Origin of the sequence: Acinetobacter sp. YH12145 (genome assembly GCF_013418335.1) — a bacterium.
Classification (GTDB): domain Bacteria; phylum Pseudomonadota; class Gammaproteobacteria; order Pseudomonadales; family Moraxellaceae; genus Acinetobacter; species Acinetobacter amyesii.
This window is the reverse complement of sequence record NZ_VPCE01000017.1, coordinates 1-57,671: the sequence shown is the minus strand read 5'-3', so window position 1 is coordinate 57,671 and position 57,671 is coordinate 1. Positions and strand designations below refer to the sequence as shown.

Here is a 57,671-nt window from a genome sequence, read left to right as displayed (position 1 = left end):
TAATCAACGTTGCGCCTGAGCAACGTAAAAATTTATTAGCTTTGCAAGATTCAGACTTGCGACATGTTGAAGATGCAACCGTGAACCGTTATGCATTGGTTGATATTCAATATCCGCAGTTTTACATGGAAAAAATTGCAGACAAGGCATCTACGATACGACTTGATAAAAACATGAATGAAGAGTCGGAGTCTTATGGTAAATCGAATTACAACTTTCTAAGGCTTTACTACAAGAGTAAATAATTAGATGAATGCGTATAACAAAGTGTCAGGATTAAAAAAATAAAAACGGTGGGAAGGAACATGAATCGTAAATGGATGAACAAAACACTACTAGCCATGAGTATTCAGGTGGTGATGGGGGTTGCCTATGCAGCTGAAGAGCCAAGCCTTGGAGAATATGATCCGGTTGAACAAGAGACAGTCGTAGAAGAGTCTGTATCTCCTGCTGCTGTAACTCAAGCTGATACTGCACAAGAAGCTGCTGCCGAGCCAGAAATTGGACAGTATGAATCTGTTGAAGAGCCAGTACAAGCTGAGGCACCACAAGTAGAAAGTGCTACTGCCACTGAAAAGGCATCGACAGCACTTCAACAGCAAGAGGGTGATGCGAGTCAAGAAGCTAACTTACAGGAAGTATTTAGCTCGAATGAACGTCAGTATTCATTGATTAAAAAAGGTGAAATATCATCTTTTTACGATATCGATTATACCTATTACCGTGATACTCAACTTGATATGGAAATGGCACAAGGCCAACTTTATCAACTCCGTGTACAAGAGAATGCAACACACTCAATGAACAATACATTTACCGTGCAATACGGTGTAATGGACAATTTGACATTCTCTGCATCTGTGCCGTTAGTGGCGAAAACTGATTTATTAAAAGATACTTCAACTGCTGGTTTAGGGGATATTTCTTTAGGCGCACGTTGGGAACCCTTCCCATTGAAGCAAGGTCGTTTGCCACTGATTTTATTTGGTAATTTATCTACGAAAACAGGTGATAGTCCATATGAAGTCAACGCGGTAAATGATCTAGCAACAGGTAAAGGTTACTATTCGGCAGGTATCGGTGCGAGTACGCGTAAATATATTGACCCCGTTGTGTTGTTTGCATCTGTCTCAGCTAACTATGGTGTCAAAGAAACGGGTTTAAACCAACGTCGTGGTACGCGTGTCATTGAAGAGTTTGAACCGGGAATTAGTGGTGGTTTTGCATTCGGTTTTGCATACTCGTTTAACTACGATGTTTCCCTCACCATGTCATATCAACAAAGTTTCAACACTGGCGCAGAATTTACGTATAGCAGTGGCGAATCCTATTCACCTGCAGACCAAACCAGTTCAACTCTAGCAATTTCTTTAGGTGTACGTGTATCTCCAGATACGATTGTGAATGGTACGGTGGGGCTAGGTTTAACTGAAGATGCACCAGATGTGTCATTAGGACTTTCTTTCCCGTTAGATATTCTAGGTTTTGGAAAAAAACTTCGTTAAGAGGGCTGTCGTATGCGTAAAATTCGACTCAGCCCACTTGTTAGTGCGATCGTTTTAACGGGCTGTTCTAGTGCTGCTTTTGCACAATTGGGTACCAATCTTTCAGTTGATGTACGGTCACTTGCATTAGGGAATGCAGTAACTGCTGATCCTCCGGGGATTAGTGCCGTGCATTTTAACCCTGCAGCATTAACTAAAATTGAAGGTTTGCAAACCGATATGCAGGGGATTATTGCAAACTTTGATATTCAACGTGAATTTACCGTCCCTGCGGGTTATAACGTCTTTGGTTATTCTGATGACCCAATGGTCTGTAATGATGGCCCTGAAGTAACGGCAGATATATGTACGGACTTTAAAGATAAGGTTTCTGGTGATGTTGAATATGCATCCCTATATGTACCTGTCTTAAAAAAGATGGTGGATTTTGGTGCTGGACAACCCATTGCCGCGCCAACGATGGGGATTGCCTACAATCCACCGGGTTCTAAAGCAACATTTGCATCAGCCGTTTATGCGCCTTTGATTGCGGGTTTTGGTGCTGAAAATGGCAACCCCGGTAATTTTATGGGGCAACAAGTTGCTCTAGAGCGTATTACTTATCTATCGCCAACTGTAGGTTATCAAGTCAGTGATGAGCTATCGATTGGTGGTGGTGTAGGGATGTCCTATCAAGCCATTGGATTGAAATCTGATCTACGATTTCCCAATGAGTTGATCGGTATGTTAAGGATGATTGATGAAGTCGTCTGTACGCCATTCAAGGAAAATTCGGACATTATTACCGACATCTTGCTTTTGGGGATGTGTAATACCGAAGAAGGGATGAACCCATTTGGCAAATTTGGTCAGATGGAATTGGCTTTAGAGCAGTCACTGAGTCCAAGTTATAACTTAGGGGTTTTGTGGGAGCCACGCGAAGATTTTAGTTTTGGTATGGTGTACCAAAGCGCTGCGAAAATGCGCATGAAAGGCCGATATCGCATTCATAATGCAAAAGCGCCTCAGGAGATGATTAAGGGATTAATGTCATCACCAACAGGTCAAATTTTAGCTGCCATTTTAGGTTTTCCAAATGCCGTGCCTAACTCGGAGTCGGGTTTGGTTTCGATGGATTTTGAATATCCACAGCACGTACAGGCCGGGATCAAATATAAGGTTATGCCTGATTTACAAATTAATTTTGATGTGGGCTGGACCGATTATCGTGCTTGGGACAAATTCCGTTTTGAATTCGACCGTCAAATTTCAGCGCTGAAAATTGCAAAATTATTATCTGAAAATGTGACCGATAATTCTTTGGCTTTACCTTTGAAATTTACATCGCCTTGGAACTGGGGTATTGGTATTGAATATTCTGCAACAGATCGTTTGAAATTACGTGCAGGCTATGAACCACGAAGTACGTCTATTCCTGATGGTAAGCGAAATACCATGGTCCCAATTAATGGTGCGCAGCTCTTTGGTATGGGGATTGGATATCGTTTTGATGCAGATACGGATTTAGATTTATCAATCGGCTTTTTACGCAGTAAAGATAACATTCCAGCGAATACTAGTAGTCTTGCAAACTTAACCGGTGTGAATAACTTACTTTTAAACCCATATGCTGGACTGAATGTAAAAACCGATACGAAAATCACCATCCTAGGATTAAATTACAGAACTCGTTGGTAGGATAAGCAGACAGAATGAAAAGGATTTTATTCATAAAAACGTTACTTGCACTGTCTGTGGTGCAAGTGTCGTATACCAACGCTGGGGCGTTTCATACCATTATTGGGCCAGATGGGCGCCCAATGGTGGTACAAGTGCAAGAAAAACCAGCAAAGAAACCTAAAGAAAGTCCAACTGCTAAAACGATAGACTCTCAACCTGTACAACAAATTATTCAACCATCCGTAAGCATTAGTCCGTCTCAAACCAAGACACCGATGACACGTCAAACGAGTCCAACAGCACAGGCTGTTGAACCACTAAAGTCTCAGCGTTTAAGTGCACGTGAGCAGGAAAAACGGGATGAAATTAAAGCTGTCACAGTAGATAAAATTAAAGACGTCTCAGGGGATAAAGTTCGCAAATCTGAAAAGTCAGCACAAGCTTCAGATATTTCAGCAAAAGTGGTACCTTCAACCGCATGGACAGAAAAGTTACAGCAATCAGAGCTAACCCAACCTCGTGAAGCGTATCAGCCCAAAGTTCTAGCTGAAAAAGATAAACCTGTCGTTGAGAAAAACATCCTTGCTGAGAAAGTAGTCAGTACTGATCAATCCGTACGATCTTCAGGTGAAAACTTAGAAAATAATCCTTCAAAACAATCGGCCAAGGCAAAACAAGAGCAAGGCTTTTCGACCATGGCTGGTGAAAAGTATGTCAATAATGAATATCTTGAAGATAAAGAGTTTAACTTAGAAGGCAAAAAGCGCTTTTACACCATGCCCGAAGGCGTTATTGATAGCAAGATGGGGCAAACGCGGATGCAAACCATTGAACGTGAAAAAGGTGTCAGTCGCTCCGTCATTGATAATTTATTTAAACGTAATCAACCCGAAGATACAGGCCCAATCACTTTAGCCACATCATATTATCGGGTGTCACAAGCTGACACCATTCAAGGTTTAGGTCAGCAATGTTTTTCGAATAAAAAAATGAAGAAAGCCAAAGAGCTCGACTTGGCTCAAGATATTAATTTATGGCCTCGAGCACCATTGTCGGACGAATTTGACTATGAAGTCGTAAAACTAAAATCACCATTACAAAATATTCGTATACATTCATTTGCATCCAAAGTACAAAATCCTACATTTTATTGGCCATTTGCGGTATTTTTAGACAAAAATGGATGTGTCATGGAAGGCGCAGGTGGATTCAAAAATAACCAAGGTGAAGCGGATCATCTTTACCATGAAAAAATTGAAGGCGTGATTCAAGTACCTAAAGGTAGCCAGTATTTATTCTTAACGCCTTTAGCAACAGCAATTGACGTCGATGGCCGCGTATTAACCAATCAAGGCCAACTTAAATTAACAGCAATCCGTTAAGGACATAAGAAAGAGAATTAGGATGAAAAATAAAATTTTATTACCGTTTGCTTTAACGGCATTGGTTGCAGCGCTCAGTGGCTGTGGCGGTGAAAGTGCAAATGTGAATCCTGAAATTTATGATACCAGTACGACCAATGGTACTTGTAAAAGTAATACCGAAGGCTGTGTTGAGTTCGTTTTAGATTATCCAATTGAAGGTCTGAATTTTAATTGTTCGAGCGACGTTAAAAATACCTACATTACTTTATTTGATCTAAAAGAAGGTGTTTCGACAGGTGCTTGTAAAATTGGCGATACGGTAACTTTCTTTGTCCAAGGTGAAAAATCACGTCGAATTGATTTGGGTAAAGTAGATTTGAAGCAAATTTCCAATGTAGCCAGTGGTACGACACCTCCACGCTTGACCTTATTGGATTTGGCAGCTGGCATCGCGGGTAAACCTGCTGCAACGATTTCAAATACAGACGCAACGGTTAAAGTGGCCATGCGTTTGGCTAAAATTATTCAAGCCTTGGCTTTGAAAAATAACAGCGCAGTTACAGCTACAGATATCCAAGCGGTTTATGTCAACAATGCAGATAAAGTATTGATTGATCAAATCACTCGAAATGTCGCGACAGCAGATTTCAGTATCAGTTCAGATACGGAATTTAATGACCTGTTTACACCTTGGCTAGACCTGTCCGAAGTCAGCAATGAAAATGCATTTACCTTAGTTTCAAAACTCATGAATATCTCAACGGCTGCGGTATATCAGCCTGAGTTTGCGTTATTTTCAACTGATGGCGTAATTACCAATGCCAGTGGTTCAAATGGACTGGTCGGCTGTGACAAAAATGAATGTTTGCCGACCGATAGTTCAAAAGTCAATTTATTTGGTCATTTCATGTTAATGACGGACCGCCAAGGCATGACTTTTGGTAGTGGTTTACAGTGGAAGGGCAAAGTTGATCAACAGTTGAGTACCATTGGTGGTGTGAATGTCTTGCTCTTGACACAGGTACGACCAACACGTTTAACAGCAACGCCACAGGACAATTGGATTGATCCGCTTACCAAGCAAATTGATAAACCTGGCATTCTGGGTTTCCGTTTTGATGCAGAAGAAACCAACTCTGGCCCTTTGATTATTAAACAAGGGACGCTACTTGCCGACAAAATGGTGGTCGGTACAGGTGGAAGTTTATATAAAACGTTAATGGCTAAAAAAGATGATTATGTTCTGACGGCCGATGATAAGAAAAAATTAGGTCTTTGGGAGCAAAACATTAACCAAGTGCAATTTAAAGGCACGATGGATTTATACAAGCTTTATCCGCTGTCGTATTTAGACAAAAAAGTCTTTAAGTCTGTTGAAAATGTTGCTGCTGGACAAAATTATATCTTCCCCTTGTATGCAGATTTAACCTTTAAATTTACCGATACTTCGATTAAAACAGTGAAATTGGGTGTGGTGATTGACCGTAATGGTGATATTCGCACAAATATAAAATCTGGCGTGCCAGACGATGTATTTACTCGTCAAGATAGCCAAATTGTCGACTTGTCTACACACGCGACGGAAGGCTGTAGCGGAAAAGATGTGCTTGACCCACTGTTAATGAAAGATGACAAAGGTGTACAGCAATATCGTATCGGAACGACAACCCGTACCTTTACGCCTGAAGGAAATATCAATCCAAATACCATTTCGATTCGTATGATTTTAGCTGACCCATATTTCCATACGCTTGATGGCGCGCTGATTGGAATGAACTCAAGTGTGAAAACTTCAGCGGATACATCAATGGTTGTAGGCGGTGCTTTAGTGCAGTTACACAATATGATTAATGCCAATGCAGGCACACGTCCTTCTGGCGTTGCTTTGACAGATTCGGATAATAAAGTGGTGAAGTGGGGGAATAGTTTGGCCAGCTTTAGTTATATTTATAGCTTAAAAAATCCAAATGATACTGCTGCTGCTCAAACGGCAAAGTTAAGCGGTGGTGATATTTCTTTAGAATTGGCCCCTTGTTACACCATCAAGGCTAAATAGTAGTTAAATCTTAGAAAAATAAAAAAGCCCATCAAAGATGGGCTTTTTTAATCATGCGGCCAGCAAATTAACCTGTGTGATCGAGTCGCGTACCGAGGGTTTCGAGATGCATTTCAAACTGACCTGTTTTGCGGTCAGCAAAATAATGCCGCAGCGTTCTTTCCACACTAGGAAAGGCTAAATCATCCCAAGGAATATCTTCTTCACTAAATAATCGTGATTCAATGGTTTCATCACCCGCACCAAACTCTCCATTGATTAGTTCAGATTTGAACAAGGCATAAATTTGCCCAATACGGGGAATGTTATACATGCAATACAGTTGCTCAATATTGACTTCTGCTTCGGCTTCTTCGCGAGTTTCACGCGCTGCTCCTTGCTCCATCGTCTCATAGAGTTCCATATAGCCAGCGGGTAATGTCCACAGCCCATAACGTGGCTCAATCGCACGACGGCAAAGTAAAACTTGATTGTCCCAAACGGCTAAAGCACCACAAATGACTTTAGGATTCACATAATGAATAAACCCACATGCGGTACAAATACGGCGTATCTGATGATCTCCAAGCGGGATCGCTTCTTTTGTTTTTTGTCCGCAGTTTGAGCAAAAGTTCATATTCATCGTCATGGATTGTGTGAACCGTCAGAATAACTTAAAAATAAAACTTTGGCATCATTTCTAACCAGCTTGGCCGAAATTCAGCTATGATGAAAATAAGATAATTATAAGGATGTAATGTGGATGGATGAGGGTTTATTGACTCAGCGATTGCAGCAACGTTTACGTTTTTCTAAGCGTATTCAACCTGCGCATGCTGCTGTATTGATTGCGATTACCCAAGAAGATAATCCACGCATTTTATTGACCCGCCGCTCACTCTATATGAATAATCATGCCGGTGAGGTGTCCTTTCCCGGTGGCAAACGTGATGCCCAAGACACCAGTAATATCGTGGTGGCTTTAAGAGAAGCTCAAGAAGAAACCGCTCTAAATCCATTTGATGTGCAACTTTTGGGTGATTTACCAATGCAAAAAGCACGGAATGGGATGTTGGTTAAACCGATCGTGGGATTGATCCCGCCTGACGTAAATTTAATACCTCAACCAACTGAAATTGACCGTATTTTTTTTGCATCATTAAGACAGCTTTTAGAAACACCGCCAACGCCATATGAAGTTCGTTTTGCCCAGCAATCGCTTTATTTTCCCAGTTTAAGAATCGAAAACGAAATCGTATGGGGCTTGACTGCACGGATGCTGATTTCCTTATTTCAATATGGTCTGAATTATCAAAAAGAATGGCCTTTTTTATTAAATTCTCCTTCATTTCATTTGGGCCGTGAGCCATAAATCATTTTTAGAAAGTCAAAATAGGATGTTTGATCATGTTGTACAAATTTCAAGGATATAGCCCGAAAGCCACGCATCAACCTTGGGATGGTTGGGTTGCAGAAAATGCAACGGTCATTGGGCAAGTTGAATTAGGCCGAGAAGTGAGTGTCTGGTTCGGAGCCGTCATTCGAGGTGATAATAGTCGTATCAAACTGGGTGATTTTACCAATGTACAAGAAAATGCGGTGCTGCATACCGATGCGGGCATTGAAATGATCATTGGTGATTATGTCACGATTGGGCATCAAGCCATGCTACATGGATGTACCGTAGGAGATAATAGTCTGATTGGAATCAATGCCGTGGTTCTAAATCATGCTGTGATTGGTAAAAATTGCATCATTGGTGCGAATGCTTTAATTCCAGAAGGGAAGGTGATTCCGGATAATTCTGTTGTGATGGGTTCACCGGGTAAAGTCGTCAAGACTTTAGATGAACAAGCGGAAGCACGTCTAAAAATGAGTGCCTTGCACTATGCCGCTCATTTTAAACATTTTACTCAACTCGAAGTCGCTGAACTTTAGAACGCTATACATGGTAAGCAAAAAAGCCTCGACGTTTGTCGAGGCTTTTTTATGGATTAGATACAGAAAGCGCTGAGTCTGAGGTGGAACATCTCGCGAACTGCGATGGAGTGGAGTATCATATTCAACGTTTTTTAAGATTAAATTTAATTAAGGTTGCGCATGAAATTACTGGCATTGGAAACTGCCAATGAGCAGTGTTCCGTCTCGATTGTAGATGAAACTCAAGAGCTTTATTTTCAACTCGATTTACGGGCAAAAGCGCAGACACAAACCATTCTCCCAATGATTGAGCAAGGGCTTAATCAAACTGCTATTGAGTTAGCAGGTTTAACTGCGATTGCATTTAGTCGTGGGCCTGGCTCATTTAGTGGTGTTCGTATTAATGCAGCGGTAACACAAGCCTTGGCATGGGCCAATGACGTACCTGTTGTTCCAGTATCGACTTTGCAAGCTTTGGCTCAAGCGGCGCATCGTGTACAGGGTTTGACTGAAGTAACAGCAGTCCTTGATGCTCGCATGCAAGAAGTGTATATCGCAAGCTATCAACTCGATGCCAATGGCATTATGCAGGCTGTAGATGAAGAACAACTATTAAGCTACGCAGATGCCACACCGCAGATCAAATTTACCGTCGTGGGTTCTGGTAGTGAGCTCATTCAATCAGAACAAACACAATACAAAGACTTAAGTGCAACAGCACAAGATATTGCTACTATTGCCCGCGAAGCGGCGCAAAGAAAAGCATGGGTGAGTGCTGAACTTGCATTACCCGTATATTTACGAGATAACGCCTGGAAGAAAATTTCAGAACAAGGCAAGCCATAACTAGGGTTTTATATGGATCTTTTACTGCTGCTCAAAGCGGCAATCATGGGTATTGTTGAAGGTATTACCGAATTTTTACCGATTTCAAGTACAGGGCATTTAATTCTGGCTTCAGAATTAATGAACTTTTGGACCAAAGAAAAAAGTGATGTTTTTGTGATCGCAATTCAAATGGGTGCGATTGCGGCGGTGATTTATGAATACTGGGGCCGCCTGTGGGGCGCAGCAACCGGTATGGTGACTGGTGAAGAAAAAGGTCGCCGTTTAGGTTTTGGCTTAATTCTCGCTTCGATTCCAATCGTGTTGATTGGTTTGACGTTTGGTCAGACGGTGAAAGAGCTGCTGTTCAATAACATTGCGATTGCTATGGGGTTGATTATCGGTGGTTTGATCATTATTTGGATCGAAAAAAATCCACCGCAAGTGCGTGCCAAAGAAGTAGAAGATTTAACCATTAAAGATGCGATTTGGATTGGTTTAATTCAAGTTTTGTCTTTAATTCCAGGAACTTCACGTTCAGGTGCGACTATTATTGGTGCCATGTTCTTAGGGGTTTCTCGTAAAGCAGCCACTGAGTTTTCATTCTTTTTGGGTATTCCGGTTATTGTCGGTGCAGGTTTGCTGGATTTATATCAAAGCTATGATGTATTTCAAGGCACTCAAGATTGGACTGTGATTGCAGTCGGTTTGATTGTTTCGTTTGTCTCGGCATTACTTTTGATTCGTGCGCTTGTCGCTTATGTGGCAAAACGTGATTTCATGATTTTTGCGTGGTATCGAATTGTTTCAGGTTTATTGATTTTATTGTTCGCATTTACAGGCTGGAAATTATGGTAAGCGAAATCCGCTTATACACAGAACAAGAGTTTCATGAGAAAGCACAGCAGTATTCTGCTGTGCTTTCTTCACGTGGTGTATCTGTAAATATTGAATTGATTGAAAAATTAAACGCGCGTTTTTTACGTTTAAACTCTGAACTCAGTTTGTGTGTCGATGCAGATGGTTTGTGGTTAGCGGCCAATGGCATGAAGATGCAACCCGATTGGAAAGCAGAAGTGGGGCGTTTAAAGCGAGCATCCTTAAAGTCTGAGATGATTGCACGTGCGTGTAATTTGGCTGAAAAACCACAGCTTGTAGATGCAACCGCAGGGCTAGGGCATGATAGTTTATTGATGGCCCATTTGGGTGCGCATGTGACCCTTGTGGAACGTCATCCAATTTTATTTACCTTATTGGAAGACTCACATCAACGTGCGCAGCAAGATGCATTTTTAAGTTCGGTTGTAGCTCGAATTGAATTGGTCTTTTCAGATTCGGCAGACTTTTTGAAACATTTGTCGACGACCAATCAAATCTTTGATGTGGTTTATCTCGATCCTATGTTTCCGCAGCGAGATCAAAACCAGCAAGCCGTCAAAAAGCAAGCTCAGGTCAAAAAACAAATGCAATTATTGCATTTGCTGTTACCTGAAGATGGTGAGATGGATTTAGGTGATAATTTACTGGATTTAGCACAAAAAATTGCTAAACGTGTCGTGGTTAAACGTCCACGATTGGCAGTTTTTTTAGCGAATCAAGAGCCGCAACATCAGTGGCAAGGCGATGCTTGTCGCTTTGATGCATATTTCCAACATGATCTTGTGACTTAAAATGATATTTGCTTCAATATTGTTCAAAGATTTGTTATATAGTTAAAAAATAGCATTGCTAAAAACGACATCAGGCATAAAATTATTTGTGCAATTAAGCAAGCCAAGGCCACCATTAGAACTCTATGATTGATTTCAAACCCTCCATCAATTTTTGGCATGATTTTAAAAGCAACCAAACTGCGGGGATGTGGTTATTTTTTGGGTCTCGTCGTTCTTTACAAATCGTTCGTCCATCGATTTTACAATTGGTGTTTTGGGGGATTTTAGGTGGTTGTGCTAACAGTTTATTTAGTTGGCTGAGCACGGGGCGTATTGGTGAATTTAACGCTCAAGGTCTTATAAGTTATGCATTGTGGCCATTTATTGCTTTAATTGTGGGAATTTTCCTATCACAACGTGTAAATAATCCACGGTTAATGTTGGTCCCTGCATTGCTTTGGTTGGTGCTTGATACGCACATCATGTTGTTTCAATGTTTGATTCAATATTTGGGAGATCTCGATTTTCTTCCATACTTTCTGTATGACTACATTCCAACGTTATTCATTATTCTATTTGTTTGGCAAAGTCTGGCTGTCGTTTGGGTGTTTTCACGTGAGCTGAAATGGCCATGGTGGGAGCGTGCACTGATTATGGGTGCGACGCTATTTACTTTGGTCGTGTGGCAAGTCTCAGTCAAAGATCAGCCGATTTGGAAAGTTGAAGAAGTTCCTCCAAGCTTTGCTGAAGATGCATTTTATGCACAAAGCCGTTTACTCAATAAATCCTTGGATGCAGTGGAATATGGTGAATTTGCCCAATCCCATTGGTACTTCTTAGGGGTGGCAGGTGCGAGTTATCAAGATGTCTTTAAACTGGAAATTGAACGGATTAAAGAACAGTTTGATACACGTTTTGGCACCTATGGGCGTTCGGTTGAGCTTATCAATAACCCTGCAACGCGCACTGAAATTCCGCTGGCATCTAAAACCAGTATGGAGTTGGCGCTGCGTCGTATTGGTCAGCAGATGAACCGAGAAAGTGACGTCTTATTTTTATATATGACCTCACATGGTTTACCGAATGTCTTTGAAATGGAAAATGCACCTTTGGATTTGGCGCAAGTCGATCCTAAATGGTTAAAAGAAGCCTTGGATGCATCCGGAATTCGTTGGCGTGTGATTGTGATTTCTTCATGTTATTCAGGCAGTTTTATTCCAGCACTACAAAATGATAATACTTTAATCATTACAGCATCGGCAGCTGATCGACAGTCTTTTGGCTGTTCGAATGAAGCTGAATACACCTATTTTGGTCGTGCTTTCTTTGATCAGGCGATGCGTGAGCAGACCAGTATTCAAGCGGCATTTAATGAAACCAAAGCGACTGTAGCGAAATGGGAAGCAGCGCAAGGTTTCGAACCTTCTGAACCACAGTGGTCGATGGGGAAAAACATGGCATTAATGTTGCCTCAATTAGAACAACGATTGTTCCCGCCGACGACTACTGCACCGGCTACGACGGTTACGCCTTAAAAGATCAAAAAAGTTTAGGATAAAGATCATGGAATTAGTACAACGAAATACTTGTTTTGCGGGTGAGCAGCGCATTTATCAATTGGATTCTTCAAGTCTAAAAACCCCAACAAAGTTTGGTATTTTTCTGCCAGAAGCAGCCTTGCAAGGCCAAGCGTGTCCTACTTTGTTTTATTTGGCGGGATTAACTTGTACCGAAGAAACTTTTGCCATTAAAGCGCATGCTCAGCGTTTAGCTGCGCAGCTTGGCCTGATTTTAATCAGCCCTGATACTTCTCCACGTGGGGAACAGGTAGCGCAAGGCGATCATTGGGATATTGGGCAAGGCGCAGGCTTTTATATTAATGCAACGGAGCAACCGTGGGCCGAGCATTATCAAATGGAACGTTTTCTTACTGAAGAATTGTATTCGGTGGTACAGGCTGAATTTCCGGTACAAAAAGGTGCGATTGGCATATTCGGACATAGTATGGGCGGTCATGGTGCATTAACTTTAGCGTTGAAGCATCCTGACCTGTTTAAATCGGTTTCTGCTTTTGCACCGATTTGTGCGCCGAGTCAGTGTCCATGGGGTGAAAAAGCCTTTAGTCAATATCTAGGTTCAGATCGTCAGCAGTGGCTTCAGCATGATGCAACAGCTTTAGTGCAATCCAAAGGGGCTTTGTTTAAAGCCATTTTGATTGACCAAGGTATTGATGATCAATTTTATAGCCAGTTAAATCCGATGTTGTTTAAGCAAGCGTGTGAGCAAGTTGGGCAGCCACTCGAACTGCGTGAACATGCAGGCTATGATCATGGTTATTATTTTATTCAAAGTTTTATGGATGATCATTTGCAATTTCACGCTGTCCAATTGCAAACAGTAGTTCATTAATCTAAAAGCCAGTGGTTAAAAATGTTGAGGCATAGCTTGCTTTGATATACGTATAAATAAAGCATGGTGATGAGCATTGCCATGCAAATGAATAAATTCGACATACCAAAAAAAATAATTTAGGGTACTTATGCAAAATTCACAAATGGAAACGCCGCTTCCGCCAGAGCTGCCCGTAATGAATCCACCGAGTCTATTTGGTGAGACAGAACAGGCTGATGTCTTGGGACGAAATTATCATTTTAGGTTTAAAGGTAATGCGTCTGAATATTTCGGTATTTGGATCGTGAATATCTTACTGACGATTGTCACGCTTGGACTTTATGCGCCTTGGGCAAAGGTCCGCCGTTTACGTTATTTTTACGGTAATACTTGGGTGTTTCAGCGTCGTTTTGACTTTACCGGTTTGCCTACAAAAATTTTAGTTGGACGAATCATTGCGTTAGTGGTCTATGGTGGTTTCTCTTTTGCTATAAAGTATTCTTGGGAAGCTTTCTTAGCGGGCTTTGTCCTGATCTTCTTTGCGGTTCCTTGGCTTATTCGATCTACGATTCGTTTCCGTGCTCGCAACAGTAAATTTAGTAATAGCCGATTCTTTTTTTCGGGGACAAATAAAAGCGCGTATTGGTGCTTTGTTAAATGTCTTGCGGTGGTTGTCTTTACCCTTGGTTTGTTTACACCAGTTGCGTTCTGGCTATATAAACGTGAATGTCTGAATCATTTGTATCTGGGTCAGTTAAAATTTAATCTGAATAATACTTGGGGCGATTATATGCGTGCCATGTATGTGCCTTTATTTCTGTTTATGGGCTTTGGTGCATTGCTGGCAGTGATCTTTGCGATACTATTTGGTAGTTCAGAAGGTTTAAATGACGCATCTTATGTCTTCATTATTTTTGGTATGTATTTGATTGGCTACATGTTTATTTGGCCACTCACAGCTGCACGTATTTTTATTACCACATGGAATAACACCACGTTGAGCCGCAGTCAGTTTCATACGGACTGTAATCAATGGCGCTATGCATGGATTGTCTTGAGCAATTGGTTGGCTAAAATGGTTAGCCTCGGTTTACTGACACCATGGGCAGTTGTACGACTATATAAATATCAGACAGAATCTTTGCACTTAATGTTGGTCGATGATCCTGACCAATTACAAAATCAAATGCAGCAAGATCACAATGCGATTGCTGAAGAATTATCCGATATTTTTGACCTAGATATTTCCTTATAACGCAGGTGAATTACATGAAAACATCAGTAGTGAATGCAACCTATTATGATGGGAAAGTGTCAAAACCCTTTGTTGCTCAAATCAGCGCAGATGGGGAACATGCTGTGATTGTGCGTTATGGTCAAGACCTAGAACAAACGCAGCACTACACCTATCAAGATATGACGCTGATTGGTGCTTTAGGGGATATTCAGCCAGTGATTGAGTTAAAGGACGATGCTCGTTTAGAGTTTCATCAACCTTTGCCAGAGTGGTTTAATCTCGACGTAAAGTCGCGTTGGCATTCGATTTGGAAGTTAGAACGGTCACCTTCTCTAATCATTTTTAGTGTGATTTTCGTGGTGGCTTTTGCTTTTGTATTGATTAAATGGGGCATACCTGCGGCGTCGCATGTGGTGGCCAATCAACTGCCTGAGACAGCGTTAAAGAGTTGGGGGGATCAGGCGGAAAAATATATTATCGATATGACTGAACCCACAAAATTGCCACAAGCACGCCAAGACAAACTGAAGCAAGAATATCAACAATTGGTGGCTGAAAATCGTCCTGCGAAGTTGTTATTCCGTGGTGGTGGCAGTATTGGTGCAAATGCATTGGCGATACCCAATAACACCATTATCGTGACAGATGAGTTGGTTAAATTAGCGAAAAATGATTATGAGCTCATAGGTGTACTTGCACATGAGCAGGGGCATTTAGTTCAACGCCATAGTTTGCAGCAAAGTTTGTCAGGTTTAGGCATCAGTATTATTTTGTTGATGATTACGGGGGATGGCTCTGACATTCTTACCAGTTTACCGGTAGCTGCGGTGGGTGCGAGTTACTCACGAGACTTTGAATCTGAAGCAGATTTATATGCCTTAAAACAACTTTCAAAACATCAAATACCAACTTCGCATTTTGCAAATTTCTTACAACGTATGGAAGATGAAGCAGATGGTGAAACAGCAAAAGAGAAAGATGCCAAGGATGAAACTGCCAAAAATCAGAGATCATGGACAGACTTCTTTGAGTCGCATCCAGCCACGAAAGCTCGTATTGATGCAGTTAGAAATTATCAATCACATCAGCATTGAGTGAAATGCTTTGATAATATGGCGACTTAGACTACGGTTCACGTTGCCATGTTGCACTGAGTTCTTCTTGTCCCATGCGGATTAAATGATCTAATACCACATGTTCCAATTGATCTAGATTTGTGCTTGGATCTTGGGCTGAAATCACCACGTCTAAAAACGCAGCTTGTGGTAGAAGGCTAACCTCTGCAGAGGGCAGTTGAATCTTGAATGCAGTATTTTCTCCAATGAGCTGTTCATTGACTTCAAATTTATGTTTCCAATGATTGACTAAGCGTTTAGCAACACGTGCTGCTTGGGCGGTGGTGATGTGTGTTGAACTTTTCATAGATGCAATTTTATTGTTAAGTTGTCAGTCCTTTAACTTAGCAAAGTACATAGATGCCCGTTAAGTCTAAAAATGCAACGCTGTGTTTCTACCGCAGTGGTCTTTATTCATATTAATCACGGATGTTACGCACGCAAAAAATAATTTTGCATTTTTAAAATGATATTTAAGTCAATTCGACGGAGTCTTACATCTAGGACTTAAATAAAGGGATTAGCCTTCGGCTGAAGGTACTCTTACGAAACGATGTTTCTCATTCGGCAAAATGAGAAGCGAAGCTTCGCAAGGAAACCATCTTGCAGAGCAATGCTCCTCACCGCAAAACTCGCTCTCTAGCGTCTATTTATTTAAAGTATTGCAAAAACATTTTTGATTAGAAATAGTGCTGTCTCAAACAAATGTGGATGACGTTACCGCGTATCTTTCTTTTATTTGAACCAATTACGCTTCTGATATTACTGCGTAACATCAGTTCATCCTAGGTTTTTTTATTATAGAGATCTCAATCATCAGTATCGAAAAAACGACTGAGGGCGTGGGCAGCGAATAGGGGGACAATTTGCTATAATGCGTCAATCACTCCCTTTTCAAAGCTAGGTTTTTCATGTCCAAGCCATTCTTAATCGCACCTTCAATTTTGTCAGCAGACTTTGCGCGCTTAGGTGAAGAAGTTGAAAACGTTCTAGAAGCCGGTGCAGATGTTGTTCATTTCGATGTCATGGATAATCATTATGTACCGAACTTAACTTTTGGTGCGGGCGTTTGTAAGGCATTGAAAAAATACGGCATTAAGGCGCCAATTGATGTGCATCTAATGGTTTCACCGGTAGACCGTATGATTGGTGATTTCTTAGACGCTGGCGCAGATATCATCACTTTCCACCCAGAAGCGACTGACCATATTGACCGCTCTTTACAGTTAATCAAATCTGGCGGTGCGCAAGCAGGCTTGGTGTTTAACCCTGCGACACCTCTGCATTATTTAGACTACGTTTTAGATAAAGTTGACCAAGTCTTGTTGATGAGTGTGAACCCAGGTTTTGGTGGTCAAAAGTTCATTCCAATGACCTTGGAAAAGCTGCGTCAAGCACGAAAAATTATTGATGCTTCAGGTCGTGATATTCGCTTAGAAGTGGATGGTGGTGTTACTCCAGCCAATATTCGTGACATTGCTGAAGCTGGTGCAGATATGTTTGTTGCAGGTTCAGCAATTTTTGGTAAGCCTGATTATAAAGCTGTGATTGATGACATGCGTTCAGAGTTGGCAAAAGTGCATGCTCAAGAGGCTTAAGCCTTTGGGTATAAGTTATTCCTCACCTGTGGATAACTATATGGATAACCGTATGGATATCTGTGTAGATAACTATATGGATAACTTGGATAAATTATAAACGATTGTGCATCAATGGTTTAATAATTAGACGTATTAAGTATAAAAAGGACTCAATTGAGTCCTTTTTTTATGGGGTAAAGTGTTTGAAATGCTGTATGTTTATTAATCTATGGTAAATAATTAATCAGTTTAAAAAATAACTTTTATGTTTTAACTGGAAGATATGCGCTGATTTTTATGACAGCGCAATAAATTTAAAACTGTTGTGAATAACTGCACAATTAATTATGCTGTTAGCAACTATTGAGATACGCTGCGACTGGCAAAACACATCATCGATCGCACTGGATAGTGCTTTTAGATATTTCTGAATGTATCGTTCATGATGGATAAATTGGTCGAGCTGCATGTCATGTTGATACAAATGTCATGTGATTGCATTTGAATCGTAAATAATATCATCATGATGTTTCATGCGGATTTCGGCTGAGCCGATCGCTGATGTTTCTAAAGATGTGTTAATAGGGATATATTGTCACAGTGCATCATTGGGTTGAATTAGGATACTAAATTGTTTAATTTTTTGCGAAAGCATCTTGGCTTTGCTTGGCTCGTGGCGTTTGTCATGGGGTGGAGCAGTGTGGTCAGTGCACAGCAAAATTTTCAACATCAACAAATGATGACAGCGAATGCCCATCAGGCACCAGTTCATGCAGCACATACTGATCCTTCACGTTCAAATATAGCAAATTGCCATCAAAATCAGCGGCAAGCTGTTCCTGAGCATGCAGCACATCATGGTAAGCAGACGACACCAGAAGTCTTTTCAATGATGGATTGTCATCAATCTTTAGATGCGACATCTGCACTGCAAGATGGTCAGGCGCATCATTCAACGACACAAAGTGCAGACTGTCAGGACTGTACACTCGCACATTGCCAAATCAGTACCTCTTATGTCGATAGCGCCATGGTCGCATTGCAGACCTTCCATGTGCATCACTATACAGAACCTCCTCGTTTCATTTTTGCTGGACAGCATTTAAAAGGCTTTTGGCAAGAAATTCTAAGACCTCCGCAAGCTTAACCTGAGTATTAAATACGTTTTTTCGTTATTTTATAAAGGTTAAGTCATGTCTAATTTATTTAAATCAGGCCTCGTGTTCGGGGTATGTCTGCTGTCTCCAACGTGGGCGTTTGCAGCCATTAAAGAATATCATCTGAATATTGATGAAAAGACCATCAATTTGACTGGTAAAACGGTCAAGAAAATCAGCGTCAATGGTCAGTTTCCAGCACCATTACTGGAGTTTGAAGAAGGCGATGATGCGGTCATCCATGTGCATAATCAGCTCAAAAAACAAAATACCTCAGTGCATTGGCATGGTCTATTGCTGCCCGGCTTAATGGATGGTGTACCCGGCTTTAATGGTTTCAATGAAATACAGCCTGATGGTAGCTTTACTTACAAATTTAAAGTCCGTCAAAGCGGAACCTATTGGTATCACGCGCATTCCAAAGGCCAAGAACAAGACGGATTATATGGCGCTTTAGTGATTTATCCGAAAGGTAAACAAGCACTTGCCGCACATGAACAGACTCAACGTGATTATGTGGTCATGTTGTCGGATTTTCATGAATCATCTAGCGCTCAGATTATGGCAAATCTGAAAAAGTCTGCCGAATACTATCAAAATCAGCGTGAAACGTTTTCAGATGTATGGACGCAAATTCAACGAACAGGTTTAAAAAACACTTGGAAAGATCGTTCGATGTGGAATCAGATGCGTATGCTGAAAACGGATTTGTCTGATGTCACGGGTTATACGTTTTTAGTAAACGGCAAAACACCACAGCAGAACTGGACGGGGATGTTTAAGCCCAATGAAAAAGTCAGACTTCGTTTTGTAAATGCTGCGGCCATGTCGTTTTTTGATGTGCGTATTCCTCAGCTCAAAATGACGGTGGTCAGTGCAGACGGTCAAGCGGTCAAGCCGGTCGCTGTGGATGAATTTCGCATTGGTGCTGCAGAAACCTATGATGTGATCGTAGAGCCTAAATCTGCGCATTATCAGATTGAAGCTGAGTCGCTTGATCGGACTGGATTTGCGATTGGCACTTTACATGATGAAACGCAGCCTCAGCACTCAGGTATTCGTATACCAAAAGCACGGCCACGCGCTTTGCTGACCATTGAAGATATGGGGCATGGTTCAATGTCAGGTATGGACCATAGCAACATGGGACATACTGCTACAGGTTCAACCCAAACTTCAGCAAGCCAGCAAGCGAATGCTCATGAGCACAGCGCGCATACTGTCAATCCATCAAATATTCAGCCGAATCAAGTTCATGATCATGCAGCTATGGGACATGACATGGATCATTCTCCAGTGACTGCGCATACTACTATGCAACATCCAGAGATGCATAAACAGAATATGTCTGATTCAGCGCATGCCAATATGGATCATAGTGTGATGGATCATTCATCTATGAACCACTCCTCAATAGATTCATCTATGAAACATGATATGCATACAGCGATGGAGCATGCACAGTCTAAAGGAGAGATGCGGGCAGTTGAAAATTCAGCAACGGTTATGGGTTGGGCCAATGCTTCAACACCTGTCGGTGATAAGGCACTGCAATATAGTGATCTAAAAGCGTTAACGCCACAGCCTGATACACGTGAACCGACGCAAGACTTGGTCATTCATTTGGGTGGAACGATGGAGCGCTACATGTGGACCATGAATGGCAAAAAGTTTAGCGAAGCCGAACCACTACAAGTGAAATATGGTGAGCGAATTCGACTGAAATTTGTCAATGACAGCATGATGGCGCATCCGATGCATTTACATGGCATGTTCATGCAATTGGAAAATGGGCAAGTGTCTTCTGAAATGCCAAATAAACATACGGTGATTGTGCCGCCAGGGAAAACAGTGACTGCTCTGTTAACGGCCAATGAATTAGGGGAATGGGCGATTCATTGTCACTTGCTGTATCACATGTCTGCAGGGATGATGAATAAACTTGTGGTCGCAAATGTCGCAGAGAATACGAAAACGGCATCTGTACAGCAAAAGGAGGTGTCTCATGCGCACCATTAAACCATGCACATATACGGTACTGAGTTTAGCATTGGCATCGGTCACTCAAATGACCATGGCGCAAGATGCAGATCATAGCATACCGATGTCAGCTCAACATGAGTCGCATTCCTCATTTGATTCGTCGCATCAAGAGATGCAAACAGGGATTAAATCGAGCCAGATGGAGCATACTGCAGAACATGCAGAACATGCAGAACATGCAGAACATGCAGAACATGCAGAACATGCAGAACATGCAGAACATGCAGAACATGCAGAACATGCAGAACATGCAGAACATGCAGAACATGCAGAACATGCAAATGCATCATCTATTGCGTCACGTGCTGATTTTGCGCAGCATCCTGTTGATCATAAGCGTGAACATGGTGGACAGATTTATCAAGCGACCGAGATGGACAATCGATGGCTCAATAATGCCGATGGCCGAGGACGTTTAAAGACCGAAATTGAGAGTCGAATCGGGACCGATGAAAATAAGCTCTTCATCAAACTACATGCGGATAAAGCAGAATCTCAAGACGCTGATTATGCGGCTCAAGTGATGTATAGCCGTATGATCTCAGACTTTTGGGATGCGCAAATTGGTGCGCGTTATCGGGTCGATGAACATCAAGTGACGGACAAAGAACAGTTAGATGCTGTGGTGGGTTTGCATGGTCTGGCACCGTATTTCTTTGAAACCGATGCTTATTTATATCTTGGTGCAGATAAACAGGTCAGTTTTTCTTTAGAAACCGAACGTGATTTGCTGCTGACGCAAAAATTGATTTTAAAACCATATTTGAACCTAGATGTGGTGCTGAGTGATGACTCTGCTTATGCACAAAAAACAGGACTCAGTTCTGTATGGCTAGGGCTAGAAACACGCTATGAAATCAATAAAAAGCTGATGCCCTTTATCGATGTTGCTTACAGCTACGAAAAAGGAAATCAGCATACGGCATGGCAAGCTGAAACTGGAAGTGAAAAACACTGGTGGTATGGCGCAGGCCTTCGTCTGAAGTTCTAATCGGCGAATAGACCAAATAAAGAGGGCATCATCAACTGGTTTTGGTGGTGCCTTTTTTATCTCTGAATCTGTCCTTTGACCAGACATGCTATGTTTTGGCGCAATTCATCTGCACAAGTTTTTTCCTTAACTGAATAACGCCCTGAATTTGGTCAAAAAATGTAAAGACTGCACTAAAATTCAGCATATTTGCTATACTGAGACAATATTCGGAGGAACGACCTCCCTTACATCTTTGTTCGAAGCCAGTAAGAAAAATCGTCAGGACGACCTGACTCTACTAATATGGAGGAAGGCATCATGGCCTGGGTTGTTCTAGTATTCGCTGGTATTTTTGAAATCGTTTGGGCCTATTCGATGAAGCTCTCAGAAGGCTTTACAAAACTTGGCCCAAGTTTAGTTACTTTATTTTTTATGATCCTGAGCTTTGGTTTATTGGCCTATGCCATGAAAACGTTGCCTCTGGGAACAGCTTATACCATTTGGACAGGAATCGGCGCGATTGGCTCATTCCTCGTGGGTATTTTTATACTCGGTGAGCCTGCAACTGCCATGCGGATGTTAGCCGCAGTACTGATCATTTCGGGTCTAATCTTGATGAAATTATCTTCAAGTTAATATGTTCTAAAGCACAGCGGTCATTGATCCCTGTGCTTTTTTTATGGGTAAAAATATGGCTTGGGTTTTATTAATTGTAGCGGGATTACTTGAGGTGGTTTGGGCCTATTGTATGAAAGTCTCTGAAGGCTTTAGCAAACTGACGCCAAGTATTTTGACCATTGTTTTCATGATCGCAAGTTTTGCTTTATTGTCTTATGCAATGAAATCCTTACCGTTGGGTACAGCCTATACGGTGTGGACCGGCATAGGTGCAGTGGGATCATTTATCCTCGGCATCGTTGTATTGGGTGAGCCTGCCAATGCCATGCGCATGCTAGCTGCAGTACTGATTATTTCAGGACTGGTCTTGATGAAATTATCGTCCTCCTGAATAATGAAGTGCTGCGATTTTGAGCTTGGAGTATCTCATGCAACTTTCTTATCAGTTTTTAAATTCGCCCGTTGGACAATTAAAACTTGTTGCACATGAAACCGCATTGGTGGCTGTTCTTTGGGAAAATGAAAACCCAAATCGTGTGCGATTGGCGGCTTTGGTTGAAGATCTACAACACCCGATTTTGCTCAAAACCGCACAGCAATTAAATGAATATTTTGCGGGTAAAAGACAGCAATTTGACTTGCCGCTAGACTTTGAAGGTACCGCATTTCAGCAACAAGTTTGGCAAGCTTTATTGACGATTCCTTTTGGAGAAACTCGCAGCTATAAACAAATTGCAGAGCAGATCGGCAATGTCAATGCCGTACGTGCTGTCGGTGCAGCCAATGGTAAAAATCCAATTTCAATTATTGCACCTTGTCATCGTGTCGTGGGCGCAAATGGAAAATTAGTGGGTTTTGCTGGTGGTCTAGAAAATAAAGAAATATTGTTAAAAATTGAGAAATTACAATAAAATAGAAAATATACTTATTTAAAATAATGAATCAAATCGATGAATATTTCTCAATTTTTTGCACCCCTCATTTCGACGTTGTGGTGGTTAATTCCATTGTTACTGATTGTGGGGGCAATCAAAGCATTTAAACCTTATTTAAAGGGGAAAATGGGGGAGTTTGCTGTCGCTGTTCATGTCAAACTTTATTTGAAAGACCATTATATATTGTTAAATGATTTGACCTTACCAGATGGCGAAGGAGCTACAACTCAAATTGATCATCTTCTGTTAAGCCCATTTGGTGTGTTTGTGATTGAAACTAAAAACTATAAGGGCTGGATTTTTGGGGGCGAGAGACAAAAACAATGGACGCAAAAGATTTATAAAAAAAGTTTTAAATTTCAAAATCCGATTCACCAAAATTATAAACATATGAAAGTGTTAGAACAGGTGTTGAGCGATATTGTGGATAAAGACAATATGCATTCTGTGATTGTTTTTATGCCTGAAGCAGTGTTTAAAACAGAGATGCCGTCGAATGTATTTCGGGGTACAGCTTGGGTGGACTATGTTCAAACCTTTCAGCAACCCGTGATCTCTGAAATGAAACTTAAACGAATACAGTTGCGTTTAGAAAAAGAAATTTTAGAAAAATCGTGGAAAACAAATCGACAGCACGTTGAAGATTTAAATCAACGGCATAATTCATAAACTTCCTGTATGCTGTGGATTGTGAACAGTATCTGATTGATAAAAATAGACGGACAATAACAATGAACGACACGCTTCAACATCTTTATGAATCGACTTTAGATCATCCTGAGCAATACCAAGACTTTTATCAGCAACTTTTAGCCAGCCAAGTATATTGTTTGGGTGAGCGTGATACAGAGCAGCATTTACATTTTCAATTGATGGAAACGGAGCAAGGCGAGCAAGCCATTCCATTTTTTCTGAGTCTTGCGATGCTTCAACAGGATGTTGGTGCAGATGCAGAGTTTGTCATGATCAGTGCTGAAAAATTATTTGCGATTACCAAAGGCGCAAGCTTGGTGATGAACCCGACTTCGGAACATCCTAAAGAGTTCTTGGCAGATGAGATCGACGCAATTTTAGAGTTTGCCAAACAACAAAGCCTTTGAACACTGTAGGTATAATCAAAGGCTCTGCGGCTACGCTTAGATAGGTGTTTTCACACTTTTTCGTTTTCATATTGGGCGATGTGCTTTAAAACTTACATACCGGCTTTGAGTTTTTGCACGATTTCATCAAGTGGTTTGACACGTTTTACTTCATCCCAAAGGACTTTGGCTTCTGGATAGTGCTTCGACATCATGCCGAGCCATTGTTTATAACGACCGACCATATTCATTTCTTTTTTATACGAGCCATTTAAGAAACGAATTTGTAATCCAAGTAGTTCATGCCATGTAATCAGCGGTTCATCGGTATTACGACGGATACACTGTGTAATGTCAGGAGTGGTCACCGCAGCACGACCAATCATTAGGTCTTCACAACCGGATTCGAGTTGGCACTGTTTGGCATCGGCATTGTTCCAAATTTCACCGTTGGCAATCACATTGATTTTCAATGCTTCACGAATGGGTTGCAACTGATCCCAAAAGGCAGGCGGGGTATAACCATCGGCTTTAGTCCGCGCATGGACTGTAACCCATGCAGCTCCGGCATCTTCAATGGCATGCGCATTTTCCATAGTGAAGTTACGGTCCATATAACCCAAACGCATTTTTGCTGATACAGGAATATGACTCGGAACAGCATCACGCACAGCTTTGACTAACTCATACACCACTTCAGGCTCATCTAGCAGAACTGAACCACCACGGTGGCGGTTGACGGTTTTTGCAGGGCAACCAAAGTTCATATCAATCGCAGGGGCACCAAGTTCTACCGCGCGTACAGCATTTGCCGCGAGCATAGTGGGATTGTTACCTAAGAACTGCACATGAACCGGTGTTCCTGCTGCAGTTTTGCCTTCATTGTTTAGTTCAGGACAATAGCTATGATAAATATGATCGGGCAGGACAGAGTCCGTGACACGGATAAACTCGGTTACACACCAGTCAAAACTCCCCACATGCGTCAACACATCTCGCATAATTGGATCGGTTAAGCCTTCCATCGGCGCAAGAACAAGTTTCACGGTCACACAGCCAAAAATTGAAAAACGGAGTTATACGTGGTTTTGAAAGGGATGTCTAGGTTTTGTGCTTATGGTGACGCGGAATACGAAATGACAAGATTTTATGTAACTATTTGGTGAAATTAGGACCAAAGTCTTAAAGTATTGACTGACATAAAACTTTAACAATAAAATGAGTAAATACATATGGATAGTAATAATAAGAAGATGGCTTGTACTGTTGTTTTTTAATGGAATCAACAACATATACTGTGCTTGAATCTTTTAAGATTTCATGTATGATGGCTGCAACTAGAAAAAAAGTATTGTTTCGTAAATTTTCTTTAAGTATCGCAGTGTTAGTCATAATCCTTCGTTTTTTACAGAAATGAAGTTCAATTCTTTATTATTTTCCAAGTTATAGTCAGTCATCATCCAATGGCTAAATCAACAAATTAATAGGTATTATTATGTCTAATACAGTTACTGGTACAGTTAAATGGTTCAACGAAACTAAAGGTTTCGGTTTTATTGCACAAGACAACGGTCCTGACGTTTTTGCTCACTTCAGCGAAATCACTGGTTCTGGCTTCAAAACTTTGCAAGAAGGCCAAAAGGTTTCTTTCAGCATCGCTCAAGGTCAAAAAGGCCCGAATGCTGTAAACATCGTTGCTCTATAATTTAGACGTAATGAAAAAAAGCGCTGTATAGCGCTTTTTTTATGCCTGTTATTTCTGTGTGAATAATCAAGCTATAAAAAAGAGAGCCGTAGCTCCCTTCGTAATAAAACTTACTTCTTTATAAAACTTAAAATCGTTTCATCGTCGACTTAGCGGCCTAAAACCATTTCTAAAATAAACTTAGATCCAATAAAGCCGACTGCCAATAGACAGAAACCAATAATGGTAAAGCGAATGGCTTTTTGACCACGCCAGCCAAATCGATAGTGTCCAATAAGCAAAGCTCCATAGACGAACCATGAAATAATGCTAAAGGCTGTTTTATGTGCCAAATGCTGTGCAAAGAAGTTATCGATGGTGAAGAAACCAAACCCAAGCGCCACGGTCAGTAGTGCAAATCCAGCAATCAATAAATCAAATAGCAAAGATTCCATGGCTTGGAAGGATGGAAGCAGACTCACCCATACACGCTTTTTCTGCTTGTTTTTTAGTTCACGGTCTTGTAAACGCAAAATAACCGCTTGAATTGTTGCCATCAGCAGGACGGCATATGCGGAAAGTGACAAAATAATATGGATGTCTAAACCCAGTGAATGTTGTTCTATAAATTGATTTTGTCGACTAAATGCAAAGCCCAAAATCAATCCCGTCGCTGCCACAGGAATGCCCAACAGGTTCATCGCAAGCACAGGCCGATAGGTACTAAATAATACACTGAGTAATAGCATGAGACCTGAAGTAAAAGACATCAGGTTGAACACGTCATAGTTGACACCCATAGGCGTCAACATATCGTTATATAAAACACCTGCATGCAATAACATGCCTAAACCAAGTACAACACCAATAAACCAATGGTTCGGCGCACGTTTAGACATTAAATGGCTGAATAAATACCAAAAAGACGTGGTATAAGCGATTAATGCTAGGATCGTGTAAACCAAGGGGAGACTGATCATGTCAAACCTTTTTCAGGATGTTGAATATTCATTTATATAAATTCTGCAAGAACTAAAGTATCCTATAGCATTCTATGCATAAATTTTCTATTTTAAGAAACAATTTTTTGCTCATGGCTATTTTAAGCGGATTTTGCAATGTTTGATACCTTAACAGAACGACTCACGCAGAGTTTAAGAAATGTTACTGGCTCAGGGCAGCTAACCGAAGACAATATTAAAGATACGTTACGCGAAGTACGTATGGCACTTCTTGAAGCCGATGTTGCGTTACCTGTAACTCGTGAATTCATCGCGAAAGTTAAGGAAGAAGCATTGGGCCAAGAAGTGATGACTCAGTTATCACCGGGGCAGGCTTTCGTCAAAATCGTTCATGACGAATTGACCAAAATGATGGGTGAGGCGAATGAAAGCCTAGACCTAGCGGCAAAACCACCAGTTGTTGTGCTTCTTGCAGGTTTGCAAGGTGCGGGTAAAACTACTACTGCGGCAAAACTTGCACGTTTCTTACAAGAACGTCAAAAGAAAAAAGTAGCAATGGTGTCTGCCGACGTTTATCGTCCAGCAGCGATTAAACAGCTACAAACAGTTGCAGGTGAAGTTGGCGCTATTTTCTTTGAATCAAGCGCAGACGAAAAACCGATTACCATCGCAAATCGTGCGATTGAGCAAGCAAAAATTCAATTTGCTGATGTCTTGATTGTCGATACAGCAGGTCGTTTACATGTAGACGACGAAATGATGGATGAAATTAAAGAGCTTCATGCAGCGATTAAGCCGACTGAAACATTGTTCGTGGTTGATGCCATGACCGGTCAGGATGCGGCGAATACGGCAAAAGCCTTTAATGATGCCTTGCCGTTGACGGGTGTGATCCTGACAAAAACGGATGGTGATGCACGTGGTGGTGCGGCACTTTCTGTTCGTGCCATTACTGGCAAGCCAATCAAATTCTTGGGTATGGGTGAAAAACTCGATGCCCTAGAGCCATTCCATCCTGAACGTATCGCACAGCGTATTTTGGGTATGGGTGACGTACTTTCTTTGGTCGAAGAAGTTGAACGTAAAATCGACAAAGAAAAAGCCGAAAAAATGGCGAAAAAACTGCAAAAAGGCGGTAGCTTCAACTTTGAAGATATGCTGATGCAGTTTGAACAAATGAACAAAATGGGCGGCATGATGGGCTTCCTGGATAAACTTCCAGGCATGAGCAACTCAGGGATTCAAGATGCAATTGCACAAGCAAATCCTGAAAAGCAAGTGAAGAAAATGGAAGCGATTATTCAATCGATGACCATTAAAGAACGTCGTAACCCAGACTTGATGAATCCAAGCCGTAAAAAACGTATTGCAGCAGGCTGTGGTATGGATGTTGCGGAAGTGAACAAACTCATCAAACAACATGCGCAAATGGCGAAAATGATGAAGAAATTTGCCAACCCAACGGGTATGGCAAAAATGATGAAATCATTGGGCAATATGCAAAAACAATTTGGCGGCGGTGGCATGGGTCCATTGTTCGGCAGTAAAGATCCGAAGTAATTTGGACTTAAAAAAGGCGCATTTAGCGCCTTTTTTTATGGCTGCAATTTGACGAGACTGTGCGCTTAAGCAAAGTGATTGAGTGCATTTGATAGAAAGTACTGGAGCAATTTGGCTATATGATCCGATATATACCGAACTGAGCTAAATCATTACAAGAACATGCGAAATTAACATTGAGAGCGTGTAGGTGACAGGTATAAAACAGAGGTGAAAATTTGCCGAACTGCAAATTGAAGGTTTCACCAAAAATAATCACCTAAAATAAGCATCAAATAATGAATACACCTCATACGCCAGAGAGCCATAACATCTATCTGATTCATGCTCATCAGGCTTCCCCTAATGAGTATTAGTTTCCTTATTGAGACAAAAGCAGCAAGGGGTAGGACATTATTCTTGGCGCATTGATATGGCAAATGCAGTACAACCAGATTTTGACCATTGGCAGAAGTTTATTTCCCTGCAAATACCTAAGCTCGATGAAAATAAAATTATTATTGCGCACAGTTTGGGTTGTCTGACAGCGCTGCATTGTTTGACAGCGCATTTCAGCCAGCGGTAAGGCAAGATTTAAGCGGGCATTTTTATTTCTAGATTTGTGTATTCCTTTAATTTTTTTCTGAATTAGGCAGCTTTATTTTAAAATGCAAATTGAACCGTCATATGCTGCATCAGCATTTGCCATTGGCCGTGCGCATGCTGTCCAGTGATGATCCTTTTGTTCCGCCACCGTTCACGCTGAAGTTATCAATAGTGATCCAAAGGTAGAACACTGAAGGGAAAATACAGGACTTTTACGGCTTCATAATGTTTCCAGAATTGCTGGATATTTTGAATCAGCTCATGAAAGTGTTCTAGCAAATAGTCAAGTTTTGCAAAAATTCACAATTGTTTACCCTCAATCTCTAATTTTTATTTCAGACTGAATTCAAAAAGAGGAATGGAGCATGAAATGGCGCAAGTAATTGTGGTGCATGGCTATACCGCGAGCCCTGAAGAGAATTGGTTTCCGTGGATCGCGCAAAAGGCAAAAAAAGCGGGCGTCAGCCTCAAGGTGCTTCGGCTTGATCCATCCGAAACACCCGTCTTAAATGTGTGGATGAAGCAAATGGATGCGCAGATTGACGCATTAAATGAAAACTATATATTAATTGCCCATAGTTTGGGATGTATCGCTGCACTGCATTATCTGTCGCAAAAACTGCAGCATCAGAACATAAAAGCTCTTGTGCTTGCGGCCGGTTTTAATGGTCGCTTGGGACGTCTAGAGCAGGTGAATCCTTTTATTGATGCGGCTAAAATAAATTTTGACTTGCTAAAACAGCAGGTTGAGCATCGGGTAGTGATCTATTCAAAAGGCGATGAGCGAGTGCAACCAGAGTTCAGCTTGGCTCAGGCAAAAAGCCTAGATGCACAGGTGATTGAAGCGCGTCATCAGGGGCATTTTATTGACTCTGAAGGCTGTACCGAATTGCCCGAAGTCTGGGATGCTGTGGAGCCGTATTTGATCCGGGCTTAATCTACGGTTGTTGGCCAATATAGCTTTGCAGGCCTTTTAAAAGCAGATCATCATGGACTTCAGGTGTAAAGCGCTGCAGGTATTTGGCAAATAGCGCAGCATCGCCCCCAGTTAAAATTAAGCGACTGGGATATTTATCAAGCACCTTTTCAATGGTGCTGACCAAACTGAGCAATATGCCATGATGAACAGCGTCGATGGTATTTTTACCAGGAGACAGCTCGTCAAAGATGGCATCTGGAATTTTAATGCCTTTGGTGTTTTGGATGAGCGAATCACGTTGCAAATATAAATTTGGCAAAATATAGCCACCTAAATGTTGTAATCCATCCGTTAAGTCAATGGTGAGTGCTGTTCCACAGCTAATCACACAGTATTTTTGTGCAGGATCTGTAACTACAGCCAGCATTTGCAGCCAACGGTCGACCCCGAACTTTGTGGTGTCTTCGTAAGCACAGCGCAAGCCCGCATATTCGGCATGAACTTTCGCAATGGTGACAGGAACAGCTAAAAATTTAAGAATTTTTTGAATCCGATCATTATTTTTCTTGTCGAGTACCGAGGAAATCCCGACCTGATCTAAGTCCAAACTTTTAAAGTGCTGTATTAAACCAAGTAGGAGTTCGGCAGGCGACTGTAAATGCAGTTCCGCAGCATGTTCTATGATTTGATCGTGTTCAGTAATCCAGTATTTCAGCCGAGTATTACCGACATCGAGCCATAATTTTTTCATCAGTAGGCCTTTGCAATCCTGTTTATGATTGATCTGCTAAACGTAAGCGACCTTGGAAATGATTTTCTAAGCGCTGCGAAGTTTGGATGTTGATCGAACCATCATTTTCAATACCGAGAAAGCGGCCTTGGCTTTTGCCTTGCAGGTGTTCAAGCTCAACGGGCTGTTGCATAAATGCAGCATAATGGTTGAATCGTGCAGCGAGGTTATAGCAGTTATGATCGAACCATTCACCTGCAAGTTGAATCGCTGCATAGAGTTCAGCGATTAACTGTAAACGGTTTGGCGAGTGAAGTCCGAGTTCATATAACGAGGTTGCACGTTGCTCAATTTCTGCGGATGGAATCGGAAATAAGTTCATGCCCACGCCGACAATCGCTTGATGTGGCGAAATTGGTTCAATCAAAATCCCGCCCCATTTACCTTGTGGGCTATACAGGTCATTGGGCCATTTCACTTGTAATGCGAGATTTTGCAAACTTGGCATTTGCAAGATATTTAAGGCAATTTCGAGTGCAAGCCGTCCATCTATTGCTGTCTGTAAATTCAGCAATGTGCTTAAATAGATATTACCAACGGGTGAGACCCATTGATGATCGCGTTGCCCACGGCCTTGAGTCTGTTGTTCACTGCATACCAAAACATGTTGAATGCCTTTTTTGGCAATCTCACGGACATCGTCATTGGTCGATGTGGTAATGGGCTTCAGTAATAAAACTTCAGGCGGTTGAGGTACTGTGCTCAGCAATTGCTGTAAGTGTCTGGTCTCTAAATCCATTTGAATCTGAGAGTTGTGGAATAATATTGATGGAGTTAATCATATATTTACTGATTGGTGCAATCGCTGGTTTTGCTGCGGGGCTATTTGGTGTTGGCGGTGGCCTGATTATTGTGCCGATTTTATTCATCGTTTTTACCCAACTTCAGTATGATCCCAGTGTGATTATGCACATGGCGGTGGGCACATCTTTAGCCACGATTATTGTCACCTCACTTAGCTCGGTTTCGGCGCATCATAAAAAAGGTGCCGTGCTGTGGAATGTCTTTCGGAATTTATCACCGGGTTTGGTGATCGGTTCATTTCTCGGTGCAGGCATTGCAGATTATTTATCAGGGCAGGGTTTGCAACTGTTAATTGGCTTTTTTGCGGTCTGGGTGGCCTTTAAAATGTTTCGCGGTGCAGCGACACCAGTCGATCCGAATAAACATTTACCCTCACAAGCCATACAAATGGCAGCAGGGGGTGGTATTGGGATTGCCTCTGCGATCTTCGGTATTGGTGGTGGCAGCTTAACCGTCCCATATTTGAATAAAAATGGCGTCATTATGCAAAAAGCGGTCGCAACGTCTGCTGCATGTGGTTTACCGATTGCGATTGCTGGGGCCCTCGGCTTTATGTGGTTTGGTCATCAAGCCGATATCGTGGTTCCCAATACCATTGGTTATATCCATATTTATGCATTTATCGGGATTAGTGTAATGAGCTTTATCACTGCGAAATTGGGTGCGAAAGTGGCTCATATGTTGTCGCCATTTATGCTAAAGCGTTGTTTTGCATGTTTATTAACAACAGTCGGCTGCTATTTTATTTACCAAGGTATGCAAGCCTTTGGCGCATGATTGTCCGTTTTGACTGAAAAAATTGGCTTTGTTGACACAAGATTGTCAGACAATGTCATGTTCAATTAGGTTGCTTATCGTTTCTAATGCAAATAGATTGAGTGTAAATCTGAACATTGCATCTTATAAAAAAAAGATAGGAACAGTATGCAACAACAAGAAGCGGACAGTTTGTCAGAACAAATTGCCAAACACATCGGTGAACAAATCATTCGCGGTGAGTTGGTCGAAGGCGAGCGTATTCAGGAACTTAGAATTGCGGCCGAATTGGATGTGAGCCGTGGCTCTGTTCGTGAAGCTTTATTGATTTTAGAACGGACCCAGCTCATTGAAATCTACCCACGCCGTGGCGCCTTAGTCTCTGAAATGTCGGCTTTACAAGTGCGTTCATTATTTGATATTGCAGCATTATTGTTGGGTCAAATTGTGCATCGTATGGCGGAAACGTGGCGCAGCCATGAAGCTGAACGTATTCAGTTATTACTTGAACAATTAGACGTGGAAACTCGCCAAGGCAATACTGAAAAGTTTTATGATCTGATTTTTCAGGGCATGGCTCGTCAGCATGAAATGGTGGGAAATACCTACCTGATGCGTTATTACCAAGAATTGTTGCCATCACTCAGACGTAGTTATTTCCTGACACTGAATATTTCACGACGTGAACTACAAGAATCTTTTGATTTGTTTAAATTAGTGACTGATGCAGTTTTAATCAGAAAATCACATCAAGCCACTTTATTTATGGAAGATTTTTGTCGACACTTACGCAACCTTGTGTTGGAATCACTAACACGGATGAAACAAATCGAATTAGCGTGGGCGAGACGTTCACGCCGCTGATCAGGACATTATGCGTTTAAGCAGTTTAAAACTTTCCGGCTTCAAATCTTTTGCCGATAGCACAACTCTAAAATTTGAAGGCAACCGTAGTGCGGTTGTTGGACCGAACGGCTGTGGTAAATCCAATGTGATTGATGCCATTCGCTGGGTTATGGGGGAGTCCAGTGCCCGTCAATTGCGTGGTGGCACCATGCAAGATGTTATTTTTACCGGAACGGCAAAGCGTAAACCAGTCGGGATGGCGAGTGTTGAACTGCGTTTTGATAATACCTATGGCAAGCTAGGTGGCGCTTATAATGCTTATACTGAACTAGCAGTTCGTCGTCAGGTCAATCGTGATGGTAAATCCGAATATTTCCTCAACGGCACCAAATGCCGCCGTCGTGATATTACCGATATTTTCTTAGGTACCGGTTTAGGTCCACGTTCGTATGCGATTATTGAACAGGGCATGATCAACCGTTTGGTCGATGCCAAACCTGAAGAAATGCGTGTGTATATTGAAGAAGCCGCTGGGGTTTCTCGCTATCAAGCTCGTCGTCGTGAAACTTTACAGCATCTAGAACACACCACTCAAAATTTAGAACGTCTCGAAGACATTGCATCAGAACTGAAATCTCAGCTGAAAACCTTAAAACGCCAGTCTGAAACGGCGGTGCAATACAAAGAATTAGAAACCCAAATTCGTACTTTTAAGATCGAAATGTTGTCTTTCCAATGTGAGCAAAGTACGCGTTTACAACAAGAATATACGGTTCAAATGAACGATTTAGGTGAAAACTTTAAATTGGTTCGTTCTGAGCTGAATACTTTAGAGCATGACTTATCTTCCACTAATGCTTTATTTCAACGGCTTATTCAGCAGTCCACCCCCTTACAAAGTGAATGGCAACAGGCGGAAAAGAAACTGTCTGAGTTGAAAATGACACTGGAGCAAAAGCAGGGTTTATTTGCACAAAATTCGGCAAGTTTGGTGGAGCTTGAAAAGCAAAAAGCTCAAACCAAAGAACGTTTACAGTTATTGGAGTTACAACTGGAAACGCTGCAAGAACAGCAAGATGGATTTGTTGAGCAATTACAGCGCCAAGAAAGCAGTAGTCAGGAACAGACCCAGCAGTTAGCCGATTTGAAAGCTCAGCATCAACAAGCGGTTCAACAATTTGAACAATGCCGTGGGCAAGTTGAAAAGCAGCAACAGCAAAAGCTACAGATGTTGGCGCAGAGTGAACAATTGACCAAAAATATTGGTCGTATTGAGCAACAACGTGAGACTCTGCAACAGCAACGAGGTCAAATTCAGCATCAGGCGCAGCAAGATGAGTTGGAGCAGTATCAGCAAGATAAGCAGCAGCTCGAACAGCAAATTGTGCAACAAGAGCTGGTGATTGCCGAAACTCAAGCACAGCTTGCAGCTGCACAAGAACAGCAGGCACAGCACAAAAATACGGTGTTGCAGCTAAAGTCAGAAATACAGGTGTTGTTGTCAGAGCAAAAAAACCTAAATCAATTGATGATTAAAGCCAGTCCAAAGCAGCAAAGCCAGCGTCAACATTTAATGCAGCAGTTGCAGTTAAGCACACAAGGTAAACAGCATGCACAACTGGTCGAGAAATTTTTGTCTAAATGGCTGAGTGCCCAAGTCTTGGGACACAGTGATAATTTTCAAGACAGTGTTGCACGTCAGGTCAAAGGCAGTCACCACACTGCAGCACAAATCGTTGGATTAGATGCTTTGGCGACGTGGATTGAAGCACCACAGCTTTCAATCTGGCAGCAGGTCGCGATTGCTGAAACATTGACGGTGGCATTGAGCCATCAGGCTAAACTGGCCGCAGGTCAGTCAATACTCACGCTCGATGGTTATCATGTCGGTGCGGATTGGGTGATTGGTCTGGACTATGACGAGGACAGCCAAGCAGGCCAAGGTGCATTGAGCCATCGTATTCGCTTAGATGAATTGACTGAATTACTTGCAGAGCAGCAGCCAAAGCTAACGCAACTAGAAGGCCAATTGCCTGAGTTGCAAAATGCCGTACAAGCTTTACAGCAAAATCTGCAACAGCAACATAGCCAATTAAAAAATTGGCAAAAAGACATTCAAAATGCTGATGTTGCCATTGCGAAGGTACAAAGTTCCAATCAGGCTTTTGCCTTACAAAAGCAGCAGTTAGAAGATCAATTGCAGCAACTTGAAGCACAGCTTGAAGAAGATGCCATGCAAAAAGACGATTTGGAAATTGATTTGCATGCGCTGACGATGAAGCTTGAGCAAGCTTTGCCCAATTATAAAACCTTGCAATTCCAAGTTGAAGAGTTGAGTCTAGCACTGGAAAGTGCTCAGCAAGTGGCATTACACAGTCAGCAAGAATTGGAAATTGTGCGTCGTCAGTCTGTACAGACAAAACAACAGATTGAATTATTAGAAAAAGACACGGTGTTTTTGAAAGCGCAAACTCAGCAAATTATTGGACAGATGGAGCAGGCAAAGAAATTTGTCGATCCGGTACAGTTAGAATTGCCTGCGCTTGAGTCACAGTATTCAGAGCAGGCTCAAGTCACTGAACGTTTACAAAAAACCTGGAATGACTGGCAGCTTGAACTCAATAATGTTCAGAGCAAACAACAGACATTGACGGAACAACGCCATTCACATCAACAGCAAGATGAAAAATTGCGTACGCAATTGGAAGAAAAGCGTCTGGCTTGGCAATCTGCGCAGTCTGATTTACAGCATTATTCTGAACAGCTGAAAGAAATGAACAGCGAAATGCTGACAGGTTTAAGCATTGATGTGGTATCCCATCAGCAAAAACTAGAAAAAGCACAGCAGCAGTTTGATAAATTGGGTGCAGTCAACTTGGCTGCGGCAGAAGAATATACTGAAGTTTCTAAACGCTTTGATGATTTAAGCCACCAAATTGATGACTTGCAAAAGACCGTTGAACAACTGCAAGCTGCGATGAAAAGCATTGATCAGGAAACGCGAAAGCTGTTTATGACCACTTTTGATAAGGTTAATGCTGAACTTCAAGCGTTGTTTCCGAAAGTATTTAATGGTGGTGAAGCAAGTTTAAGCCTTGAAGATGGTTGGCAATCAGGTGTAAAACTGATGGCACGACCACCGGGTAAACGAAATAGCTCTTTGGCATTATTGTCAGGTGGTGAAAAGGCACTGACCGCATTGGCTTTGGTTTTTGCGATTTTCCGCCTAAATCCTGCACCATTTTGCGTTTTAGACGAAGTCGATGCACCTTTAGACGATGCAAATGTAGGAAGATTTTGTAATCTTGTAAAAGAGCTTTCAGAACAAGTGCAATTTATCTACATTACACACAATAAACTGGCTATGACAATGGCAACTGACTTACTTGGTGTGACCATGCCAGAACCAGGAACTTCAAAATTAGTGACTGTGAATATAGAGCAAGCCAAAGAATACGGTTTAGCTGCGGAGGCATAACATGGAAATCACCACTATAGTTGGGATTGTAATCGCTGTAATTATCATGGTTGTGGGCATTCGAATGATGTTTCGTAAACCTGCAGATGCAGCGCCATCACTTGACACCGAATTACATATTGATCCTGATAGTCAGCAACCTGTTATTCCGCGCCATGTACGCAATCAGTTAAATACACCTGAAACCATGCAACGTGTAGAGCCGACTTTGGCTGAGGAAAAAGTCACAGCGGTTGAAACGACTGAAGCTGTTCAAGCGAATGTAACGCAAGAAGCAACGGTAACGGAACAAGTAGAGGAGAGCGCTGAGGCTACTGCAAAGACTGAGGCGACAACGACGGATCCCGTTTCAGTTGAAAACGCTCAAACTGCAACAGAAGATAGTACATTGTCTACAGAAGCAACTGACTCTACAACGGTTGCATCTGTAGCCGCCGATGCCAATGACGCAGCGACTGCTGCGACACACGTTCAGGCTGACGCTGTTCCTGCGGAAAAAGCGCCAGAGTTTAGTGTAAATAGCGCAATTGAAAAAGCTGAAATCAGCGATTTTGATGAAGAAAGCAGTATTTTGGATGCTCATTTACATGAACAAAAAATTGTTGATGAAGAAAGTGCTTTAGCAACTGCGGAAACTTATATCGCCTTAAATGTGTTCCCGGATAGCCGTGCCTTGTCAGGTGAAAAAGCATTAAAAGTGTTGCTGAAGTACGGTCTGCGTTTTGGCGAAATGGCCTGTTTCCATCGCTATGATGAAGAAGGGACAAAGTTATTATTCTCTGTATTGCAAATGAATAATGATGGCGCTGCGCAAGGTTTTGATCTTGAAACTTTATCGACTGAAGAAGTAAAAGGTTTGGCTTTCTTCTTAGCGCTGCCACACAGCGATGTACAAAATGCCTTTGATACCATGGATAGCATTTCACGTCTAATTGCCCGTGAAATTGACGGTACTGTGTATGATCAAAATAACCAAGAATTTACACCGCAGATGCGTGAACATTGGCGTCATCAAGCCATTGATTATCGTCAAGGTCAAGCTATCGAAGTCTAAGCGTCTTTGATTGAAACTCACCGAGTGGGTTTCTATAATAGCAACAGATAATGAAATTTGAGGGCGGAGCATGAACCGCCCTTTTTTATGGTGAATGTATGACACAACAATCCACTGTCGTTGCACAGATGCGACAACTGATTCAACTCTTGGCGAAGCATAACCATGCCTACTATGTCATGGACACGCCAGAAATTGAGGACAGTGAATATGATCAACTTTTTCACCAATTAAAAGCTTTAGAAGAGCAATACCCTGATTTAGTACAACCTGATACACCAACTACAAAAGTGGGCGGAAAGGCCTTGTCTAAGTTTGAATCTGTAACCCATGCAGTGCCTATGTTGTCATTAGGTAATGTGTTTAATGCAGAAGATTTATTTGCCTTTGCCCGTCGTGCGGAAGAACGCTTACCGAATCAAAAAATTGAATATGATGTCGAATTAAAATTTGATGGACTGGCGATTTCTCTCTGGTATGAAAATGGCATTTTAGTCCGTGGTGTGACACGGGGTGATGGTGAAACTGGGGAAGACATTACCCAAAATGTAAAAACCATTCGTAATTTACCTAAAGTACTGACTTCTACACAGACTGAAATTCCAAGTCTGCTTGAAGTCCGTGGTGAAGTCCTGATGCCAAAGTCAGGCTTTGAAAAGCTTAATGCTGAAAATGAAGCCAAAGGTGAAAAAACCTTTGCTAATCCACGAAATGCAGCAGCAGGAAGCTTACGTCAACTCGATCCTGCAATTGCGGCTTCACGTCCATTGGCTTTTTATGCTTATGGCATTGCACAGTGCGAACCACATCATGGTCAAACCACCATGTCTGCTAGCTTAGAATGGCTGACGCAGTTTGGTTTTTCTGTCGGTGAACGTCACTTTATTTGTGACAGCATTCAGGACGTACAAGCTGCGTATGAGCAAATGATCATTGATCGACCAAGCCTGAGTGTTGAAATTGATGGCATGGTGATTAAGGTAAACAGCCTGAAGCAACAGCAAACACTGGGCTTTTTAAGTCGTGAGCCACGCTGGGCAACGGCATATAAATTCCCTGCAGTCGCAGCGCTGACGACAGTTGAAAATATTGATTGGCAAGTGGGGCGTACAGGGACTTTAACTCCAGTCGCACGTTTAAATCCTGTTGCAGTCGGAGGGGTAACGGTTTCCAATGTCACTCTACATAATATTGGTGAAATTCACCGCCTAGATGTCCGTGTAGGCGATACCGTGAGTGTTTACCGTAGTGGTGATGTGATTCCCAAAGTGGAAAAAGTTTGGCCTGAATTTCGACCTGTAGAAACAGTAGAAGTTCAATTGCCCGAATGTTGTCCTGTCTGCTCTTCACCTGTGGTGATGCCCGAAGGTGAAGCCTTGGCACGTTGTTCAGGTGGTTTGTACTGTGCTGCACAGCGTATTGAGGCGATTCGTCACTTTGTATCGCGTAAAGCTATGGACATTGAGGGCTTAGGCGACCGTTGGGCGGAATCACTTTTACATTTGGATTTGCTCAAAGATGTTGCTGATATTTATAGCTTGCATGCGCATCGTGAAGAATTACTGACTATTGAAAAAATGGGCGAGAAGTCGGTTCAAAACCTCATCGATTCTATTGAAAATAGTAAGAAAACGACACTAGGCGCATTTATTTATGCACTTGGCATTCGAGGCGTGGGTGAAACCACGGCACGCATGCTCGCCAATACCTTCCAAACCTTTGATGCGATTCGTCATGCAGATCTCGAATCCTTGAAAAAAACGCCAGACGTTGGTGATATTACCGCTGAATGGATTGTCGACTTTTTCCAAGCGCCGCATAACCTCGAAGTGGTTGATCGTTTGTTGGCAGCTGGGATTCATTGGGATGCACCTGTTGCACCAAGTCGTCAGCCGCTGAATGGCGAGAGTTGGGTGATTACTGGAACATTGAGTACCATGGGGCGTGATGAAGCGACGCAAATGCTTCAAGCCTTAGGCGCACGTGTCAGTGGTAGTGTTTCGGGTAAAACCAAATGTGTAGTTGCAGGTGAAAAGGCAGGTTCTAAATTAGAAAAGGCTGAAAAGTTGGGTGTACCTGTGATGAGTGAAGAGGAGTTTATTTCCTTTGTACAACAGCAAAATGCTTCTTAAGTATTGAAAAATTTAACCTGAAAACGTAGTTACTTTTGAACAAACGCCTGATGCATTGCATTGGGCGTTTTTATTTTCGGTGCTTAACATGATTGAGTGAGCGTATCAGTTGTTGGTGATAGATCAGACAGTATTCCTCAACATTACTCACGAAATATTTTGCTAAAGCGTGAATGTATTGAGATACAATTTTAGCCATAAAAAAAGCAGCTCTTATGCTGCTCTTTTTATTCAGTGATCACATTATTCTTGATCAACTTTCATCGGTTTTACATCCATTTCTTGATAGGAAACCAACTTAGTTTTGTGTTTCCACTTATAACCGAACCAAATGACAAGGAATAAGAAAATACCAATATAGGTAGAAACAACGGCCAACCACTCACCATCTAAAACGGCTTGATAGTTCTGACCAAGGACCACGATGGCACACAAAATAAAGGCAAACCACGGTGCAAATGGGAAGAATTTTGCACGGTAAGCAAGATCTTCTAATTTATTGCCTTGAGCCAAGTAGCCTTTACGGAAGCGATAATGTGAAACTGCAATACCGAGCCACACAATAAAGCCACACATACCTGACATGTTCAGTAACCAGTTAAATACCGCTTGTTCACCGATAAAAGTGGTTAAGAAGCACAGTGCCGCAATCGCCGTTGTTGCATAAAGCGCATTCATCGGTACGCCACGTGCATCTAAGCGACCAAAGACTTTCGGCGCACTGCCTTTACGTGCCATATCAAACAGCATACGAGTAGAGGAGTACATACCAGAGTTACCCGCTGATAAAATCGCAGTCAAGATCACCGCATTCATCACCGATGCAGCAAAAGCAAAACCTGCTTTTTCATACAGTAAGGTAAATGGTGAAAGTGCAATATTTTCAGTAGATGCTGCTTGTAATAAACGTGGGTCATCATAGGCAATGAGAGTGCCGATAATGAAGATACACACGATATAAAACAACAAGATACGCCAGAAAATTTGCTTGATGGCAATAGGAATGGTCTTTTCAGGATCTTTCGATTCACCTGCAGCCACACCAACCATTTCAGTCCCTTGGAAAGAGAAACCGGCAATCATGGCCACACCAATCAAGGCAGATAAACCGCCGACAAATGGGGCTTCACCCTTGGTCCAGTTGGCAAATGTTTCTACGCCCGGTGTCAGCATGATTTTGCCAATCATAAACAAACCGATAATGATAAAGGCAACAATTGCGAGCACTTTAACAAGCGAGAAGAAGAATTCGGATTCACCGAAGCCTTTTACGGTCAGTGCATTAATGGCAAAGACGATTGCGAGGAAAATCGCACTCCAGTAGAAGCCCGGAATATCTGGAAACCAGAATTTCATAATGAATTGGACTGCAACCAATTCAAATGCCACGGTAATTGCCCAGTTATACCAATAGTTCCAACCCAAAGCGAAGCCGAAACCACTCTCGACATATTTGGTGCCGTAGGTAAAGAATGCACCCGAAGTTGGGTTATGTGTTGCAAGCTCACCTAAGCTGGTCATCAAGAAGTAAATCATGATACCAATTAAGCAGTATGCGAGCAGGGCGCCACCCGGGCCTGCATTGGCAATGGTTGCTCCAGAGGCTAGAAATAAACCTGTACCAATTGATCCACCAATTGCAATCATGTTGAGATGGCGAGCACCCAACTTACGTTGAAGTTGAGCTGGTTTTTGAATTTCGCTCATCATTGTTCCTTAAGATTTTTTTGCGTGCTCGCAAACAAGACTTTAAATCCTTGTTGGTCGGCTTTGATTGTACATTGACCATAATGCTGCTCAATTAAAGTCGGATAATTGAGGAATCGGTTGGCTACAATCCAAAGTTCGCCCCCAGACTTCAAATGTCTGCGCGAAGTTTTGCATAGATTTTCACTGGCATTGTAGTCGGTTTGAATCCCTTGATGGAAGGGTGGATTGCTGACTATGGCATGTAAAAATAAGGGAGCATCCTCGATTCCTGTGACCGCTTTAATCTCAAGTTGTTCAGGTTCAAGCAAATTTTGTTCAAATGTCATTTGTGTAGACGCTAGTGCAAAGGCATCTACATCCATGGCAAAGATACGATTTTTAGGATTCAGTTTGGCTAAATAAGCACTGATGACACCCGCACCACAGCCGAAATCAGCAATTTTGCCCGAAGTGACTTGTGATAAATAAGGCAATAAGGTAGCCGTACCCACATCTAAACGGTTCTGGCTAAATACGCCCGGCAGTGCGCAAATCGTAAGCTCACCATTTGGGGTTTCAACTGGATATTTTTGCACCCAATCTTGCAGTGGCTTCAGTGTGACAGTTTTTTCCAATAGGGTTTGCCACATTTGGCAGTGACGCGCGCTATCAATTTTTAGGGTTTTACCAAAGGGCTGTAATTGTTTTGCAGCGCGTTCAACACCGCCTTTTTTCTCACCCACGAGGAAAATAGACGCACCTTGAGCAAGATGACTTGCGACATTGTGTAATAAATAATTTAGCAGTTCTTTTGATTTCGGAACAAAAATAACCGCTTGATCAAACTGACCTTCAGGAAAATCGACACCAAAATGGACGTTTGACTGTTGATTTTGAAAGTACTGAAAATCATTAAAATTCCAGCACCAAATCGATGGCTTAATATTGTCATTCAATTGACTGAGTAAGTCATCTGTCGGTGCATTTACGAAAAGCACGCGATCTTGTAATAAATCGATCTGTCGTATAACGACTTCACTTGTGAGATCCATAGATTTCTCCATCATAAAAAACACTGCCTAGGGCGGAACCTAGGCAGTGTTCTTTGACAAATGAACTTACTTCTTCACTTCAGGAAGAACAATATTCAAAATAAGGGCAGCGATACCACCAGTGGCAACGCCTGAACTGAAGATATTACGGAACAATTCAGGAAGATGTTCAAGGATTTGTGGTACTTGTGCAACACCTAGACCCAATGCCAATGAAATCGCAATGATTAATAGTGCGCGGCGGTCTAAATGAATGCCTGACAAAATATTAATACCAGAGGCAGCCACAGCACCGAACATCACCATCACAGCACCACCAAGCACGGCTTGTGGAACCGCCTGAATGACACCTGCTACAGCAGGAAGTAAGCCTAAAATAACCAATAGGGCAGCAATCCAAATGCCTACATAGCGGCTTGCAACACCTGTTAACTGAATAACACCGTTGTTTTGCGCGAAAACAGAACTTGGGAACGTGTTAAAGATACCGGCAAGGAATGAGTTTGCACCATTCACCAATACACCACCTTTAATACGCTTCATCCATTCAGGACCATCGACAGCTTGATTTGAAAGCTTAGAAGTCGCGGTAATATCACCAATCGCTTCCAAAGATGTCACAAGGTAGATAAATGCCATTGGAATAAACAAGCTCCAAGAGAAGCTTAAGCCAAAGTGCATCGGTGTTGGAATTTGAACCAGTGGCGCATCTTTTAAGCCATCAAAGTTTAAATGACCCATAAAGCCTGCAAGGATGTAACCCACGACTAAGGCAATTAGGATGGCAGAACTCTTTACCCATGTAATACGCACACGGTTCAATAAAATGATCAGTGCCAAAACGGTACATGACATGATGAGGTTGTCTGCATTGGCAAATGTTTTATCGCCCATGGCTTGATAACCACCACCCATGCTGATCAGGCCTTCTTTAATTAAAGTCAGACCAATCAATAGCACCACAATACCTGTTACCAATGGGGTAATCAGTTTTTTCACCCACGGTAAGATCCGTGACACACCCATTTCAATGAATGAACCCGCGATCACTACACCAAAGATAGATGCCATGACTGCTTCTACAGGTGTGCCTGCCGCAACCATCGCAGAACCAATACCGATAATAGGACCAATAAAGTTAAAGCTGGTTCCTTGTACAATCAGGAGACCTGCACCAAATGGGCCGACTTTTTTACATTGTAAAAAAGTTGCGATACCAGAGATCACCAATGACATCGACAGAATCATATTGGTGTCTTCTTTTGATACACCAAGTGCTAAACAGATCAGCAGACCCGGCGTCACAATCGGGACAATAATGGCCAATAAATGTTGGAACGCAGCGAGAAAAGCAATAAAAGGTTTTGGTCGATCATTCAATCCATAGACTAAATCGAGTTGATCTTTTGCTTCGGGAGATTGGTTTAAATCAGACATGCGGCACTGAAAATTAAGGCTAGGTGGCGCTATTCTAATCTGTTTACACAGCTTTACAAAACCAAAAGCGTACCAGTCGTCAAAAAAAATGCGACTGTCAATAAACTGTCACTACTAAAATCTATATTTTTTCTGTATAATTTGCCCTCAAACTTTAGGCGTATCGAATTCACATGTCAGATATTAAAACTCTCCGTAACATTGCCATCATCGCGCACGTCGACCATGGTAAAACTACTCTTGTAGACAAACTTTTACAGCAATCAGGTGCTCTTGGCGATCGCGCAGGCGAGATCGAACGTGTAATGGATTCTGGCGCTATTGAAAGTGAACGTGGTATTACCATTCTTGCAAAAAACACTGCAATCAAATGGTTAGACAAGCGTACTAACACTGAATACCGTATCAATATCGTGGATACCCCGGGACACGCCGACTTCGGTGGTGAAGTAGAACGTGTAATGTCAATGGTTGACTGCGTACTTCTTCTTGTTGATTCTCAAGAAGGCCCAATGCCACAAACTCGTTTCGTAACGCAAAAAGCGTTCGCACGTGGTTTGAAACCAATCGTAATTATTAACAAAGTCGACAAGCCAAACGCTCGTCCAGACTGGGTAATTGACCAAGTATTCGATTTGTTCGACAACCTTGGTGGTTCTGACGAACAGTTAGACTTCCCAGTTGTATATGCTTCAGGTCTTCGTGGTGTGGCTGGTCCGTCTCCAGAAGAACTTGCTGAAGACATGACTCCATTGTTCGAAACAATTGTAGACATCGTTGAACCACCAGCGGTTGACGTTGACGGTCCATTCCAAATGCAAGTGTCTTCACTTGACTATAACAGCTTCGTAGGTGTTATCGGTGTTGGTCGTATTCAACGTGGTTCAGTGAAATTAAACACTCCTGTAACTGTAATCGACAAAGACGGTAAAACACGTAACGGTCGTATCTTAAAAATCATGGGTTACCATGGTTTAGAGCGTATCGATGTTGAATCAGCTTCTGCTGGTGACATTGTTTGTGTAACGGGTATTGATGAACTTCATATCTCTGACACAATCTGTGATCCAAAAGCAGTTGAAGCTTTACCTGCACTTTCTGTAGACGAACCTACAGTATCGATGACTTTCCAAGTAAACAACTCACCGTTTGCTGGTAAAGAAGGTAAATTCGTAACTTCACGTAATATCCGTGAACGTCTAGATCGCGAATTGATTCACAACGTAGCATTACGTGTTGAAGATACTGACAGTCCTGACCGTTTCAAAGTATCTGGTCGTGGTGAGCTTCACCTTTCAGTTCTTATTGAAAACATGCGTCGTGAAGGCTTTGAAATGGGCGTATCACGTCCACAAGTAATCATCAAAGAAATTGATGGTGAAAAACAAGAGCCATACGAAAACGTAACGTTTGACGTTGAAGAGCAGCACCAAGGCGCTGTAATGGAACAAATGGGTCACCGTAAAGGTGAAATGACCAATATGGAAGTTGACGGTAAAGGCCGTATCCGTATTGAAGCAACAGTTCCTTCACGTGGTTTGATTGGTTTCCGTTCTGAATTCTTAACTATGACTTCAGGTACAGGTATCATGACTTCAAGCTTCTCGCACTACGGTCCAATGAAACAAGGTACTGTTGCGAAACGTCAAAACGGTGTGTTGATTTCTATGGTTCAAGGTACTTGCTTGGGCTATGCACTATTCAGCTTACAAGACCGTGGCCGTCTATTCGCTAAACCTCAGTTAGAAGTTTATGAAGGTATGATCGTTGGTATTAACTCACGTTCAGACGACATGACTGTTAACCCAACTAAAGCGAAACAGCTAACTAACGTACGTGCTTCTGGTACTGATGATGCGTTGACTCTCGTTCCGCACATTGAATTTACGCTTGAACAAGCGCTTGAATTTATTGAAGACGACGAATTAGTTGAAGTAACGCCTAAGTCAATCCGTATCCGTAAACGCTGGTTGACTGAAAACGAACGTAAACGTAACCGTAACGTTTAATTTTACAGTTTCAAAAAAACCGCTGACTTAGGTTAGCGGTTTTTTTATGCATGGGTGTTTTGAATAAAAATGCAAAAATTGAATGACTTTATTCATTTAATTCGACATGCATAATTTTGATAAATCCTTTTTAATAGAATGTATTACCAAAATCAAAAATGTTTTGTGTGAATTTTTATACATGGTATTTAGAATCTAATATAAACCAAGTAAATTAGGTGGAAATAGTTATATAGATATAATGTATACTTCGTCACAAAATTAAAGCTGAAAAAAATTTCTGGAGATCACATGAGTATTATTCAAGAATTTAGAGAATTTGCCGTAAAAGGCAACGTGATGGACTTGGCTGTAGGTGTCATCATTGGTGGTGCTTTCGGTAAAATCATCGATTCAATGGTAAAAGACATTATCATGCCTTTTATTTCTTGGATCCTTGGTGGTGACGTTGATTATTCAAATTGGTTCTTAGTATTGGGCGATAACCCAAACAATTTAACCACGCTAAAAGCAGCACAGGATGCAGGCCTTAATGTTTTGGCTTACGGTAACTTCCTAACCATCTTAATCAACTTCTTGCTTTTGGCATGGGTCGTATTCTGGTTAGTGAAATTGATGAACAAATTGCGCCGTCAAAAAGTTGAAGAGCCAGCTCCAGAGGCGACTCCAGAAGATATCGAATTACTTCGTGAAATTCGTGATGAATTAAAACGTAAAGGTTAATCCTTTAGCAGTGAAAACGGCGCTTAAAGCGCCGTTTTTTATTGTGAATTTTGTTGAGGCGTCATTTTCATAAACTTAGGTTCTGATGTCGAAAAAACAATGCCATTTCGAATGCCTGTAAATACTTCATTTGCTTCTTCAGGTGATTCGGGTGCGCAGGCTTGTTGACCTAATATAAATAAGACTAAAGGGTGATTTTTGGATAATTTGCTAATTTGCTGTATCGCATCATACCATTTTGATTCATCGTTACGATTCCCATCTAAATCTAGTGCCAACTGGACTTCACCATGAGGGTTCATATCTTGATCATCATATAATGCTTGGATAAGTGCATGCTTTCGTTCACCTCGAATGATTGTAAAATCTGTTGTATCGACAGTGCCAAGACGAAAATAGTTGTAATAGCCCAATGGAATGTCCTTTATTTATTATTAAGTAGAATTGATTTAGTGCAATGTTATCTGGTTGCTATGATTTATATTATATGATTGAAAACCGCCAGCCAATGTTCTGAACGATTGAAAAAAATACTGGGATTATGTGCTTTAAGATGAAAAGCACATATTCGCGATATACTCGTTATAGCATGTTCAATGTGGGTGCTATGTTACATCCGAAACTTAATTTCTAATAAATGCCAGCCAAATTGGCTTTTGATCGGACCATGCAGTTCACGTTCGGGTAGGGTAAATACCGCCTTATCAATTGGACCAACCAGTTGGCCTTTTTTAATGTCGCCAAGCTCACCGCCTTTTTTACCCGAAGGGCATGTCGAATGCTGCTTTGCAATTTTGGCAAAGTCCGCACCGCCTTTGATTTTCTTTTTCAGTTGCTCACATAGTTCTTTATCTTTGACTAATATGTGGCGAACAATCGCAGACTTCATGCTTTATTTCCTTTCACGGTTTTCTTAGTCAGCATTTTAACCTTTTTTAAAGGCTGACACTCTGGGCAAAACACCGATGCACGTTGCCCTAGTTTGATATTGTGCAAGATGGTTTCACAGTTGATGCACATTTCACCGGCACGTCCGTAGGCGAGCAGAGTTTGTTGGAAATAACCATTTTCGCCCATCGCATTGGTGTAATCACGTAACGTCGAACCGCCTAAATCAATTGCCTGTTTTAAAATACGTTTGATTTCGATGACCATTTTTTCAACTTGTTCAAAACTCAAACTTGATGCAGGCTGCGCAGGGTGTATGCCTAAGTTAAATAAGCTTTCCGTTGCATAGATATTGCCGACACCAACCACAATATGATTGTCCATGATCGATACTTTGATACTGGTCTGCTTATTTTTAAATTTTTGGAATAAGTATTCAGCATTAAACGCATCACTCAGCGGTTCAGGGCCAAGCGTGTCAATCAGTTTGCTTTGAGATGATGCATCTAACCATAAAATACAGCCAAAACGGCGCGGATCATGATAGCGTAATTGCATATCTTCAAAATGAATCACCAGATGATCATGCTTTCGTAATGCTTCATGACCTTCACAAATCCGAAAACTGCCAGACATGCCCAAATGCCACAACATGCTGTCCTGTTCAAATTCAGCCAAAATATATTTTGATCGACGGCTGAGCTGAAGCAGCTTTTGTCCGACGAGTTTTTGAATGTCGTCAGGAATAGGCCAACGCAGGCTCGACTGAAAAACCTCAACTTTGAGAACCTTTTCATTCAATAATGGCAATAAACTGGTTTTAGTGGTTTCTACTTCTGGTAATTCAGGCATAAAGGTCGAAGCAATGGATCATTCAAGTTATGCATACTATTGGGTCTAGCCCTACATAATGCAAGTTTCATCGCGGCCTAAGGGAGTGTATGAATAGGTTATTGATTATTAATTGTGAGAATAATAAACCAACAAGTCACAATAATGAGTTTGAAAAAGCGATCAGAAGTTAAACAATTGAATTAATAGATATATAAGATATTGAAAAATAATCACTAAAAATATTGCATAACAATAGATTTATTTAAAGTCACTTATTGATAAATTAAAGTTTGGTGAATGATAAAAATAATGCTGAGATAGAACGTGAAAAATTATGTAATTTTTGTGACATTAGATTTCAAGCCTTGTGGCTTGTCTAGAGACTCTCTCCAGATTTAGGTTTTACCATGAAAAAATACAGTCTAGCTCTTCTACCTGCATTTGTTGCAGCAGCCATGACACATGTTCACGCCACAGAAGCATTCGACACTAAAGGTCAGTACATGCTCGGGGATTGGGATGGTAAACGTACCGAACTTGCACAACAAGGTGTGAAGTTTGAGGCCAATATTGCTGCTGATGCTGCCTATCTTGCCGATGGCGGTCGTAATCCGGGACATTCAGCAACGGTAGCCAGCCAATTGTGGTTAGGTACACAGCTTGATATGGAAAAACTCGCAGGTTGGGATGGCGTGACTGTGCGTGCTGTAATGACTGCTCGTCAAGGTCAAAGTACCTCAGTTCGTGATTTGCAAGGGGATGTTCCTCAATTGGCAAATGCACAAGCCAATTTTGGCCGTGGTAACCAAGACAGCCGCTTAACCGAGCTTTCGATTGAAAAGAATTTCAAAGAACAAGGCATTAGTGTAAAAGCAGGTCGTTTAGGTCTAGGTATGGACTTTAACGTGATGGCATGTGACTTTGCCAGCACCGCATTTTGTGCAGCGCAAATGGGTAAATGGCAAGGTTCTATGTGGATGAATACTCCAGTTTCACAATGGGGTGGACGTGTGAAATACCAAGCAACGCCAGAACTTGCGGCACAAGTCGGTGTTTACGAATTTAACCCTGACAATGGTAATGCCAAAGCAGAAGGTCAAGGTTGGAGTCTTGATACAGATCATGCTGATGGCGTAACTATTCCCGTAGAATTGGTTTGGACACCAAAATCATTTGTAAATGGCTTACCGGGGAGCTACCGCTTTGGTGCGATGTACAACACCGCAGATAATGTCAAAAATCAAAAAGACATTATTTCGGGCGAAGCAGAAGATCGTACCTTTGGTGGTTGGGTCGCGATTGAGCAACAGTTGACTTCTACGGGTTCAGGCCGTCAAGGCTTACATAGCTTTGCAAACTTCACTTGGCATGATCGTGTAACAACTAAAGTCGATAATTCACAACAAGTTGGTGTGAAATATATCGGTCTTGTTGATAGCCATCCAAATGATATTCTTGGTTTAGGTGTGAACCGTGTTCATGTGAATAACCGTTTGAATCAAAAAACTTTCGATGCAAGTGCTGAATATAATGTCGAGTTGAACTATAGCCATAACCCTACGAAATGGTTGATGATTCGTCCAAGTTTACAATATGTGATTAACCCAGGCTCAACAAATCGAGTTGATGATGCTTTCCTAATTGGTTTAAGCTCTAAGGTAATCTTCTAATGTTAAAATAGGTGCTCTATGCAAAGTAAATTTAACGTCACATCATTTAAGACACATTTACTTTGCCTGACGGCATGTATTAGCCAACAGTTGTATGCAGAAACAGGTTCTACGGAACCTGTTTTACTTCCTGAGATTACCATTGAAGCACCACGAACCAATACCACATGGTTAAAAACACCGGCATCGGTATACCGTGTACAGCAGGCTGAAAATAATAACAATACGGGTGTGAATCTGTCTGAAACCTTAAAAGGTGTGCCCGGACTACAACTGAATAACCGTGAAAACTATGCACAAGACTTGCAACTGTCTATGCGAGGCTTTGGCGCACGTTCAACATTTGGTGTGCGTGGTATCCGTTTATATGTTGATGGAATCCCTGCGACCATGCCGGATGGTCAGGGACAGACGTCAAACATCGATATGAGTAGCTTAAATCATATCGAAGTGTTGGGCGGGCCATTTTCTTCTTTATACGGTAACTCTTCGGGTGGGGCGATCTTAACAACAACCAAGCAAGGCACAGGAAAAGACTCGATCGAACTCGGCTATTCAGGCGGCAGTCATCATAAAAGTCGTGCTGACATTGTGTTGCAAGGTGGCTCAGAACAGGCCAATGAGCCTAGCTATGTCGTGAGTTCTTCTTATTTTGAAACCGATGGCTACCGTGATCATAGTGCCGCAAATAAGGTACTTAGCAATGCAAAACTGACGTGGGATTTGGATGATGGTTCCAAGGTCAATTGGATTGTGAATCATGTGGATATCAATGCCGATGACCCACAAGGTCTGAATCGGGAGCAATTGCGTCAAAATCTGAAACAAGTTAATGATGCCAATAATACTTATGATGTACGTAAGGAAATTAGCCAAACTCAAACGGGCTTAACGTGGAAAAAACCATTGAATGATCAGCATGAACTTAATGCAATGGTATATATGGGGCAACGTAATGTCACCCAATATCAATCAATTCCAAAATGTGCTTTAAAAATAGGTACAAAAGATTGTATCCCGAATACCATTCAATTAAATCAAAGACATGCAGGTGGTGTGATTGATTTTAGCCGTGATTATTATGGAACAGATATTCGCTGGACAGGCAAAGACCTCTTGCCGAATACGCGTTTAACTGTAGGCCTTGCCTTTGATTATATGGATGAAGACCGTAAGGGCTATGAAAATTTTGATGCCAATGGAAATTTTGGCAAGAAAGGCAATATTCGTCGAAATGAAAATAACACCTTGTGGAATTTAGATCCCTATGTACAAGCTTCATGGAATTTTTTACCCAATTGGACTTTAGATACAGGGCTACGATATAGCAATGTACATTATGAATCTAAAGATAACTATATTGCAGATGGAAATGGTGATGACAGTGGTAAAACTGACTATGACAAAGTTTTACCGTCAGCAGCATTAAGTTGGAATATTGCGCCTCAACTAAATGCCTATGTCAGTTATGCCAAAGGTTTTGAAACACCGACCTTTACAGAAATGGCCTATTCCAAAGATGACGGCATGAATTTTGATTTAAAACCAGCCAGTAGCGATAACTACGAGCTTGGGCTTAAATCACAAAATGCATGGGGTAATTTCACGGCAGCGGTGTTCCAAAGCAAAACTCAAGATGACATCGTTTCTGCTGGGACAGAGGAAGGGCGTGCAACCTATAGAAATGCCGATAAAACCTTACGTGAAGGTGTTGAGCTTTCGTGGAATAAACAGCTATGGCGAGATTTAAGTGCGCAAGCAAGTTACAGTTATATTGATGCCACATTTGATGCTTTTGTTCCAGAAATACCGAATCCTGCAGATCCAGCGAAACCTAAAGCGTCATCTATTAGATCGGGTGCGAAAATTCCGGGTATTGCCAAAAACCAAGCGTTTGCCGCACTGAATTGGCAGCCAGATATTGGCTTTAATGCCGGCCTAGATGTTCGCTATATGGATAAAGTCTATGTCGATGACGCCAACAGTGATGCCGCGTCGAGCTATACCGTGGTTTCTGCCAACGCAGGTTATGTGTGGAAACAAGCAGATTGGAAAGTTAAAACCTATGTACGTGCAGATAATTTGTTTGATGAAAACTATGTCGGTTCAGTGATCGTCAATGATGGAAATGGACGCTTCTTTGAACCCGCGGATGGGGTAAATTGGAGTGCAGGATTAAGTGTGACCAAAGCCTTCTAAAAGGAGAGTGATGTGGCGTTGTTATTTCAACCAATTCAGTTTGGAACATTGGGGCTGACTAATCGAATCGTGATTGCACCCATGTGTCAATATTCTGCCAATGAGCAAGGGGAGTTAAGCTATTGGCATGAACAACAATGGGCGAATTATGCCTTGTCAGGTGCTGGACTTTGTATCGTCGAGGCAACGGCTGTACAGGCAGAGGGGCGCATTAGCTATGCAGACCTCGGCCTTTGGAATGATATGCAACGCGCACAGATGAAGGCACTATTGGCCAAGGTGAAATCACTTTCACCTATGCCATTTGCTATCCAACTGGCACATGCGGGGCGTAAGGCATCGACAGATAAACCGTGGGTAGGACGTGGACAATTACCCCCTGATCATCCTCAAGGATGGCAAACCGTGTCAGCCAGTAATTTGCCCTTTAATCCCACAGATCATGCACCCCATGCTTTAAGTCGAGATGAAATCCAGCAGATCATTCAAGACTTTGCCGATTCAGCAAAACGAGCGGTAGATGCAGGCTTTGACTTAATTGAGCTACATGCCGCACATGGTTATTTGCTGCATCAATTTATGTCGCCATTGTCGAATCAGCGTAGCGATGAATATGGTGGCAGTCTGGAAAATCGCATTCGGCTGACGCTTGAAGTGTTCCAAGCCATGAAAAATGCCGTTCCTGAAGATTATCCAATTGGGGTACGTATTTCTGCAACTGATTGGATGGAATATACTGAAGCACCGAGTTGGGATCTAGACTCGGCTGTTGGTTTGTCAAAAGCGCTTGCACAACTAGGCACAGCCTATATTCATGTTTCTAGTGGCGGCTTAGATGTTGCGCAAAAAATTCAATTACAAGCCAGTTATCAAGTGCCTTTTGCTGAAGCCATTAAGCAAGCCGTTCAGGTTCCCGTAATTGCTGTGGGTTTAATTACCGAAGCAATGCAAGCCGAAGGCATCTTACAATATGGCATGGCAGATGCGATTGGTCTTGCTCGTGCAATTCAATATGACCCGCGTTGGCCATGGCATGCCGCTGCTGAACTCGGTGAAAACCTAAAAATTTCTCCGCAGTATTTACGCTGTCAGCCACATGCACAAAGAAGTCAATTTACGGCTTTCTAATTTTCAAAATTTATAGCGGTCCTATCTACACTCTCAGGTTGAGGGTGTGGATAGAAGAGTCTATTACACAGGGTATTTCGTATGGTCTTTGAGGTGATTGGTCCAATCTTTTTTCTTTTGGCCTTGGGATATCTGTCTGTAAAATGTAGTTTATTGAGCAAAGAACAAGTTGGAACCATTGGTGCATTTGTGATTAAGATTGCACTGCCGGCTTTGTTTTTTCAGTCATTAGCTTCTAAAGATTTGCATCAAATTTGGTATCCCGGCTATTTCTTTGTTTATACCGGAGTCACTTTTTTACTGTATGGCATGGCCTATTGGCTATTGTCGACACATTTTAAAAATAATATGTCGCAAACAGCGGTACTGTCATTAGGCGCTGGCATGTCAAATACAGGCTTAATTGGCACTGCAGTCCTAAGCTTATTGGTCGGTCAAAATGCGATGACCTATACCTCATTAATCGTCATCATTGAAAGTGTGCTGCTGATTCCAACGGTGCTGGTCCTTGCACAATTAGGAAGTTCACAGCAAAAAGCCAATATTGGCGATATCATCAAAAATACCTTAATGACCCTGTTAAAAAATCCACTCTTTGCAGGGGTAATGCTAGGGATTGGGTTTGCAATTTTCCAAATTCGTTTGCCTCATCAAATCAATGATGTACTAGCGATGTTAGGTCAAACGGCTTCACCACTGGCACTGTTTGCAATTGGTGGAGGGATTGTCGGTATGAGCTTAAAGTATGTGAATGCTCAGAGCTTCTATTTGGTGATTTCAAGCAACTTGGTGATGCCTTTACTGACTTATTTAGGCTTACGTTATTTGACCGATGTCAGCCAAGAGATGTTATATGCAGGGACGATTATTGCCGCATTGCCGATGCCGACGATTTTTGCCATGCTTGGGCAAGTTTATGGCTTAAATGAAAAGACCTTAACGCCTTTGTTGATGAGTACCATCTTGGGATTTGTCGTAACAGGCGTATTAATCAGTTTGTGGTGGGCGTGATTTTGATCAGCTCAAGATTTGCTTAAACCCATGAAAAAAGCCCTGCATGTGCAGGGCTTTTTTTAATGCTCAATTAACTCTTTTTCGCATTGGCTTTTGGCGCTTTGGCTTGTTCAGCAATCATTTTATCCACGGTTGCCAAAGATTCTTTAGCTTGCGGAATATTTTCTTTGGCTAATGCGCTAAATATTTTTTTAGCTTCAGGCAAATTTTGCGGGATGATATTGCCATTTACAAACATATTGCCCACTGCCATCAATGCAGGGACATAACCTTTTTTCGCTAACTCTTGAATGCTATTTAGACCTTGTTGAATAGGCTTTTCATTTTTAGCTTTAAAGCCAGCACTGATGTCATAAAGTGCTTTGGCATGAATCGCAGGGTAGTTGCCTTTTTTAATCAGCGGATCAAGTTTACTGAGCGCCAATTTATCTGACTCAGGTTTATTTTCTGCAAAAAGTAAAATGGCATAGTCGATGGAGGCATCATCAAAACCAGCCGAAGATGCGCGTTCTAAATATTGTTTGGCCTTATTGGTGTCTTGTTTTAAGCCCAGTGTGCCCGTTGCATAATTTTTACCTAAAACATAGTTAGCAACTGGGTAACCTTTGGCTGCAGCCTGTTCATAGAGTTGGATGGCTTTTTTCTCATCCTTCGCTACGCCTTGACCTGTTTGAGTAAGATAGCCCAAATTATAAATGGCCTGAGCATTACCTTTTGCTGCAAGCTTGCTCAGTGTTTGGTAGGCGCCATTCATATCTTTGGCCTTGACCATGGCTTCCACTTTAGCAAATTCAGGATCGACGGCATCTGTTTTAGTTTCAGCAAAAGCGAATTGAGTGCTCATTGCCAAAATGCTTGCAAGTAGGATTTTTTTCATCTTAAAACCTTTTGTAAATCATGCACATAATTCCGTTTATGTGTTTTGGTGGTTATTTTTGTCGGTTTTTACATCATAGGTAGATTTACGTAAATGTAAAGTGAGGAATTGTGATTTAAAGCGTTTTTATAAAATAATGTTGATTGCCGTTAGCACTTTAAATGCCATGACTTTATTGCATCAAAAGCCTTTGCAAAAAAGCAGGACTCTGATTTAATCGCGCATTGTTATTTTCTCTGAGGCAGCGCGATGTTTATTAAAGGCATTAAACGCAATTACGATAAAATTAATGCAGATGAATCGATTGCAGATGAAGATAAAATTGATGCGCTTTTGATGAAACTGGGTGCAGAGTTTTTAGTCAGTAAAGAGGATCGTGTTTATATTTTCAAAAAAGGCGATTTGGAAGCTAAATTTGATGCTAAACATGCGCGCGCCTATCATTTTAAAGAATATGTATGCAAAGATATGAATAAGTTATTTCATGGATTTTGATTAAAATCATAATTTAAAAACGAAGAAGTGAGGGGGAATAAATTCCTCCTTATTTTTGTTTGTTGTGTACTGCAACAGCGTATGTGATTTAAAAAAACTTTAATTTTCAAAAGTATAATATTTTATAAAAATAAAAATTGAATAAAATAGATACAAGGTATCTATGATGAATATAGATATACATGATTCATTGAGATGTATTTAAATATGATAAAAATAAGCGCCATCTTGATCCTTGGTTTCGTCTGTTCAATGACCAGTTGGGCTCAACAACCCAAACTTGTACCGCATCCAATCCATTTAAAAAATGGCAAGCAGTTTTCATTAAATTTGCCTGCAAATTTCGAGATCATTCCTGCTGCTGAAGGTCTCAAACGGGTACGCTTTTTTTCGCAAGCGCCTGATCGCAGAATGTTTGTCACGGATATGTATGATCTAATAGATAATAAAAAAGGTACTGTGTATATATTGGATGATTGGAATGCTGACACAGGTAAATTTGGCAAAATCATTCCTTATTTGACTGGTTTGAGAAATCCAAATTCAGTTCAGTTTTATACCGATGCTCAAGGACAGGATTGGCTCTATTTGGCGGAAACGCATCGACTGACACGGCAAAAATTCAACAAAGTAGAAACTCAGCCTTCGAGTAAGGCTGAAGTTTTAGCGACATTTCCAGATTATGGTTTGAGTTATAAATACGGCGGTTGGCACCTGACACGGACGATTGCTATTGGTGGAAATGGAAAAGTTTATGTATCTGTCGGTTCGAGTTGTAATGCCTGTGTAGAGAAAGAAAAAGTACGGGCTTCAGTCATCGAGATGAATCCTGATGGTTCAGAGCAAAAGTTTTATGCGACAGGTTTGCGTAATGCAGTTGGATTAAAATGGATCGGTAGATTTCTATTTTGCGACCAATCAAGGTTCTGATCATTTGGGACGTAAAAAGCCAGATGAAACTTTTTATGCGCTAAAACAGGATGTCGATTATGGTTGGCTCGCATGTTATTCATGGCTGGGCAATGTCTTGGCGGACCCTAAATTTAAACGTGCATCTGGCTGTAAAAATGTTCCATCGCCCTATGCTTATTTCCCTTCGCATTCATCTGCATTGGGTTTTGATTATTTTGATGACCCCCATACTGATACCGCCATTAAAAATGCATTTTTAGTAGCCTTGCATGGCTCTACCGATGAGGCGATTGGTCATGGCTATCAAATTGCAATTATGCGTAAAGGACAAAAACTTGAAACCTTTATGGATGGTTTTTTATTCGGTAAAACGGTAATTGGGCGGCCTGCAGATATTTATAAGATCGATAAAAAATCTTTTTATTTTTCGGATGATCGGGCAGGGGTGATTTATTATGTGAGGGAAAAAATTAGTGATTAAAAAGCCAAAGTCTTTAGGCTTTGGCTTTGAGTGCTTAGGGATGGTCAGACCAGATGTCAGAATTCTAGTTTATATACGGTCAAAAATGGCTAATCATAGCGTTTCAGTTCTAAGTCTTCATTCTTGAAATGGGCAATCGAAATATGATTATTTGCTGCAATATTCTTAAAGCGTAACCATAGAAAAAATTCAATAAGATTGATTCCAATTCCCCAAAAAGATGTATTTAAGAGGGTGAGTTGGGTGTCGTAGGCAACATGAAACTCGAAGCCTGTGCTACTGAAGCCAAAAGAGCTTTGCATAAAGAGAAAAAAGCCAGTTGTTACTTTTGGATAGTAAATGACTAAGGGTGTGATAATAATCGGGACAAGGCTTAAGCTGATCCAAAACAGTATTTTCAAGCCTAGAACATCTCTTTTCCAATATTTGATAGCGCCCATTAGCATGAAAAAGAGTTGGGCATACAGTACAAGAATAATAGGGTCTGTTGACATTTCATAATGGTAGCCAAATAAAGATACAAGCTAAGGCAACAGAATTTTCATAGCTTTGCTTTAGCTTGTCATAGCGTGTGGCAATTCCTCTAAATTGCTTTAATCTAGCAA

At 41.6% G+C, this 57,671-nt stretch carries 53 protein-coding genes and 2 pseudogenes (1 of these 55 running past the window's edge); 40 read left to right on the top strand and 15 right to left on the bottom strand.

Translation table 11 applies throughout. The features are described from left to right. The 5 genes in view from FTU80_RS14995 to FTU80_RS14975 are tightly spaced (at most 60 nt apart) and all read left to right on the top strand, a layout consistent with a single transcriptional unit that may run on beyond the window. A protein-coding gene (locus FTU80_RS14995) for a C39 family peptidase (RefSeq protein ID WP_111884773.1) crosses the window boundary here: on the top strand, window positions 1-245 show its 3' portion. The gene continues 589 nt to the left of window position 1, outside the view; only the last 245 of its 834 coding nucleotides appear in the window; the start codon falls outside the window, past its left edge; the stop codon is at window positions 243-245. 60 nt (window positions 246-305) lie between these two features. Further along, window positions 306-1,505 carry a hypothetical protein gene (locus FTU80_RS14990; protein WP_180085910.1) on the top strand — a complete coding sequence of 400 codons (1,200 nt, stop codon included), beginning with the start codon at window positions 306-308 and terminating at the stop codon, window positions 1,503-1,505. A gap of 12 nt (window positions 1,506-1,517) precedes the next feature. Next, a complete protein-coding gene (locus FTU80_RS14985) occupies window positions 1,518-3,182 on the top strand; it encodes an OmpP1/FadL family transporter (RefSeq protein ID WP_078192369.1) in 1,665 nt (554 codons plus the stop codon). Window positions 3,183-3,196: 14 nt separating this feature from the next. Further along, on the top strand, window positions 3,197-4,546 hold the full coding sequence (gene filE / locus FTU80_RS14980) for a putative pilus assembly protein FilE (protein ID WP_180085908.1): 1,350 nt from the start codon (window positions 3,197-3,199) through the stop codon (window positions 4,544-4,546). A 22-nt stretch (window positions 4,547-4,568) separates the two neighbouring features. Next, the gene (locus tag FTU80_RS14975) at window positions 4,569-6,584 is read left to right on the top strand and encodes a hypothetical protein (protein ID WP_180085906.1); all 2,016 of its coding nucleotides are present in this window, start codon (window positions 4,569-4,571) and stop codon (window positions 6,582-6,584) included. Window positions 6,585-6,651: 67 nt separating this feature from the next. Here FTU80_RS14975 and FTU80_RS14970 read toward each other — a convergent pair whose 3' ends face one another. After that, a complete protein-coding gene (locus tag FTU80_RS14970) occupies window positions 6,652-7,200 on the bottom strand; it encodes an NUDIX hydrolase (protein WP_078192366.1) in 549 nt (182 codons plus the stop codon). A 126-nt stretch (window positions 7,201-7,326) separates the two neighbouring features. Between FTU80_RS14970 and FTU80_RS14965 the strand changes: the two genes are divergently transcribed. From FTU80_RS14965 to FTU80_RS14925, 9 genes are all read left to right on the top strand, one after another. After that, window positions 7,327-7,935 carry a CoA pyrophosphatase gene (locus FTU80_RS14965; RefSeq protein ID WP_180063946.1) on the top strand — a complete coding sequence of 203 codons (609 nt, stop codon included), beginning with the start codon at window positions 7,327-7,329 and terminating at the stop codon, window positions 7,933-7,935. 35 nt (window positions 7,936-7,970) lie between these two features. Then, window positions 7,971-8,501, top strand: coding sequence for a gamma carbonic anhydrase family protein (locus tag FTU80_RS14960; RefSeq protein ID WP_180009924.1), 531 nt, complete (start codon window positions 7,971-7,973; stop codon window positions 8,499-8,501). A gap of 162 nt (window positions 8,502-8,663) precedes the next feature. Continuing rightward, complete coding sequence (gene tsaB, locus FTU80_RS14955) at window positions 8,664-9,329, top strand: tRNA (adenosine(37)-N6)-threonylcarbamoyltransferase complex dimerization subunit type 1 TsaB (protein ID WP_180059826.1); 666 nt, start codon at window positions 8,664-8,666, stop codon at window positions 9,327-9,329. 12 nt (window positions 9,330-9,341) lie between these two features. Further along, the gene (locus tag FTU80_RS14950; protein WP_180008558.1) at window positions 9,342-10,166 is read left to right on the top strand and encodes an undecaprenyl-diphosphate phosphatase; all 825 of its coding nucleotides are present in this window, start codon (window positions 9,342-9,344) and stop codon (window positions 10,164-10,166) included. Next, window positions 10,160-10,978 carry a class I SAM-dependent methyltransferase gene (locus tag FTU80_RS14945; protein WP_218949061.1) on the top strand — a complete coding sequence of 273 codons (819 nt, stop codon included), beginning with the start codon at window positions 10,160-10,162 and terminating at the stop codon, window positions 10,976-10,978. The genes FTU80_RS14950 and FTU80_RS14945 overlap by 7 nt, the downstream gene beginning before the upstream one ends. Before the next feature lie 125 nt (window positions 10,979-11,103). Continuing rightward, window positions 11,104-12,495 carry a C13 family peptidase gene (locus FTU80_RS14940; RefSeq protein ID WP_180021433.1) on the top strand — a complete coding sequence of 464 codons (1,392 nt, stop codon included), beginning with the start codon at window positions 11,104-11,106 and terminating at the stop codon, window positions 12,493-12,495. Between the two features lie 28 nt (window positions 12,496-12,523). Further along, on the top strand, window positions 12,524-13,369 hold the full coding sequence (gene fghA / locus FTU80_RS14935; RefSeq protein WP_180085904.1) for an S-formylglutathione hydrolase: 846 nt from the start codon (window positions 12,524-12,526) through the stop codon (window positions 13,367-13,369). 130 nt (window positions 13,370-13,499) lie between these two features. Then, a complete protein-coding gene (locus FTU80_RS14930; protein ID WP_180085902.1) occupies window positions 13,500-14,606 on the top strand; it encodes a YjgN family protein in 1,107 nt (368 codons plus the stop codon). Window positions 14,607-14,620: 14 nt separating this feature from the next. Continuing rightward, entirely contained in the window at window positions 14,621-15,682 is a 1,062-nt protein-coding gene (locus tag FTU80_RS14925) for a M48 family metallopeptidase (protein ID WP_180085900.1), read from the top strand. Between the two features lie 31 nt (window positions 15,683-15,713). Here FTU80_RS14925 and FTU80_RS14920 read toward each other — a convergent pair whose 3' ends face one another. Continuing rightward, entirely contained in the window at window positions 15,714-16,010 is a 297-nt protein-coding gene (locus FTU80_RS14920; RefSeq protein ID WP_180085898.1) for a DUF2218 domain-containing protein, read from the bottom strand. A gap of 604 nt (window positions 16,011-16,614) precedes the next feature. Between FTU80_RS14920 and rpe the strand changes: the two genes are divergently transcribed. The 9 genes from rpe to FTU80_RS14875 all read left to right on the top strand — a co-directional run bounded on the left by rpe (window position 16,615) and on the right by FTU80_RS14875 (window position 24,109). Beyond that, complete coding sequence (rpe, locus tag FTU80_RS14915) at window positions 16,615-17,301, top strand: ribulose-phosphate 3-epimerase (RefSeq protein WP_168378513.1); 687 nt, start codon at window positions 16,615-16,617, stop codon at window positions 17,299-17,301. A gap of 667 nt (window positions 17,302-17,968) precedes the next feature. Further along, complete coding sequence (locus FTU80_RS14910; RefSeq protein WP_180085896.1) at window positions 17,969-18,430, top strand: hypothetical protein; 462 nt, start codon at window positions 17,969-17,971, stop codon at window positions 18,428-18,430. A gap of 46 nt (window positions 18,431-18,476) precedes the next feature. After that, window positions 18,477-20,459, top strand: coding sequence for a multicopper oxidase domain-containing protein (locus tag FTU80_RS14905; RefSeq protein WP_180085894.1), 1,983 nt, complete (start codon window positions 18,477-18,479; stop codon window positions 20,457-20,459). Further along, window positions 20,446-21,474 carry a copper resistance protein B gene (locus FTU80_RS14900; RefSeq protein ID WP_180085892.1) on the top strand — a complete coding sequence of 343 codons (1,029 nt, stop codon included), beginning with the start codon at window positions 20,446-20,448 and terminating at the stop codon, window positions 21,472-21,474. Before FTU80_RS14905 ends, FTU80_RS14900 begins: the two co-directional genes overlap by 14 nt. Before the next feature lie 300 nt (window positions 21,475-21,774). Further along, a complete protein-coding gene (locus tag FTU80_RS14895; protein WP_078191168.1) occupies window positions 21,775-22,092 on the top strand; it encodes a multidrug efflux SMR transporter in 318 nt (105 codons plus the stop codon). Window positions 22,093-22,147: 55 nt separating this feature from the next. Beyond that, window positions 22,148-22,465, top strand: a complete 318-nt coding sequence (gene sugE / locus FTU80_RS14890) for a quaternary ammonium compound efflux SMR transporter SugE (protein ID WP_078191206.1) — start codon at window positions 22,148-22,150, stop codon at window positions 22,463-22,465. A gap of 37 nt (window positions 22,466-22,502) precedes the next feature. Continuing rightward, the gene (locus FTU80_RS14885; protein WP_180085890.1) at window positions 22,503-22,985 is read left to right on the top strand and encodes a methylated-DNA--[protein]-cysteine S-methyltransferase; all 483 of its coding nucleotides are present in this window, start codon (window positions 22,503-22,505) and stop codon (window positions 22,983-22,985) included. 39 nt (window positions 22,986-23,024) lie between these two features. Further along, the gene (locus FTU80_RS14880; RefSeq protein WP_180085888.1) at window positions 23,025-23,678 is read left to right on the top strand and encodes a nuclease-related domain-containing protein; all 654 of its coding nucleotides are present in this window, start codon (window positions 23,025-23,027) and stop codon (window positions 23,676-23,678) included. Window positions 23,679-23,740: 62 nt separating this feature from the next. Further along, on the top strand, window positions 23,741-24,109 hold the full coding sequence (locus FTU80_RS14875) for an SseB family protein (protein WP_180023108.1): 369 nt from the start codon (window positions 23,741-23,743) through the stop codon (window positions 24,107-24,109). Between the two features lie 92 nt (window positions 24,110-24,201). On the opposite strand, the gene FTU80_RS14870 is transcribed toward FTU80_RS14875, so the two are convergent. Beyond that, window positions 24,202-25,134, bottom strand: coding sequence for a tRNA-dihydrouridine synthase (locus tag FTU80_RS14870; protein ID WP_180085886.1), 933 nt, complete (start codon window positions 25,132-25,134; stop codon window positions 24,202-24,204). Window positions 25,135-25,583: 449 nt separating this feature from the next. On the opposite strand from FTU80_RS14870, the gene FTU80_RS14865 reads away from it, so the two are divergent. After that, window positions 25,584-25,793 carry a cold-shock protein gene (locus FTU80_RS14865; protein WP_067761877.1) on the top strand — a complete coding sequence of 70 codons (210 nt, stop codon included), beginning with the start codon at window positions 25,584-25,586 and terminating at the stop codon, window positions 25,791-25,793. 149 nt (window positions 25,794-25,942) lie between these two features. Here the strand turns inward: FTU80_RS14865 and FTU80_RS14860 are convergent, their stop codons facing one another. After that, complete coding sequence (locus FTU80_RS14860) at window positions 25,943-26,752, bottom strand: inner membrane protein YpjD (protein WP_078191164.1); 810 nt, start codon at window positions 26,750-26,752, stop codon at window positions 25,943-25,945. A gap of 138 nt (window positions 26,753-26,890) precedes the next feature. Here FTU80_RS14860 and ffh point away from each other — a divergent pair, with 138 nt between their 5' ends. The 3 genes from ffh to FTU80_RS14845 all read left to right on the top strand — a co-directional run bounded on the left by ffh (window position 26,891) and on the right by FTU80_RS14845 (window position 29,816). Further along, window positions 26,891-28,294 carry a signal recognition particle protein gene (gene ffh / locus FTU80_RS14855; protein ID WP_078191163.1) on the top strand — a complete coding sequence of 468 codons (1,404 nt, stop codon included), beginning with the start codon at window positions 26,891-26,893 and terminating at the stop codon, window positions 28,292-28,294. A gap of 412 nt (window positions 28,295-28,706) precedes the next feature. Next, the gene (locus FTU80_RS14850; RefSeq protein ID WP_180085884.1) at window positions 28,707-28,859 is read left to right on the top strand and encodes an alpha/beta hydrolase; all 153 of its coding nucleotides are present in this window, start codon (window positions 28,707-28,709) and stop codon (window positions 28,857-28,859) included. 390 nt (window positions 28,860-29,249) lie between these two features. Beyond that, complete coding sequence (locus FTU80_RS14845; protein WP_180085882.1) at window positions 29,250-29,816, top strand: alpha/beta hydrolase; 567 nt, start codon at window positions 29,250-29,252, stop codon at window positions 29,814-29,816. Window position 29,817: 1 nt separating this feature from the next. Here the strand turns inward: FTU80_RS14845 and FTU80_RS14840 are convergent, their stop codons facing one another. Both FTU80_RS14840 and FTU80_RS14835 read right to left on the bottom strand, forming a co-directional pair. Then, window positions 29,818-30,549 carry a type III pantothenate kinase gene (locus tag FTU80_RS14840; protein WP_180085880.1) on the bottom strand — a complete coding sequence of 244 codons (732 nt, stop codon included), beginning with the start codon at window positions 30,547-30,549 and terminating at the stop codon, window positions 29,818-29,820. Between the two features lie 22 nt (window positions 30,550-30,571). Further along, window positions 30,572-31,327, bottom strand: coding sequence for a biotin--[acetyl-CoA-carboxylase] ligase (locus FTU80_RS14835; protein WP_180085878.1), 756 nt, complete (start codon window positions 31,325-31,327; stop codon window positions 30,572-30,574). 29 nt (window positions 31,328-31,356) lie between these two features. Here FTU80_RS14835 and FTU80_RS14830 point away from each other — a divergent pair, with 29 nt between their 5' ends. The 5 genes from FTU80_RS14830 to ligA all read left to right on the top strand — a co-directional run bounded on the left by FTU80_RS14830 (window position 31,357) and on the right by ligA (window position 39,658). Next, a complete protein-coding gene (locus FTU80_RS14830) occupies window positions 31,357-32,169 on the top strand; it encodes a sulfite exporter TauE/SafE family protein (protein ID WP_180085876.1) in 813 nt (270 codons plus the stop codon). A gap of 147 nt (window positions 32,170-32,316) precedes the next feature. Then, window positions 32,317-33,012 carry a GntR family transcriptional regulator gene (locus tag FTU80_RS14825; protein ID WP_078191157.1) on the top strand — a complete coding sequence of 232 codons (696 nt, stop codon included), beginning with the start codon at window positions 32,317-32,319 and terminating at the stop codon, window positions 33,010-33,012. A gap of 10 nt (window positions 33,013-33,022) precedes the next feature. Then, window positions 33,023-36,472, top strand: a complete 3,450-nt coding sequence (gene smc, locus FTU80_RS14820; RefSeq protein WP_180085874.1) for a chromosome segregation protein SMC — start codon at window positions 33,023-33,025, stop codon at window positions 36,470-36,472. A gap of 1 nt (window position 36,473) precedes the next feature. Next, window positions 36,474-37,526, top strand: a complete 1,053-nt coding sequence (locus FTU80_RS14815) for a cell division protein ZipA C-terminal FtsZ-binding domain-containing protein (protein WP_180085872.1) — start codon at window positions 36,474-36,476, stop codon at window positions 37,524-37,526. 98 nt (window positions 37,527-37,624) lie between these two features. Continuing rightward, on the top strand, window positions 37,625-39,658 hold the full coding sequence (gene ligA / locus FTU80_RS14810) for an NAD-dependent DNA ligase LigA (protein WP_180085870.1): 2,034 nt from the start codon (window positions 37,625-37,627) through the stop codon (window positions 39,656-39,658). Between the two features lie 243 nt (window positions 39,659-39,901). Here the strand turns inward: ligA and FTU80_RS14805 are convergent, their stop codons facing one another. The 3 genes from FTU80_RS14805 to FTU80_RS14795 all read right to left on the bottom strand — a co-directional run bounded on the left by FTU80_RS14805 (window position 39,902) and on the right by FTU80_RS14795 (window position 43,836). Further along, a complete protein-coding gene (locus FTU80_RS14805) occupies window positions 39,902-41,365 on the bottom strand; it encodes an amino acid permease (RefSeq protein WP_180085868.1) in 1,464 nt (487 codons plus the stop codon). Next, window positions 41,365-42,399, bottom strand: coding sequence for a methyltransferase (locus tag FTU80_RS14800; protein ID WP_078192341.1), 1,035 nt, complete (start codon window positions 42,397-42,399; stop codon window positions 41,365-41,367). Before FTU80_RS14800 ends, FTU80_RS14805 begins: the two co-directional genes overlap by 1 nt. Before the next feature lie 66 nt (window positions 42,400-42,465). Beyond that, complete coding sequence (locus FTU80_RS14795) at window positions 42,466-43,836, bottom strand: uracil-xanthine permease family protein (protein WP_078191151.1); 1,371 nt, start codon at window positions 43,834-43,836, stop codon at window positions 42,466-42,468. Window positions 43,837-44,009: 173 nt separating this feature from the next. Here FTU80_RS14795 and typA point away from each other — a divergent pair, with 173 nt between their 5' ends. Together typA and mscL are read left to right on the top strand one after the other, a co-directional pair. After that, window positions 44,010-45,845, top strand: a complete 1,836-nt coding sequence (gene typA, locus FTU80_RS14790; RefSeq protein ID WP_078192340.1) for a translational GTPase TypA — start codon at window positions 44,010-44,012, stop codon at window positions 45,843-45,845. A gap of 291 nt (window positions 45,846-46,136) precedes the next feature. Next, window positions 46,137-46,568: a large conductance mechanosensitive channel protein MscL gene (mscL, locus tag FTU80_RS14785; RefSeq protein ID WP_078192339.1), complete on the top strand. Its 432-nt coding sequence runs from the start codon at window positions 46,137-46,139 to the stop codon at window positions 46,566-46,568. A 38-nt stretch (window positions 46,569-46,606) separates the two neighbouring features. On the opposite strand, the gene FTU80_RS14780 is transcribed toward mscL, so the two are convergent. From FTU80_RS14780 to mutM, 3 genes are all read right to left on the bottom strand, one after another. Beyond that, a complete protein-coding gene (locus FTU80_RS14780) occupies window positions 46,607-46,981 on the bottom strand; it encodes a hypothetical protein (protein WP_005007840.1) in 375 nt (124 codons plus the stop codon). Between the two features lie 197 nt (window positions 46,982-47,178). After that, a complete protein-coding gene (locus FTU80_RS14775; protein WP_078192338.1) occupies window positions 47,179-47,457 on the bottom strand; it encodes a peptidylprolyl isomerase in 279 nt (92 codons plus the stop codon). Further along, entirely contained in the window at window positions 47,454-48,308 is an 855-nt protein-coding gene (gene mutM, locus FTU80_RS14770; protein WP_180085867.1) for a bifunctional DNA-formamidopyrimidine glycosylase/DNA-(apurinic or apyrimidinic site) lyase, read from the bottom strand. The genes FTU80_RS14775 and mutM overlap by 4 nt, the downstream gene beginning before the upstream one ends. A 389-nt stretch (window positions 48,309-48,697) precedes the next feature. On the opposite strand from mutM, the gene FTU80_RS14765 reads away from it, so the two are divergent. From FTU80_RS14765 to FTU80_RS14750, 4 genes are all read left to right on the top strand, one after another. After that, complete coding sequence (locus FTU80_RS14765; protein WP_180085865.1) at window positions 48,698-49,960, top strand: carbohydrate porin; 1,263 nt, start codon at window positions 48,698-48,700, stop codon at window positions 49,958-49,960. Between the two features lie 18 nt (window positions 49,961-49,978). Then, window positions 49,979-52,159, top strand: a complete 2,181-nt coding sequence (locus tag FTU80_RS14760) for a TonB-dependent receptor (RefSeq protein WP_180085863.1) — start codon at window positions 49,979-49,981, stop codon at window positions 52,157-52,159. A gap of 12 nt (window positions 52,160-52,171) precedes the next feature. Then, window positions 52,172-53,287 (top strand): NADH:flavin oxidoreductase/NADH oxidase, encoded by a 1,116-nt coding sequence (locus FTU80_RS14755; RefSeq protein ID WP_180085861.1) that lies wholly within the window; start codon window positions 52,172-52,174, stop codon window positions 53,285-53,287. A gap of 81 nt (window positions 53,288-53,368) precedes the next feature. Further along, complete coding sequence (locus FTU80_RS14750) at window positions 53,369-54,298, top strand: AEC family transporter (protein WP_180027265.1); 930 nt, start codon at window positions 53,369-53,371, stop codon at window positions 54,296-54,298. Between the two features lie 73 nt (window positions 54,299-54,371). On the opposite strand, the gene FTU80_RS14745 is transcribed toward FTU80_RS14750, so the two are convergent. Then, window positions 54,372-55,178 carry a tetratricopeptide repeat protein gene (locus FTU80_RS14745; protein WP_078191142.1) on the bottom strand — a complete coding sequence of 269 codons (807 nt, stop codon included), beginning with the start codon at window positions 55,176-55,178 and terminating at the stop codon, window positions 54,372-54,374. 249 nt (window positions 55,179-55,427) lie between these two features. Here FTU80_RS14745 and FTU80_RS14740 point away from each other — a divergent pair, with 249 nt between their 5' ends. Then, window positions 55,428-55,673, top strand: a complete 246-nt coding sequence (locus FTU80_RS14740) for a hypothetical protein (RefSeq protein ID WP_078191141.1) — start codon at window positions 55,428-55,430, stop codon at window positions 55,671-55,673. Between the two features lie 207 nt (window positions 55,674-55,880). Further along, window positions 55,881-57,066, top strand: a pseudogene (locus FTU80_RS14735) (sorbosone dehydrogenase family protein). Between the two features lie 89 nt (window positions 57,067-57,155). Here FTU80_RS14735 and FTU80_RS14730 read toward each other — a convergent pair. Further along, entirely contained in the window at window positions 57,156-57,560 is a 405-nt protein-coding gene (locus FTU80_RS14730; RefSeq protein ID WP_180085859.1) for a hypothetical protein, read from the bottom strand. A 1-nt stretch (window position 57,561) separates the two neighbouring features. Beyond that, window positions 57,562-57,671, bottom strand: a pseudogene (locus tag FTU80_RS14725) (IS5/IS1182 family transposase); the annotation flags it as partial.

What these genes read in the sequence shown, in the direction of transcription:
- FTU80_RS14990 (WP_180085910.1), top strand. Translation starts at nt 306, where the DNA reads ATGAATCGTAAATGGATGAACAAAACACTACTAGCCATGAGTATTCAG.
- FTU80_RS14985 (WP_078192369.1), top strand. Translation starts at nt 1,518, where the DNA reads ATGCGTAAAATTCGACTCAGCCCACTTGTTAGTGCGATCGTTTTAACG.
- filE (WP_180085908.1), top strand. Translation starts at nt 3,197, where the DNA reads ATGAAAAGGATTTTATTCATAAAAACGTTACTTGCACTGTCTGTGGTG.
- FTU80_RS14975 (WP_180085906.1), top strand. Translation starts at nt 4,569, where the DNA reads ATGAAAAATAAAATTTTATTACCGTTTGCTTTAACGGCATTGGTTGCA.
- FTU80_RS14970 (WP_078192366.1), bottom strand. Translation starts at nt 7,200, where the DNA reads ATGAACTTTTGCTCAAACTGCGGACAAAAAACAAAAGAAGCGATCCCG.
- FTU80_RS14965 (WP_180063946.1), top strand. Translation starts at nt 7,327, where the DNA reads ATGGATGAGGGTTTATTGACTCAGCGATTGCAGCAACGTTTACGTTTT.
- FTU80_RS14960 (WP_180009924.1), top strand. Translation starts at nt 7,971, where the DNA reads ATGTTGTACAAATTTCAAGGATATAGCCCGAAAGCCACGCATCAACCT.
- tsaB (WP_180059826.1), top strand. Translation starts at nt 8,664, where the DNA reads ATGAAATTACTGGCATTGGAAACTGCCAATGAGCAGTGTTCCGTCTCG.
- FTU80_RS14950 (WP_180008558.1), top strand. Translation starts at nt 9,342, where the DNA reads ATGGATCTTTTACTGCTGCTCAAAGCGGCAATCATGGGTATTGTTGAA.
- FTU80_RS14945 (WP_218949061.1), top strand. Translation starts at nt 10,160, where the DNA reads ATGGTAAGCGAAATCCGCTTATACACAGAACAAGAGTTTCATGAGAAA.
- FTU80_RS14940 (WP_180021433.1), top strand. Translation starts at nt 11,104, where the DNA reads ATGATTGATTTCAAACCCTCCATCAATTTTTGGCATGATTTTAAAAGC.
- fghA (WP_180085904.1), top strand. Translation starts at nt 12,524, where the DNA reads ATGGAATTAGTACAACGAAATACTTGTTTTGCGGGTGAGCAGCGCATT.
- FTU80_RS14930 (WP_180085902.1), top strand. Translation starts at nt 13,500, where the DNA reads ATGCAAAATTCACAAATGGAAACGCCGCTTCCGCCAGAGCTGCCCGTA.
- FTU80_RS14925 (WP_180085900.1), top strand. Translation starts at nt 14,621, where the DNA reads ATGAAAACATCAGTAGTGAATGCAACCTATTATGATGGGAAAGTGTCA.
- FTU80_RS14920 (WP_180085898.1), bottom strand. Translation starts at nt 16,010, where the DNA reads ATGAAAAGTTCAACACACATCACCACCGCCCAAGCAGCACGTGTTGCT.
- rpe (WP_168378513.1), top strand. Translation starts at nt 16,615, where the DNA reads ATGTCCAAGCCATTCTTAATCGCACCTTCAATTTTGTCAGCAGACTTT.
- FTU80_RS14910 (WP_180085896.1), top strand. Translation starts at nt 17,969, where the DNA reads ATGGGGTGGAGCAGTGTGGTCAGTGCACAGCAAAATTTTCAACATCAA.
- FTU80_RS14905 (WP_180085894.1), top strand. Translation starts at nt 18,477, where the DNA reads ATGTCTAATTTATTTAAATCAGGCCTCGTGTTCGGGGTATGTCTGCTG.
- FTU80_RS14900 (WP_180085892.1), top strand. Translation starts at nt 20,446, where the DNA reads ATGCGCACCATTAAACCATGCACATATACGGTACTGAGTTTAGCATTG.
- FTU80_RS14895 (WP_078191168.1), top strand. Translation starts at nt 21,775, where the DNA reads ATGGCCTGGGTTGTTCTAGTATTCGCTGGTATTTTTGAAATCGTTTGG.
- sugE (WP_078191206.1), top strand. Translation starts at nt 22,148, where the DNA reads ATGGCTTGGGTTTTATTAATTGTAGCGGGATTACTTGAGGTGGTTTGG.
- FTU80_RS14885 (WP_180085890.1), top strand. Translation starts at nt 22,503, where the DNA reads ATGCAACTTTCTTATCAGTTTTTAAATTCGCCCGTTGGACAATTAAAA.
- FTU80_RS14880 (WP_180085888.1), top strand. Translation starts at nt 23,025, where the DNA reads ATGAATATTTCTCAATTTTTTGCACCCCTCATTTCGACGTTGTGGTGG.
- FTU80_RS14875 (WP_180023108.1), top strand. Translation starts at nt 23,741, where the DNA reads ATGAACGACACGCTTCAACATCTTTATGAATCGACTTTAGATCATCCT.
- FTU80_RS14865 (WP_067761877.1), top strand. Translation starts at nt 25,584, where the DNA reads ATGTCTAATACAGTTACTGGTACAGTTAAATGGTTCAACGAAACTAAA.
- FTU80_RS14860 (WP_078191164.1), bottom strand. Translation starts at nt 26,752, where the DNA reads ATGATCAGTCTCCCCTTGGTTTACACGATCCTAGCATTAATCGCTTAT.
- ffh (WP_078191163.1), top strand. Translation starts at nt 26,891, where the DNA reads ATGTTTGATACCTTAACAGAACGACTCACGCAGAGTTTAAGAAATGTT.
- FTU80_RS14850 (WP_180085884.1), top strand. Translation starts at nt 28,707, where the DNA reads ATGGCAAATGCAGTACAACCAGATTTTGACCATTGGCAGAAGTTTATT.
- FTU80_RS14845 (WP_180085882.1), top strand. Translation starts at nt 29,250, where the DNA reads ATGGCGCAAGTAATTGTGGTGCATGGCTATACCGCGAGCCCTGAAGAG.
- FTU80_RS14840 (WP_180085880.1), bottom strand. Translation starts at nt 30,549, where the DNA reads ATGAAAAAATTATGGCTCGATGTCGGTAATACTCGGCTGAAATACTGG.
- FTU80_RS14835 (WP_180085878.1), bottom strand. Translation starts at nt 31,327, where the DNA reads ATGGATTTAGAGACCAGACACTTACAGCAATTGCTGAGCACAGTACCT.
- FTU80_RS14830 (WP_180085876.1), top strand. Translation starts at nt 31,357, where the DNA reads ATGGAGTTAATCATATATTTACTGATTGGTGCAATCGCTGGTTTTGCT.
- FTU80_RS14825 (WP_078191157.1), top strand. Translation starts at nt 32,317, where the DNA reads ATGCAACAACAAGAAGCGGACAGTTTGTCAGAACAAATTGCCAAACAC.
- smc (WP_180085874.1), top strand. Translation starts at nt 33,023, where the DNA reads ATGCGTTTAAGCAGTTTAAAACTTTCCGGCTTCAAATCTTTTGCCGAT.
- FTU80_RS14815 (WP_180085872.1), top strand. Translation starts at nt 36,474, where the DNA reads ATGGAAATCACCACTATAGTTGGGATTGTAATCGCTGTAATTATCATG.
- ligA (WP_180085870.1), top strand. Translation starts at nt 37,625, where the DNA reads ATGACACAACAATCCACTGTCGTTGCACAGATGCGACAACTGATTCAA.
- FTU80_RS14805 (WP_180085868.1), bottom strand. Translation starts at nt 41,365, where the DNA reads ATGAGCGAAATTCAAAAACCAGCTCAACTTCAACGTAAGTTGGGTGCT.
- FTU80_RS14800 (WP_078192341.1), bottom strand. Translation starts at nt 42,399, where the DNA reads ATGGATCTCACAAGTGAAGTCGTTATACGACAGATCGATTTATTACAA.
- FTU80_RS14795 (WP_078191151.1), bottom strand. Translation starts at nt 43,836, where the DNA reads ATGTCTGATTTAAACCAATCTCCCGAAGCAAAAGATCAACTCGATTTA.
- typA (WP_078192340.1), top strand. Translation starts at nt 44,010, where the DNA reads ATGTCAGATATTAAAACTCTCCGTAACATTGCCATCATCGCGCACGTC.
- mscL (WP_078192339.1), top strand. Translation starts at nt 46,137, where the DNA reads ATGAGTATTATTCAAGAATTTAGAGAATTTGCCGTAAAAGGCAACGTG.
- FTU80_RS14775 (WP_078192338.1), bottom strand. Translation starts at nt 47,457, where the DNA reads ATGAAGTCTGCGATTGTTCGCCACATATTAGTCAAAGATAAAGAACTA.
- mutM (WP_180085867.1), bottom strand. Translation starts at nt 48,308, where the DNA reads ATGCCTGAATTACCAGAAGTAGAAACCACTAAAACCAGTTTATTGCCA.
- FTU80_RS14765 (WP_180085865.1), top strand. Translation starts at nt 48,698, where the DNA reads ATGAAAAAATACAGTCTAGCTCTTCTACCTGCATTTGTTGCAGCAGCC.
- FTU80_RS14760 (WP_180085863.1), top strand. Translation starts at nt 49,979, where the DNA reads ATGCAAAGTAAATTTAACGTCACATCATTTAAGACACATTTACTTTGC.
- FTU80_RS14750 (WP_180027265.1), top strand. Translation starts at nt 53,369, where the DNA reads ATGGTCTTTGAGGTGATTGGTCCAATCTTTTTTCTTTTGGCCTTGGGA.
- FTU80_RS14745 (WP_078191142.1), bottom strand. Translation starts at nt 55,178, where the DNA reads ATGAAAAAAATCCTACTTGCAAGCATTTTGGCAATGAGCACTCAATTC.
- FTU80_RS14740 (WP_078191141.1), top strand. Translation starts at nt 55,428, where the DNA reads ATGTTTATTAAAGGCATTAAACGCAATTACGATAAAATTAATGCAGAT.
- FTU80_RS14730 (WP_180085859.1), bottom strand. Translation starts at nt 57,560, where the DNA reads ATGTCAACAGACCCTATTATTCTTGTACTGTATGCCCAACTCTTTTTC.